General features: G+C 66.5%; 47 protein-coding genes. 14 read left to right on the forward strand and 33 right to left on the reverse strand.

What is annotated here, in order from left to right; all coding sequences use genetic code 11:
• From BM436_RS19475 to mdcA, 10 genes are all read right to left on the reverse strand, one after another.
• On the reverse strand, positions 1-542 hold a 542-nt coding region (locus tag BM436_RS19475), incomplete at its 3' end, for an acetyl-coenzyme A synthetase N-terminal domain-containing protein (RefSeq protein ID WP_143133232.1).
• Between the two features lie 57 nt (positions 543-599).
• On the reverse strand, positions 600-1,532 hold the full coding sequence (gene mdcH / locus BM436_RS19480) for a malonate decarboxylase subunit epsilon (RefSeq protein ID WP_093557197.1): 933 nt from the start codon (positions 1,530-1,532) through the stop codon (positions 600-602).
• Positions 1,529-2,242 carry a malonate decarboxylase holo-ACP synthase gene (locus tag BM436_RS19485; protein WP_093557198.1) on the reverse strand — a complete coding sequence of 238 codons (714 nt, stop codon included), beginning with the start codon at positions 2,240-2,242 and terminating at the stop codon, positions 1,529-1,531. Before BM436_RS19485 ends, mdcH begins: the two co-directional genes overlap by 4 nt.
• Before the next feature lie 3 nt (positions 2,243-2,245).
• Positions 2,246-3,010 carry a malonate transporter subunit MadM gene (madM, locus tag BM436_RS19490; protein ID WP_093557199.1) on the reverse strand — a complete coding sequence of 255 codons (765 nt, stop codon included), beginning with the start codon at positions 3,008-3,010 and terminating at the stop codon, positions 2,246-2,248.
• A 10-nt stretch (positions 3,011-3,020) separates the two neighbouring features.
• Positions 3,021-3,437, reverse strand: coding sequence for a malonate transporter subunit MadL (gene madL / locus BM436_RS19495; protein ID WP_093557200.1), 417 nt, complete (start codon positions 3,435-3,437; stop codon positions 3,021-3,023).
• Positions 3,438-3,522: 85 nt separating this feature from the next.
• Positions 3,523-4,395 (reverse strand): biotin-independent malonate decarboxylase subunit gamma, encoded by an 873-nt coding sequence (mdcE, locus tag BM436_RS19500; protein WP_093557201.1) that lies wholly within the window; start codon positions 4,393-4,395, stop codon positions 3,523-3,525.
• Positions 4,392-5,243: a biotin-independent malonate decarboxylase subunit beta gene (locus BM436_RS19505; RefSeq protein WP_093557202.1), complete on the reverse strand. Its 852-nt coding sequence runs from the start codon at positions 5,241-5,243 to the stop codon at positions 4,392-4,394. The genes mdcE and BM436_RS19505 overlap by 4 nt, the downstream gene beginning before the upstream one ends.
• Entirely contained in the window at positions 5,240-5,539 is a 300-nt protein-coding gene (locus BM436_RS19510) for a malonate decarboxylase subunit delta (RefSeq protein ID WP_093557203.1), read from the reverse strand. Before BM436_RS19510 ends, BM436_RS19505 begins: the two co-directional genes overlap by 4 nt.
• Positions 5,520-6,497 carry a triphosphoribosyl-dephospho-CoA synthase gene (locus tag BM436_RS19515; protein ID WP_229490511.1) on the reverse strand — a complete coding sequence of 326 codons (978 nt, stop codon included), beginning with the start codon at positions 6,495-6,497 and terminating at the stop codon, positions 5,520-5,522. Before BM436_RS19515 ends, BM436_RS19510 begins: the two co-directional genes overlap by 20 nt.
• Positions 6,497-8,170 carry a malonate decarboxylase subunit alpha gene (gene mdcA / locus BM436_RS19520; RefSeq protein WP_093557204.1) on the reverse strand — a complete coding sequence of 558 codons (1,674 nt, stop codon included), beginning with the start codon at positions 8,168-8,170 and terminating at the stop codon, positions 6,497-6,499. The genes BM436_RS19515 and mdcA overlap by 1 nt, the downstream gene beginning before the upstream one ends.
• A 138-nt stretch (positions 8,171-8,308) precedes the next feature.
• Here mdcA and BM436_RS19525 point away from each other — a divergent pair, with 138 nt between their 5' ends.
• Positions 8,309-9,226: a LysR family transcriptional regulator gene (locus tag BM436_RS19525; RefSeq protein ID WP_093557205.1), complete on the forward strand. Its 918-nt coding sequence runs from the start codon at positions 8,309-8,311 to the stop codon at positions 9,224-9,226.
• 98 nt (positions 9,227-9,324) lie between these two features.
• Entirely contained in the window at positions 9,325-12,498 is a 3,174-nt protein-coding gene (locus tag BM436_RS19530) for a glycoside hydrolase family 2 TIM barrel-domain containing protein (protein WP_093557206.1), read from the forward strand.
• Positions 12,499-12,505: 7 nt separating this feature from the next.
• On the opposite strand, the gene BM436_RS19535 is transcribed toward BM436_RS19530, so the two are convergent.
• The 19 genes from BM436_RS19535 to BM436_RS19620 all read right to left on the reverse strand — a co-directional run bounded on the left by BM436_RS19535 (position 12,506) and on the right by BM436_RS19620 (position 38,569).
• The gene (locus BM436_RS19535) at positions 12,506-13,426 is read right to left on the reverse strand and encodes a 2-hydroxyacid dehydrogenase (protein ID WP_093557207.1); all 921 of its coding nucleotides are present in this window, start codon (positions 13,424-13,426) and stop codon (positions 12,506-12,508) included.
• Positions 13,427-13,457: 31 nt separating this feature from the next.
• Positions 13,458-14,453: a GGDEF domain-containing protein gene (locus BM436_RS19540; protein ID WP_093557208.1), complete on the reverse strand. Its 996-nt coding sequence runs from the start codon at positions 14,451-14,453 to the stop codon at positions 13,458-13,460.
• Positions 14,450-15,316, reverse strand: a complete 867-nt coding sequence (locus BM436_RS19545) for a cobalamin B12-binding domain-containing protein (protein ID WP_093557209.1) — start codon at positions 15,314-15,316, stop codon at positions 14,450-14,452. Before BM436_RS19545 ends, BM436_RS19540 begins: the two co-directional genes overlap by 4 nt.
• A gap of 12 nt (positions 15,317-15,328) precedes the next feature.
• The gene (locus BM436_RS37135) at positions 15,329-15,493 is read right to left on the reverse strand and encodes a hypothetical protein (protein WP_177307351.1); all 165 of its coding nucleotides are present in this window, start codon (positions 15,491-15,493) and stop codon (positions 15,329-15,331) included.
• A complete protein-coding gene (locus BM436_RS19550) occupies positions 15,490-15,789 on the reverse strand; it encodes an antibiotic biosynthesis monooxygenase family protein (RefSeq protein WP_093557210.1) in 300 nt (99 codons plus the stop codon). Before BM436_RS19550 ends, BM436_RS37135 begins: the two co-directional genes overlap by 4 nt.
• Positions 15,790-15,936: 147 nt before the next feature.
• Entirely contained in the window at positions 15,937-16,845 is a 909-nt protein-coding gene (mmsB, locus tag BM436_RS19555; RefSeq protein WP_093557211.1) for a 3-hydroxyisobutyrate dehydrogenase, read from the reverse strand.
• On the reverse strand, positions 16,842-18,038 hold the full coding sequence (locus tag BM436_RS19560) for an enoyl-CoA hydratase/isomerase family protein (protein ID WP_371859656.1): 1,197 nt from the start codon (positions 18,036-18,038) through the stop codon (positions 16,842-16,844). The genes mmsB and BM436_RS19560 overlap by 4 nt, the downstream gene beginning before the upstream one ends.
• Before the next feature lie 11 nt (positions 18,039-18,049).
• A complete protein-coding gene (locus BM436_RS19565; RefSeq protein ID WP_093557213.1) occupies positions 18,050-18,832 on the reverse strand; it encodes an enoyl-CoA hydratase in 783 nt (260 codons plus the stop codon).
• Complete coding sequence (locus BM436_RS19570) at positions 18,829-19,989, reverse strand: acyl-CoA dehydrogenase family protein (RefSeq protein WP_093557214.1); 1,161 nt, start codon at positions 19,987-19,989, stop codon at positions 18,829-18,831. Before BM436_RS19570 ends, BM436_RS19565 begins: the two co-directional genes overlap by 4 nt.
• An 18-nt stretch (positions 19,990-20,007) precedes the next feature.
• Complete coding sequence (locus tag BM436_RS19575) at positions 20,008-21,501, reverse strand: CoA-acylating methylmalonate-semialdehyde dehydrogenase (RefSeq protein WP_093557215.1); 1,494 nt, start codon at positions 21,499-21,501, stop codon at positions 20,008-20,010.
• A 126-nt stretch (positions 21,502-21,627) separates the two neighbouring features.
• Positions 21,628-23,037 carry an aldehyde dehydrogenase family protein gene (locus BM436_RS19580; protein WP_093557216.1) on the reverse strand — a complete coding sequence of 470 codons (1,410 nt, stop codon included), beginning with the start codon at positions 23,035-23,037 and terminating at the stop codon, positions 21,628-21,630.
• Positions 23,034-24,170, reverse strand: a complete 1,137-nt coding sequence (locus tag BM436_RS19585; RefSeq protein WP_093557217.1) for an NAD(P)-dependent alcohol dehydrogenase — start codon at positions 24,168-24,170, stop codon at positions 23,034-23,036. The genes BM436_RS19580 and BM436_RS19585 overlap by 4 nt, the downstream gene beginning before the upstream one ends.
• Positions 24,171-24,193: 23 nt before the next feature.
• The gene (locus tag BM436_RS19590) at positions 24,194-26,206 is read right to left on the reverse strand and encodes an NADPH-dependent 2,4-dienoyl-CoA reductase (protein ID WP_093557218.1); all 2,013 of its coding nucleotides are present in this window, start codon (positions 26,204-26,206) and stop codon (positions 24,194-24,196) included.
• Between the two features lie 41 nt (positions 26,207-26,247).
• Entirely contained in the window at positions 26,248-28,542 is a 2,295-nt protein-coding gene (locus BM436_RS19595) for an enoyl-CoA hydratase-related protein (protein ID WP_177307353.1), read from the reverse strand.
• Positions 28,539-30,665, reverse strand: a complete 2,127-nt coding sequence (locus BM436_RS19600) for an acetate--CoA ligase family protein (RefSeq protein WP_093557220.1) — start codon at positions 30,663-30,665, stop codon at positions 28,539-28,541. The genes BM436_RS19595 and BM436_RS19600 overlap by 4 nt, the downstream gene beginning before the upstream one ends.
• Positions 30,666-30,750: 85 nt before the next feature.
• Entirely contained in the window at positions 30,751-31,398 is a 648-nt protein-coding gene (locus BM436_RS19605; RefSeq protein ID WP_177307355.1) for a GntR family transcriptional regulator, read from the reverse strand.
• A gap of 319 nt (positions 31,399-31,717) precedes the next feature.
• A complete protein-coding gene (locus tag BM436_RS19610) occupies positions 31,718-34,165 on the reverse strand; it encodes a beta-galactosidase (protein WP_229490513.1) in 2,448 nt (815 codons plus the stop codon).
• The gene (locus BM436_RS19615) at positions 34,165-37,284 is read right to left on the reverse strand and encodes a glycoside hydrolase family 2 TIM barrel-domain containing protein (protein WP_229490515.1); all 3,120 of its coding nucleotides are present in this window, start codon (positions 37,282-37,284) and stop codon (positions 34,165-34,167) included. Before BM436_RS19615 ends, BM436_RS19610 begins: the two co-directional genes overlap by 1 nt.
• Before the next feature lie 13 nt (positions 37,285-37,297).
• Positions 37,298-38,569, reverse strand: coding sequence for a DUF2264 domain-containing protein (locus BM436_RS19620; RefSeq protein WP_093557224.1), 1,272 nt, complete (start codon positions 38,567-38,569; stop codon positions 37,298-37,300).
• Between the two features lie 254 nt (positions 38,570-38,823).
• On the opposite strand from BM436_RS19620, the gene BM436_RS19625 reads away from it, so the two are divergent.
• From BM436_RS19625 to BM436_RS36305, 8 genes are all read left to right on the forward strand, one after another.
• Positions 38,824-39,993: a glycoside hydrolase family 88/105 protein gene (locus BM436_RS19625; protein WP_093557225.1), complete on the forward strand. Its 1,170-nt coding sequence runs from the start codon at positions 38,824-38,826 to the stop codon at positions 39,991-39,993.
• A gap of 125 nt (positions 39,994-40,118) precedes the next feature.
• Positions 40,119-40,451: an ArsR/SmtB family transcription factor gene (locus tag BM436_RS19630; RefSeq protein ID WP_093557226.1), complete on the forward strand. Its 333-nt coding sequence runs from the start codon at positions 40,119-40,121 to the stop codon at positions 40,449-40,451.
• Between the two features lie 8 nt (positions 40,452-40,459).
• Positions 40,460-40,696, forward strand: coding sequence for a hypothetical protein (locus tag BM436_RS19635; protein ID WP_093557227.1), 237 nt, complete (start codon positions 40,460-40,462; stop codon positions 40,694-40,696).
• A gap of 2 nt (positions 40,697-40,698) precedes the next feature.
• The gene (locus BM436_RS19640) at positions 40,699-41,679 is read left to right on the forward strand and encodes a CE1 family esterase (protein ID WP_093557228.1); all 981 of its coding nucleotides are present in this window, start codon (positions 40,699-40,701) and stop codon (positions 41,677-41,679) included.
• Between the two features lie 209 nt (positions 41,680-41,888).
• Positions 41,889-42,098 carry a zinc ribbon domain-containing protein gene (locus tag BM436_RS19645; RefSeq protein ID WP_093557229.1) on the forward strand — a complete coding sequence of 70 codons (210 nt, stop codon included), beginning with the start codon at positions 41,889-41,891 and terminating at the stop codon, positions 42,096-42,098.
• Positions 42,099-42,522: 424 nt separating this feature from the next.
• A complete protein-coding gene (locus BM436_RS19650; RefSeq protein WP_093557230.1) occupies positions 42,523-42,924 on the forward strand; it encodes a hypothetical protein in 402 nt (133 codons plus the stop codon).
• A gap of 117 nt (positions 42,925-43,041) precedes the next feature.
• The gene (locus BM436_RS36300) at positions 43,042-43,635 is read left to right on the forward strand and encodes a hypothetical protein (protein WP_143133233.1); all 594 of its coding nucleotides are present in this window, start codon (positions 43,042-43,044) and stop codon (positions 43,633-43,635) included.
• Between the two features lie 20 nt (positions 43,636-43,655).
• Positions 43,656-44,063 carry a hypothetical protein gene (locus tag BM436_RS36305; RefSeq protein ID WP_143133234.1) on the forward strand — a complete coding sequence of 136 codons (408 nt, stop codon included), beginning with the start codon at positions 43,656-43,658 and terminating at the stop codon, positions 44,061-44,063.
• A gap of 133 nt (positions 44,064-44,196) precedes the next feature.
• On the opposite strand, the gene BM436_RS19655 is transcribed toward BM436_RS36305, so the two are convergent.
• Together BM436_RS19655 and BM436_RS19660 are read right to left on the reverse strand one after the other, a co-directional pair.
• Positions 44,197-45,504 (reverse strand): BNR repeat-containing protein, encoded by a 1,308-nt coding sequence (locus BM436_RS19655; protein ID WP_093557231.1) that lies wholly within the window; start codon positions 45,502-45,504, stop codon positions 44,197-44,199.
• 114 nt (positions 45,505-45,618) lie between these two features.
• Entirely contained in the window at positions 45,619-48,462 is a 2,844-nt protein-coding gene (locus BM436_RS19660) for a TonB-dependent receptor (protein ID WP_093557232.1), read from the reverse strand.
• A 347-nt stretch (positions 48,463-48,809) separates the two neighbouring features.
• Between BM436_RS19660 and BM436_RS19665 the strand changes: the two genes are divergently transcribed.
• Both BM436_RS19665 and BM436_RS19670 read left to right on the forward strand, forming a co-directional pair.
• On the forward strand, positions 48,810-49,838 hold the full coding sequence (locus BM436_RS19665; RefSeq protein WP_093557233.1) for a LacI family DNA-binding transcriptional regulator: 1,029 nt from the start codon (positions 48,810-48,812) through the stop codon (positions 49,836-49,838).
• 84 nt (positions 49,839-49,922) lie between these two features.
• Positions 49,923-51,281, forward strand: a complete 1,359-nt coding sequence (locus tag BM436_RS19670) for an MFS transporter (RefSeq protein ID WP_093557234.1) — start codon at positions 49,923-49,925, stop codon at positions 51,279-51,281.
• On the opposite strand, the gene acnA is transcribed toward BM436_RS19670, so the two are convergent.
• Positions 51,235-53,979 (reverse strand): aconitate hydratase AcnA, encoded by a 2,745-nt coding sequence (gene acnA / locus BM436_RS19675; RefSeq protein ID WP_093557235.1) that lies wholly within the window; start codon positions 53,977-53,979, stop codon positions 51,235-51,237. The two genes, BM436_RS19670 and acnA, sit on opposite strands and share 47 nt — an antisense overlap.
• Before the next feature lie 75 nt (positions 53,980-54,054).
• Between acnA and BM436_RS19680 the strand changes: the two genes are divergently transcribed.
• Together BM436_RS19680 and BM436_RS19685 are read left to right on the forward strand one after the other, a co-directional pair.
• The gene (locus BM436_RS19680) at positions 54,055-54,795 is read left to right on the forward strand and encodes a transporter substrate-binding domain-containing protein (RefSeq protein WP_093557236.1); all 741 of its coding nucleotides are present in this window, start codon (positions 54,055-54,057) and stop codon (positions 54,793-54,795) included.
• Positions 54,796-54,814: 19 nt separating this feature from the next.
• Positions 54,815-55,915, forward strand: a complete 1,101-nt coding sequence (locus BM436_RS19685) for an ABC transporter substrate-binding protein (protein ID WP_093557237.1) — start codon at positions 54,815-54,817, stop codon at positions 55,913-55,915.
• Positions 55,916-55,972: 57 nt separating this feature from the next.
• On the opposite strand, the gene BM436_RS19690 is transcribed toward BM436_RS19685, so the two are convergent.
• Entirely contained in the window at positions 55,973-57,493 is a 1,521-nt protein-coding gene (locus BM436_RS19690) for an alpha/beta hydrolase-fold protein (protein ID WP_093557238.1), read from the reverse strand.
• Positions 57,494-57,671 lie beyond the last annotated feature (178 nt).

The following is a 57,671-nucleotide window of genomic DNA, read 5'->3' on the forward strand; positions in this document are numbered from 1 at the left end:
ATGCGCTCCTGCAGCGACTTGGCGGAGAAGCCGCCGAACACCACCGAGTGCGTGGCGCCGATGCGCGCGCAGGCCTGCATGGCGGCCACGCCTTCGACCGACATGCTCATGTAGATGATGACGCGGTCGCCCTTCTTGATGCCGCGCGACTTCAGGCCGTTGGCGAACTTGCAAACCTTCTCGTGCAGTTCCTTGTAGCTGACCTTGGCGACGGCGCCGTCGTCCGCCTCGAAGATGATGGCGGTCTTGTCGGCGTTGCCGTTGGCCAGATTGCGGTCCAGGCAGTTGTACGAAACGTTGAGCTTGCCGCCTTCGAACCACCGATAGAACGGGGCGTTGTCCTCGTTCAGCGTGCGGGTGAAGGGCTCCTTCCATTCGATGTGCTCGCGCGCCAGGCGCGCCCAAAAGCCCTCGTAGTCCAGTTCCGCCGCCGCGCACAGGGCGCGGTAGGCCGCCATGCCGGATACATTGGCCTGCGCGGCGAAGTCCGCCGGAGGCGCGAAGACGCGGTTTTCATGCGTGGTGTGATCTGATTCGGACATGCTTGTCTCCTTGAATGATGATAGAGGCGCTAGCGGCCGCGTTCCGTGGACGCCCGCTCAGCGCCGCGATTTCTCTTGCGCCAGCAGCGCCAGCACGGTGTCGATCCGGTTGCCTTCGCAACTGAGCGCCAATCCCGATTCGAATACGGGCGCGGTCAATCCGGTCAACACGGCGCCGCTGGGCATTTCCAGCGCCAGCCGGGCGCCCCGCTCCCAGGCGTGGCGGGCGGTGTCGAACCAGTGGACCTGGCGCGCCATGTTGGCAGCCAGGTCGTCGCGGATGGCGCGCGGATCGAACAGCGCGCGTGCGCTTCCGCCGCTGATATAGACGGCCTTGGGGCGCGACAGCGGCACGCCATCGAAGGCCTCTTGCATGCGCTTCGCCTGCGCGTCCAGCAGCGCGCAATGCGACGGTACGCCGACGTCCAGCGCTTCGGCCCTGGTGGCGCCGGCGGCCAGCGCCAGATCCGCCACGCGCCGCAACGCGTCCCGCCCGCCGGCGATCACCTGCTGGCGCGGCGCGTTCAGATTGGCCAGGTACACCGGCGAGGCGGCGCGGTGCACTTGCGCGATCAGCGGTTCCAGCTGTCCCTGATCGAGCCCGCCGATGGCCCACATGCCGTAGCCGTGCGGGTAGCCCTGCTCCATCAGTTCGGCCCGGCGCGCCACCAGCCGCACGGCGTCCGGGTAGGCGATCACGCCGGCGGCGACGGCGGCCGGGTAGGCGCCTATCGACAGGCCCGCCACCATGTCCGGCTCGGCGCCATGCGCCGCCAGCACGCGCGCCATCGCCACGCCGGCGGCCAGCAGGCAAAGCTGGGTCGCGACGGTCGAAGCGAGGGCTTGTTCGCTGTCCAGCGCCAGCGGGTCCCGTCCCAGCGCGGCGGCGGTTTCGGCCAGCGTCCGCGCCGTTTCAGGGTGGTCGGGCAGCGCGTGCAGCATGCCGGGCTTTTGCGCGCCCTGGCCGGGGAAGGTGTACAGGACACTCATGGCGCCGCCCCCGCCTGCCAGGGGTCGGCGCACAGCCGCGGACCGGTGGCGGTCTTCAGCATCACGCGGCCGCCGCGCAGCCATTCGGCCAGCGCGAAGGCACCCTCGCCGGTGTCGATCTGGATGTCCACGCGAAGGTCCGCGCCGGCCTGGATGGCGGCCAGCGCCGCCGTCCGCGCGGCGTCCAGCGGTTGCGGGGCGCGCACCAGCAGGTCAAGGTCGCTGTCCGGGCGCAGGACTTCGATGCCCGTGGCAAGGTAGAAGCCGACGCCGCCGGTGGGGCCCCAACTCAGGCCCGTCGCGTCCAGCGCGGCGGCGATTGCGTTCAGCGCCGCGGCGATTCCGCCCAGTCCCGCGGCGCAAACCGGGGACAGTCCCTCCGCGCCACGCGGGCTGGCCAAGGCTGGCGCCGGGGACCGCGGGACTGTCCCCTGTTCCGGGCCGCGGGTATTCTCGGGCGCAGCCAGCATCTCGGGGGTGACACGGCGCAGCACCGCGTCCTGGTGCACATAACCCTTGCAGCGCTGGTTGCGCGCCAGGCCGCGCAGGCCGACCGGCAGCAGGGCGCCGGCCGTGGCTTCGCGCCGCACCACCACGGGCGCCCGGCGCATCCAGTCCGCGTCGGCCCATTCCGGCCAGGCTCCGTCCACCCGCACGCCGCCCTCCGCCACCCAGAGCAGGTCGTGCGGCCAGTATCCGGCGTGGCTCATTGCTCAACCCACCAGCGACTTGGTCGCGAAATACAGTATCGATGGCCCCATCAGGCAGCCCAGGCCCGTGTGGAAGGTCGCCACCAGCGTCCCGTAGGGCACCAGCTTGCGGTCGGTGGCCGCGAGGCCGGCCGAGACGCCGCTGACGGTGCCGGCCAAGCCGCCAAAGACCATCGCCGAACGCGGCGTCCTCAAGCCCAGGAATCCGGCCGCCACCGGCGTGCCCACCATCACCAGGATGGCCTTCACCAGGCCGGTCGCGATGCTGAGCGCCATGAGCTCGGAGCTGGCGCCGATGGCCGCACCCGTGACGGGACCCACGATGTAGGTGACCGCGCCGGCGCCGATGGTGGTCATGCTGACCGCGTCGCGGTAGCCGAAGGCGTAGGCCACGCTGGCGCCGACGATAAAGGGCAGCACCGTGCCCAGCACCAGCGCCACCACGCCTATCATGCCGGCCTTGCGCGCCTCGGTGGCCTGCACCTCGAACGCGGTGGCCACGATGGCAAAGTCGCGCAGCATGGCGCCGCCCATCAGGCCGATGCCGCTGAACAGGGACAGGTCCGCCAGCCCCTTCTGGCCCCCGGTGTGGCTGCCGCCCCAATAGGCCAGCCCCAAGCCGATCACGATGGCGATGGCCGAGCCATGCACCCGGCCGAACGTCAGGTGCTTCGATAGCAGCATCGACACGTACATGATCAGGCCGACCACGGCGAAGGCGGTCACCAGTCCGTTGTGCAGCACGGTTTTTTCGAGCATTTCGATCATGATGTTCTCCTTATGCCGTCTTGGCGGTGGTGGATGGACCGGTGGCCGGATTGTTGGCGGTCTCGCTCGCGCCGGTCTTTTCGCCGCGGTTGATCAGCGAGATGGTGCAGGCGCACACCACCAGGGTGCCCACCGCCGCCAGCAGCGCCACCGGTCCGCCTTTCAGCGCCGCCACCACGTTCTGCTGGGCCGCCATCGCCACCACCACCGGGATGTACATCGCGCCCCAGAAGGTCACGCCCAGCTCCGTGGTCTGCGGCATCAGGCCGCGCTTGTGCATGTACAGCCGCGCGAAAATCAGCAGGATCATGGCGATGCCCACCCCGCCGACATTGGTTTTCACGCCGATCAGGGCGCCCAGCAGGTCGCCGAGGAAAATGCCCAGCAAGTGGCACACGGCCAGTAGTGCGGTTCCATAGATAATCATGATGTCTCCTCCAGTTCGAAGTCAGAAAAGCGGGCGGTGGCTGGTTTTTATTGTGCCGCGCACCCGCGGAGTTATTACCGCAATCTCATCGCGCCGCGCCTTGCCATTGCTCGCGCAGCAGTTCCCTCACCTTTCTCGAGGCCTGCCGGTGCGGTCCGTTCAGCCGCCCGCCCAGCCCGCGATCGCCACTGGCCAGGATGTCGGCCAGCGCCTGTTCCAGCGACTCCCGCACCATGGCGGTGTCCGTCGCCGTCGCCGCGTCGGGATCGGCCGGGGCCAGCACGCGCCACAGCATGCCCAGCGAGGCGTAGCTCTGGATGTCGTAGGCCATCGGCGGCACGCTGGCGGCCAGTTCCTCCAGCGCCTCCACCGAGCGCAGGGTGATGCGCGCGGCGGAGGCCTTGCCCATCGCATGCACCATGACCTTGCGGTCGTCGAAGGCGATCAGGCGGTTGGCCTGGTAGCCGTGCGCCAGGAAGGCGCCGGACATGGCGCTGCCGACGATCAGCCCGATCACCGGATGCCCGGCCAGCCGCGCCTCCGCATAGGCGCCCGCCGCGCCGGCCAGCGCCTGGTGTATGCCGTAGGCCTCCTCGGCGCGGCCGTAGGCCTGGCTGGCGACATCGATCACGGCCACGATGGGCCGCTTGACCGGCGCGGCCCGGTCGGCCTGGACGACCTCCCCCACCGCGCGCGCCAGTTGCCAGCCTTCGACCAGGCCGATCTCGCCGTTGCGGGCCCGCGCGAAGCGGTTGTGCGGGTCCGGCACCACGGCGATGTAGCGGGCCGGCTGGCCGGCCAGTTCGGCGTCCGCCACCCGCACGGCGGCGCAGTAGCCTGGCGCCGGCGTTGCGCCGCCGGTCAGCGCGGCGAGCCAGCGGGCTCCCCTGCTGGCGGATTCGGTTGCAGGGCTGTCGCCGGCCGCGTCGTCCGCATCGAGATTGACTAGCGTGTTCATGACTGCACTCCTTTACCGTAAATCGCGCGCACCTGCTGCGCGCTAGCCTGCACCGTGGCATCCACCCGCTCCAGGCAGGCCAGGAATTCTTCATGGCGCTGGCTGCGGTGCCGTTCCGGCGGGCCTTGCCGGAACAGCCCGGCCAGCGTGGCGCGGATGGCGGCCGTGTCGTCCTCCACGCAGAAGTCAGCCAACCGCGACTGGTGGCGCTGTTCGCCGCCGGTCAGGCTCCAGATGAAGGGCCGGTTGCGCGAGTCGAATTCGGCCACGCCCGCCTCCTGCTCGATCACCTGCGGGCCGTTCAGCCCCAGGCGCGCCTCGCTGGTGAGCACCAGCCAGGAACACAGCCCCGCAGCGATGGACATGCCGCCATAGCAGCCCACAGTGCCCGCGCTCACGCCGATCACCGGGCGGTAGCGCCGCAGGTCCACGATCGCCGCCTGGATCTCGGCAATCGCCGCCAGTCCCAGATTGGCCTCCTGCAGCCGGACCCCGCCCGTTTCGAACAGGATCACGGCCTGCGTCGGCACGCCGTTGCGGTTGTCCTCCGCCGCCAGCTCCAGCGCGCCGGCGATCTTGGCGCCGCCCACCTCGCCCATGCTGCCGCCCTGGAAGGCGCCCTCTATCGCCAGCACCACGGTGGGCAGGCCGTCCAGCGTGCCCTTGGCGACGATCACGCCGTCGTCGGCCTGCACCACGATGTGCTGCATGGCCAGCCAGGGCGACGTAATCCGGTCGAAGGGGCCGACCAGTTCCGTCATGCCGCCCTCGTCCAGCAGCGCCCTGGCGCGGCTGCGCGCGCCGCGCTCGATGAAGCTGTCGCGGGAAAGTAGTTGTTGGGTGTTCATGGCCGCGCCGCCTCCTCGTAAGCCTGTTCGATGCGCATGCGCACCACGCCGGGCGTCGCGCCACTGTCGTGGATCTCGATGCTCGCCGCGGGCAGCGGCTCGGCCGAGAACACCCGGTCCAGCAAGGCCTGCCAGGTCGCGCCGAAACCCTTCACCGAGGTCTGCACCAGCACCGTGGTGCGTCCCGCCGGCGCGGGCTCCAGCAATACCTCCAGGTCGCCCGAGCTGACCACGCCGGCCAGCGCGCGCCCTGCGGCCGGCTGCCCGGCCGCGTATTCAAACCGCAGTTGTTCCATGATGCGTCTCCACTTCTTCCATGTTGTCGTTCTCTATGCCGTCGAGCAGCAGCGCCGCCGCCAGCAGGTCCGCCGCGCCGCCCGGCGATACGCGCAGCGCCACCAAGTCCTCGCCCAGCGCGTGCAGCGCCGCCGCGCCTTCCACCCCGCCGGCGCCGCCGGCGTCCAGCACGCATTGCGCGCCTTGCTGCGCGGCTTCCAGCGCGGCGCGGCCGCCACGCGCCAGCAGGCAGGTGTCGTCCAGCCGCGCCATCACGGCCAGCAGGGCGTTCAGGCGCGCCGCGTCTTCGCTGTCGCCTCGGCGGCGGGACTGGCGCAGCATCGGCAGCGCCAGCTCGATCACGTGCGGGAAGTCCCGCTGCGCCTGGGAGCGCGCGCCGCCCACGCCGTGCCGCAGGCAGGCCAGCGCGCCCTTGTTGCCGGTGAGCGCGGGGGCGTGCCGGTCGTGCAGCCGGGCCAGCGCGCCGGCGCGGCCGGCCACCGCCTGGGCGGAACGCGCCGCCGGGTCTTGCGCGGCGGCGGTGACGATCAGTCCCAATGCCCAGATGGCGCCGCGGTGGGTGTTGACCCCGGCCGTGGCGTGCATCATGGCGCGTTCCGCGTCGCGGCCCGCCGCGCCGATACGCTCGCGCAGGGTCCGCGGATCCGCGATCGCGCCGCCGGCCAGCGCCATGGCGTGGAAGGCCGGCCGCAGCGCGCGGGCCGAATGGCACATCAGCATCCAGTTCAAGTCGTCGTGGGCGCCGTTGCCGCGCAGGTCCACCAGGCCGGGTTTCGGCGTGAGCGTGGCCTCGTCGATCAGGGCGTCCACGGCCGCATCCGCGAGCCAGTCCGCCAGCTCGAAACCGGGGACAGGCCCGCGTTCGGCGTCCCAGGCCAGGACCGGGGCATACGACGCGGAGGGTCTGTCCCCAGCCGCGCTGGCCGTCGCTATCTCCATTGGATTCAAGGCATTCATCACCAGCTCCTGAATTTCGCGGGCGGGTTGTACAAGCCATCCGACCACTCCACCAGCTCGCCGATGCTCTTGGCGGCCAGCAGTGAACGGGTGGCGTCGGCGCGCTGCACGCCGATGTCCTCCGGCAGCGCGATCAGCCCTTCGCCGCGCATGCGCGCGGTGTCCTTCGGGTTGTGCCGCATGCCCACCGGCGTCACGCCCGACACCGCCGCCAGCATGGCCTTGCGCTCCTCCAGCGAACGCGCCTTGTACAGATAGGCGATGCCCTCCTCCGTCAGCACGTGGGTCACGTCGTCGCCGTAGATCATCACCGGCGCCAGCGGCATGCCGGACGCCTTGCCCACCGCCACCGCGTCCAGCGATTCGACGATGGAGGGCTGGCCGCCGTCCTGGAAGGTTTCCACCATCTGCACCACCAGCTTCTTGCCGCGCGCCAGCGGGTCGTCGGTCTCGATCAGGTCCAGCCAGGCCGGCGTGGCGTGGCGCCGGCCGTGCGGGTCGTGGCCCATGTTCGGCGCGCCGCCGAAGCCCGTCAACCGGCCGCGCGTGACGGTGGAGGAATTGCCCAGGCCATCCATCTGCAGGGTGGAGCCGATGAACAGGTCCACCGCGTACTGGCCGGCCAGCTGGCACAGCGCGCGGTTCGAGCGCATGGACCCGTCGCGCCCCGTGAAGAAGATGTCCGGCCGCGCCGCCGCGTAGGCCTCCATGCCCAGCTCCGCGCCGAAGCAGTGCACGCTCTCTACCCAGCCGCTTTCAATGGCGGGGATCAGCGTGGGGTGGGGATTCAGGGTCCAGTTGCGGCAGATCTTGCCCTTCAGGCCCAGTTGCTCGCCGTAGGTCGGCAGGATCAGCTCGATGGCGGCGGTGTTGAAGCCGATGCCGTGGTTGAGCGACTGCACCTGGTGCCGCTCGTAGACGCCGCGTATCGCCATCATCGCCATCAGGATGTGCAGCGGCTTGACCAGGCGCGGGTCGCGGGTGAACAGCGGCTCGATATAGAACGGCTTGTCCGATTCCACCACGAAGTCGATCCAGGAACCGGGAATGTCCACCCGCGGCAGGTCGCCCGGATTGTCGACGATCTGGTTGACCTGGGCGATCACGATGCCGTCGCGGAAAGCGGCCGCCTCCACCAGCGTCGGCGTGTCCTCCGTGCTGGGGCCGGTGTACAGATTGCCCTGGCGGTCGGCCATGTAGCCGGCCACCATGACCACGTTGGGCGACAGGTCCACATACAGCCGCGCGTACAGCTCCACATAGGTGTGGATGGCGCCCATCTCCAGCAGCCCGTCCTGCAGGAATTGCGAGATGCGCAGGCTTTGCGCGCCGGCGAAGGCGAAATCGAGCTTGCGGGCGATGCCGCGCTCGAACAGGTCCAGGTGCTCCGGCAGGCTTACGCTGGGCATGATCAGGTGCAGGTGGTTGACCAGGTCCGGATCCACTTGCACCAGCGAGCGGGCCAGGAAATCGGCCTGCTTTTGATTATTACCTTCAAGTACGACGCGGTCGCCGCTGACGACCAGTTTCTGCAGCGCCTCGACGATGCGGTCGGGGCGCAGCACGGGCCCTTCGCATAGATGCGCCACGGCGGCCAGGCGGCGCTGTTTCTCGGTCCTCCGCGTGTCCCAGCGCCGGGCCGGCGCGGTTGCGGACGGGTTTGTGGTTTGCATTGTGTCTCCCTCCTAGGTTCGTACAACACAGCATAGGAAGGATGGCCATGCCATACAATCAACCTGGCAGCGCGATGTTTACTCCAAGAGTAATGATTCCGGGCGCTTCAGGGCGGCATTGGGGCTACAATTGGCGGCATGGCCATCGACGAAGAAATCACCCTCAAGAAGCTGGAAGTGTTCCTGGCCTTCATGCGCCTGGGCAGCCTGGCGCGCGTGGCCGAGGAACAGGGACAAAGCACCGTCAGCGTGCACCGCGCCCTGCACTCGCTGGAGGAGGGCCTGCGCTGCCCCCTGTTCAAGCGCGAGGGCCGCAATCTGACGGCCCTGCCCACCGCCTACGCCTTGGCCAAGCACGCGCAGCGCGCCGTCGGCGAGTGCGAGGAAGGCATCCGCAAGGTGCGCGAACTGGCGGGCTTCGACGCCGGCCGCATGCGGATCGGGTCGCTGTATTCACTGACGCTGCGCTGCATCCCGCAATTGCTCATCGCCCTCAAGCTGCGCAAGCCGGACTTGCAGGTGGACCTGACGCTGGGCTCCAACGAGGAACTGCTGCGCAGCCTCGCCGACGGCCGGCTGGACGCGGTCGTGATCGGCGTGCAGCAAGCGCTGGAGGACAAGGACCTGATCGCCGTGCCGCTGTTCGAGGACGAGGTGATGCTGGCCGCGCCCCTGGGCTCGCCCTACGCGGGCCTGGCGCGGATAGACCTGCAAACCATGCGCGACGAGAAGTTCATTACCCTCGGCGGCGGCTTCGTCACGGCGGACAGCTTCCAGCACGCCTTCCGCCAAGCCGGATTCGTGCCGGAGACCGTGATGCGGGTGGGCGACATCTTCTCGCTGATTAACCTGGTCAGCGGCGGCATCGGCTACAGCCTGCTGCCGGGCCGGGTGGCCGAATTCAGTTCGCGCATCCAGCTGATCCCGCTGGAGGCGCGCTACGTCTCGCACCAGCGCATCACGCTCCTGCTGCCGCGCAACCGCGAACGCGATCCCAACCTGCTGGCCCTGGCGGCCGAATGCCGCATGTACGGCAAACACAGCCCGCTGCGGTAAGCATATTCTCATCCCGATGAGCGGGGCCGGCGCTTCCGGGCCCATATCAAAGGTGCTACACTCGCTGGCGCCTTTCCCTCCCCTCACCACAAAAAAACATGATCCTATCCGCCTCGTCGTGGCTGCAGCCCGCATGCGCCCTGGCCACCGCCGCATTCGTGCTGCAATCCGTTCTGCCTCCCTCCTCCGCGTACGCCGCCCCGGCCGCGCCGCAAACCGAAATCCGCTACCTCTCCGGCCTGGGTCCCAAGGACGCCGTGCCATGGGAGTTTTCCGTGACCGCGGGCCGGCGCGCAGGGGAATGGACCACGATTCCCGTCCCGTCGAACTGGGAGCAGCACGGTTTCGGCTCCTACGATTACGGAGAGGCGCCCAAGCATCACAGTGAGCATGGCCTGTACCGCCTGCGCTTCGCCGTGCCGCCGGCATGGCAGGGACGGCCGGTGCGCCTGGTGTTCGAAGGCGTGATGACCGACGCCACCGTGAAGGTCAACGGCGTGGCCGCCGGCCCCACGCACATCGGCGGCTTCTACCGCTTCGGCTTCGACGTCACGCAACTGGTGAAATACGGTTCTTCCGCCGACAACCTGCTGGAAGTGGACGTGGCCAAGGTTTCGGCCAACACCGCCACCGCCGCCGCCGAGAACAAGGGCGACTATTGGATGTTCGGCGGGATTTTCCGGCCCGTGTGGCTGGAGGCCGCGCCGCCGCAATCGATCAACCACACCGCCATCGACGCGCGCGCCGACGGCACCCTGACGGCGGACGTCACCGTGGCCGGCGCCCCGGCCGGCGCGGTGGTCGAGGGCAGCATCCACGGCGCGGACGGCAAACAGGTCGGCCAGCCGTTTTCGGCCACCGTCGATGGTAGCGCTAGCAAAATCGTGCTGCGCACCCGCGCCGCCGCGCCCCGGCTGTGGACGGCGGAGACGCCCAATCTGTACACGCTGCGCCTGACCTTGCGCCAGGGCGGCAAGCCGCTGCACGCCACACAGGAACGCTTCGGCTTCCGCACCTTCGAAGTGCGCAAGGGCGACGGCCTGTACCTGAACGGCAAGCGCATCCTGATCAAGGGCGTCAACCGCCACAGCTTCCGTCCCGACACCGGCCGCGCGCTGACCCGCGAGGACAGCTACGCCGACGCGCGCCTGATCAAGGAAATGAACATGAACACGGCGCGCATGTCGCACTACCCGCCCGACCCGGCCTTCATGGAGGCGGCCGACGAACTGGGGCTGTACGTGCTCAATGAGCTCAGCGGCTGGCAGGCCGCGCACGACACGGAAACGGGCCGCCGCCTGGTGAAGGAAATGATCACGCGCGACGTGAACCATCCGAGCATCCTGTTCTGGGACAACGGCAACGAGGGCGGCTGGAACCGCGCCATCGACGGCGACTTCGCGCTGTACGACCCGCAGAAGCGCAACGTGCTCCACCCGTGGGAGCTGCACGGCGACGTCGACACCAAGCACTATCCCAACTACGCGTTGCTGACGCAGCGCCTGCAGGGCCCCAACCTGCTGCTGCCCACCGAGTTCCTGCACGGCCTGTACGACGGCGGCGGCGGCGCGGGGCTGGACGACTACTGGAACGCCATCACCGCCTCGCCCTACGGCGCCGGCGGCATCTTCTGGGTGTTCGCCGACGAGGGCATCGCGCGCACCGACAGGCAGGGCGGGATTGACGTCTTCAGCACCTACGCGCCGGACGGGCTGGTGGGACCGCGGCACGAGAAGGAAGGCAGCTTCCACACGGTGCGCCATCTGTGGTCGCCGGTGCGGATCGCCACGCCGGCGCTCAATTCCGGCTTCGACGGCAAGCTCGCGCTGAGCAATCACTACGACTTCACGTCGCTGTCGAGCACCCGCTTCAGTTGGCGGCTGGTGCGTTTCGCGGGTCCCGATGCCGCCGGCACGGCGGCCGCGTCGGGCGTTTCGGTGCTGGCGTCCGGCCAGGCGCGCGGGCCGTCCGTCGCCCCCGGGACCAGCGGCCTGCTCGACCTGGCCTTGCCGGCGGACTGGCGCAAGCTGGGCGCGGACGCGCTGCAAGTCACCGCCTTCGGCCCGGACGGCAAATCGCTGTGGGACTGGAGCTGGGCGACACCGCTGCTGGCCGAACGGCTGGACGTGGCCACCGAGGGTGGCGCCGCGGCGGCCCTCCCCGCCCCGCTCGTCGACAAGCAAGCCGCGGAAACGCGCCTCGTGGCCGGCGACGTCGTCGCCAGCTTCGACAACGCCACCGGCGCGCTGCGCGCCCTGAGCCGCGCCGGCAAGACCGCGCAACTGGGCAACGGGCCCCGCCTGGCCTACGCCCGCGCCAAGAACGAGGCCGTAACCGAATGGCTTCCATTCAATCGGGTGGACACCGCCACGGGCGTCCATCGCCTGGACCAGGTGCAGACCGCCAGCACCATCGAGGTCGTGGTGGAAATGACTCCCGCCATCGCGTACGCCAGCTACAAGCTCGAAATCTCGGCCGACGGCCAGCGCTGGAAGCCCCTGTTCGAGGCGTCGCGCCGCGCCGGCGACGGCGGCCGCTTCGAGTTCGCGCCGCAACCGGTGATGGCGGTGCGGCTGACCGGCCTGGCCGGACCGGACGGCCAGCCGCTGGCCTTGAAATCGCTGCGGCTCGGCGCATCCCCCGCCCGCTTCCCCGCCGTGGCGTCCACGCCGGCCAAACTGGCCAGCGGCGTGGAAGGCGGCGCCAGGCCCACCGCGTGGCTGGAAGCCAAGGGCGGCAACGGCATCGCCGAGGTGCGCTGGACGCTGCACGCCGACGGCACGCTGCAACTGGACTACCGCTACGCGCTGGACGGCGAATTCCTGTTCCACGGCGTGACCTTCGACCACCCGGAAGCGGCGATGAAGTCGGTGCGCTGGCTGGGCGAAGGCCCTTACCGCAGCTGGCAGAACCGCATGCACGGCACCACGCTGGGCGTCTACGACAGCGCGCGGAACGACATCCAGCAAGGCTCGTCGTGGACGTATCCGGAGTTCCAGGGCTACTTCGCGGGCCTGCGCTGGGCGCGCCTGGAGACCACGGCCGGCGGCGTGACGATGTCGACGCCAACGGCGGGCATGTATCTGCGCATAGGCACGCCGCGCAGCGACCATCCCTACACCAGCGCCGAATACCCGGCTGGCGACCTGTCCTTCATGCACGCGATACCGGCCATGGGCTCCAAGTTCGTGTACGCGGAGCGCATGGGCCCATCCGGCCGTCCCGCGTACGCGGCGGGCCAGTACGCGGGGCGGGTGTACTTCCGTTATTGAACGACCGCTACAGAACCGGCGTGAGCACCGCGCCGGTGTCGAAGTAGCTGCGCAGGTTGTCCAGCGTGAGACGCAGCATGGCCATGCGCGTCTCGTGGGTGGCGCTGCCGATGTGCGAGGTGAGCACCACGTTGTCGAGCGCGAACAGGCGCTGGTCGATGTCCGGCTCCTTGTCGAACACGTCCAGCGCCGCCCCGGCGATCGCCTTGCGGCCGAGGGCGTCGATCAGGTCCTCCTCGTTGACCACCGATCCGCGTCCCACGTTCACCAGGTACCCTTGCGGGCCCAGCGCCTCCAGCACGGCGCGGTCGATGATTTTCTCGGTGCCGGCGCCGCCCGGCAGCATTGAAATCAGAATGTCGCAGTTCGCCGCCAGCGACAACAGGTCCGGCACATGGGGCCACGCCAGGCCCTGGTCGTGCCGCCCGTAATAGGACAGGGACACGCCGAACGGCTCCAGCCGCAGCGCGATTTCCTTGCCTATCCTGCCCAGCCCCGCGATGCCGACGCGCTTGCCGGCCAGACTGACCCCGAGCGGAAACGCGGCCTCGGGCCAGCGGCCAGCGCGGACAAAGCGGTCCACCTGGGGCAGCTGGCGCAGCATGGCCAGCACCAGGCCCACGCCCAGCTCCGCCACGGCGGCGTTCAGCACATCCGGCGTGTTGCTGACGGCGATGCCGCGCTCCCGCGCCAGCGCCAGCGGAATGCGCTCGTAGCCCACGCCGAAGGTGGAGATGACGCCCAGGCTGGGCATGCGCGCGATCAGCGCGGCCGGAACCTCGCTATTGCTGCGCGCGATGATGCCGCGCAGCGAGCCGCGCAAGGCGTCGTCGCGCTCCACTTGCTCCAGGCTATGGCAGCGGAACCCGGCGTCGATCAGTTCCTGGAAATGCGGCGGGAAGGCGCCAAGCTGCAAAAGGTCGTGCATGTGTACTCCTGAAAAGCGGTCTTCAGGCAGCCTAGCGAAATTCGTCCGGCGGCGCAAGGTCGAGGGATGGACCGGCGTAGGCGACGACCCGGTTGCGCCCCGAGTTCTTCGCGATGTACATCGCCTCGTCGGCGTGCTTGAGCAGGTCGGCGGCGCCGTCGCCCGGCCGGTGCTGGACGACACCGAAACTGGCGCTGATGTCGCCATCCAGGCCGGGGGGGCGGTTACGCGCGACCGCCTCGCGCAAGCGCTCGGCGCATTCAAGCGCCACCTTCAGCCCCGTCGCGGGCAGCACCAGCACGAATTCCTCGCCGCCCACGCGCGCCGCCAGGTCGATCCCGCGTATGGTCGCGCCCAGCAGCCCGGCGAGGTGGCACAGCACGACGTCGCCGGCGTCGTGGCCGTGAACGTCGTTGATGCGCTTGAAATGGTCGATGTCGAGCATGATGATGGAGAAGGTCTCGCCCAGCCGGTCCGTGCGGCCGGCCGCCATCCGCATGAATTGCTCGAGATGGCGCCGGTTCGCCAAGCCGGTCAGCGGGTCCGTGTTGCTGAGCTGGCGCAAACGCTCCTCGCTGGCGCGCAGCCGCCGCTCCCTGCGCGCCAGTTGGCGCTGCATCTCGATCAATTGCTCGTTAAATTGCAGCACCTGCTGGTTCAGGTTCTCCAACTCGGCGATGTCGAATTCCGCGAACAGCACCAGCTTGTCGCCGAGGCGATGGACCACCCCGAGCAGCGAGTGGCAGACCACCTGGTTGTCGCCGACAATCAGCATGCCCCGATAAATGGGCTGCTCGCCCAGCGGCGGCTCGGCGGCGAGCGTGCCGAACGCCGGACGGAAGAAAAAGGAAGCGACCATTTCCGATTCCGCGTCGATCCGCGCCCGCAACAGGCGGCGGAAGCCGGTGTTGCAGTCGAGCAGGCGCCCGTCCTCGCGCACCACCGCAACGACCACGGCGCTCAAGTACCTGCAGCAATCCAGCAAAGTGTCGGCGTCCAGCTCTCCCGGATCGGCCGCGCGGTTCATTGCGGGAATTGCGCGATCGCGTGCAAGGCGTCGCTGGCCCAGCCGTCCGCCTTGACCGCACGCCACACGCGTTCACCGCCCAGGGTGACCTGTCCTCCCACCATGATGGGCGGGCAGCGCTCCCCGAGCTCCGCGCGCAGTTCCTCCAGTATGCCGCGCGCCAGCGGCAGATGCGCCGGCAGCGACAGCGACAGGCAAAGCATGTCCGGCCTCTCGGCGTCGATTTGACGTGTCAGGCCGGCGGTCGGCACGTCGGTGCCGAGGTAGCTGACATCCCAGCCTATCGTTTCGAACGCGTCGCACACGATGCGCAAGCCCAGGCCGTGATGGTTGCCGGCGACGCAGGCGAGCATCAGCTTGCGCTCGACGGGCGCCGCGAAGGACGCGTGCATGTAGGCCCGCGCCAGCACGTTCTGGCTCAGCGCGGTGGCCAGGTGCTCCTGGGCCACGGTGATGCGGTTTTCCTGCCACAGATGGCCCACTTCGACCATCGCCGGCTGCAGCAGCCGCACGGAGGCCTCGCTCAGCGAGGCGCCGTTCCCCATGCAGGCATTGAACGTTTCCTGCGCCCCGCGCTGGTCGCCGCGCAGGACCTGTTCCAGATAGCGCGCCGTCTCGGGCAGCCGCGGATGGCGCGCATACCGATAGGGATCGCAACCGTCGTCCCGCCGCAGCGCGTCCTCGCCGGCGGCCAACAGCTGGTTCAAGCGCGCCGCCACGGTGGCAGGCAGGTGTCCGGTGAAGAACGCCGCCAGCAGTTCAAACGATTCGGCCAGATGGCCGGTCGGCACCTTGCGGCTCTCCAGCACTTTGCGCAGCCAGACCGCGTAATCCGTGAACAGGGCCGGTTCATCGGCCAGCATGGCGCCGTCGAGCTAGGCGAGATGGTGGCCGATGTCTTCCCTGCATCTGGCCACGCCTTGCTGGCCGAAACGGTGGCTCATTTCCGGGTGCCGCGCGTACAGCGCGTTCACCACGGCGTCCATCGCCCGCGCACGCAATTGCTCGCTTTCCAAGCCGGCGCCGCGCGCGGCGCTCATGCCGCCACGACGTCGAGGCGCAGCATCTCGGTACGGCCCTTGGCCAACTTGAGGCCCTTCGGGATGCCGCGGTGCGACTCGCGGTAGGAATGGCTGTGATGCCAGGCGTCGAAACTGGCCGCGTCGCGCCACCATGTCAGCAGCCAGAATTCCTTCTCATCCGCGCAGGGATTGGCGACTTCCATGCGGATGAAGCCGGGGGCGGTGTCGACAAGGTGGGGACGGGCGATAAAAGCGTCGCGTACTGCGCCGTCGAGGTCGTTGGCGACCGCGAAACGGCTAATGGACAGAAACATTGCGTACTCCCAGGGACCACATGCGGCCGAGCAGAAGCTGCAGAGGCCAGCGAACCATCATAACAGCTTGCGCGCCCTCCGCCCGCCCCCGCGCCGGGTAGCGCGGAATATGACGAAATAGTGCGCATAACGGCCCTGGGCCCGGAACTACGCGCCCGGCCTGTGCGAAAGCAATTCGAAAATGCTGGAGAAGTCCAGCGCGCCCGCGCCCGCGCCGCTGTGCAGCGCGTACAGGTTGCGCGCCAGTTCGCCCAGCGGTATCGGCGCCTTCGCGCCCATCGCCGCCTCCGCCGCCAGCCCCAGGTCCTTGAGCATCAGGTCCACTCCGAAGCCGCCGCTGTAGCCGCGCGACGAGGGCACGTTGTCCATCACGCCCGGCACCGGGTTGTAGACCTCCAGCGCCCAGTTGCGGCCCGAGCTCTTGCCCATGATGTCCGACAGCACGCGCGGATCGAGCCCGTTGGCCATGCCCAGCGCCAGCGCCTCGGCGGTGCCGGCCATCAGTATCCCCAGCAGCATGTTGTTGCAGATCTTGGCCGTCTGCCCCGCCCCGTGCGCGCCGGCGTGGAAGATGTTCTTGCCCATCCCCAGCAGCACCGGCCGGGCGCGCTCCAGCACCTCGGCCGGGCCACCCACCATGAAGGTCAGCGTGCCGGCGATGGCGCCGCCGGTGCCGCCGGACACCGGCGCGTCCAGCATCGCCAGTCCCGCCTCCGTGGCCGCCCTGGCGACCGCGATCGCCGATTGCGCGGCGATGGTGCTGCATTCGATGATCAGCGCGCCGGGGCGGAGGCGCTTGATGATACCTTCCGCGCCCAGGTACAGGCCCTCGACGTGGCGGCTGGCGGGCAGCATGGAGACGACGACGTCGGCGTCCGCCACCGCCGCCTGCGCGGACGCGGCCACCCTGGCGCCGGCGTCCCCCAGCGTTTTCAGCGCGGCGGCGGAGAGGTCGAACACGCTCAGCGTATGGCCGGCCTTGAGCAGGTTGAGGGCCATGGGCCCGCCCATGTTGCCCAGGCCGATGAATGCGATATGAAATGAAGTACGGCTCATGTTTTCTCCGTCTGCTTGTCCAGGTCCGCCAGCGGGTGCTGGCGCGGCGGCCAGGGGGTGTCCAGGAAATGCGCGGCGCCGGCGGCGGGCTGCCAATCCGGCCGCTGGTCCTTGTCGATCAGCAGCGCGCGTATGCCTTCGGCGAAATCGCCATGGGCGGCGCAACGCAGCGAGACGCCGTACTCCATGCGGAACACCTCGGCCAGCGACAGCTGCGGCGCGCGCTCCAGCAGGCGCCATGCCAGCGCCAGCGAGCCGGGCGATCCCCGCGCCGGCGCGGCGAGGGCTTTTTGCAGCCAGGGATCCTCGGTCCGCACCGCCGCGAATGCGGCCAGCACGGCCTCCAGGCTCTCGCGCCCGCACAGGTCATCGATCAGGTCGCGGTGCTGGCGTAGCGGCCCGGCGGCCTGCGCGGCGGGCGCGGTAGGCCCCGGTGCAGCGCACGCCGGCGTGTCCGCGGCGTGCGCTGCCTGCGCAGTGCCGTGCTCGGCCTCGCGCAGCACGGCGCCCAACAGCGCGCCGTTGGCGGCGCGGTCGTCGCTCCAGGGCTGCCGCAGCAGCGTGTCGATCACCTGCGGCTTGTCGGCGTGGGCCAGCACACGGTCGGCCAGGCCGATGTAGCGCGCGTCGGCGGCGTTGATGGCTGCGCCGGTCAAGGCCAGGAACAGGCCCGTCTTGCCCGGCATGCGGCTCAGGAACCACGAGCCGCCCACATCCGGGAACAGACCGATGCCGATCTCCGGCATCGCCAGCCGCGTCTTTTCCGTGGCGACGCGGTGGCTGGCGCCCGCCATCAGGCCGATGCCGCCGCCCATGACGATGCCGTGCCCCCAGCACAGTATCGGCTTCGGATAGGTGTGGATCTGGTAATCCAGCCGGTACTCCCGTTCGAAGAACGCGTTGGCGTAGGCGTTGCCCAGCACATCGCCGCGCTGCGCGGAGGCGCGGTGTTCCAGCATTGTGCGGTACAGGTTTTGCAAGTCGCCGCCGGCGCAGAAGGCTTTTTCCCCCGCCCCCTGCAGCAGCACCATGGCGACACGCTCGTCGCCGGCCCACGCCGCCAACTGGGCCGACAGCAGGTCCGTCATCTCCAGCGACAGCGCGTTCAGCGTCTTTTCCGCGTTCAGCGTCAGCACGCCGATCAGGCGGCCGTTGGCGGCCGGCAGCGTCTCCGCCCGCACCGGCAGGTCCAGCGCGGCGCCCATCAGCGGTTCCTCCAGATTGGCGCGCGCTTTTCCAGGAAGGCGTTGACGCCCTCCTTCTGGTCCAGGGTGTCGAACAGGTCGATGAACAGCTCGCGCTCCACCGGCAGCCACTGCGCGGGGGCGTGGGCGCGCGCGCCCTGGATCAGGCGCTTGCAGGCCGCCACGGCGGACGGGCTTTGCCGGCCGGCCTTCTCCGCCAGCGCCAGGGCGGCCGCCCTGGCCTCGCCCTTGGCCACCACCTGCTCGACCAGGCCGATACGCAGCGCCGTCTGCGCGTCCACGCGCTCGCCGCACAGTATCATGCGCTTGGCCCAGCCCTCGCCCACCAGCATGGGCAGGTTCTGCGTGCCGCCCGCGCAGGGCAGCAGGCCTACCGCGGCCTCCGGCAGCGCCATTTGCGCCTGCTCCTCGGCGATGCGGATGTCGCACGCCAGCGCGCATTCCAGCCCGCCGCCCATGGCGTAGCCGTTCAGCGCGGCGATCGACACGCCGCGGAAGTGCGACAGCGCCTCGAAGGCCTCGCCGAAGCGGCGGCCCACTTCGCGCGCCACGGCCTTGTCGCCGTCGGCGAACTGTTTCAGGTCCGCGCCCGCCGAGAAGAATTTCTCGCCCTGGCCGGTCACGACCAGGGCGTAGACCTCGCGATTGGCGTTCAGGTCCGCGACCAGCCGCTTCAGCGCGGCCAGGCTTTCGCTGGTCCAGGTGTTGGCCGGCGGGTTGGCCAGCGTGACGACGGCGGTGTGGCCGACGATTTCAAGTTGAAGGTTGGTGTAGTCGTTCATCTGATTTCCTCTGTGTTGGGTTGTTCAAGCAAATGGCGCGCGACGATCACGCGCATGATTTCGTTGGTGCCTTCCAGGATCTGGTGCACCCGCACGTCGCGCAGGTAGCGCTCCAGCGGATATTCCCGGATGTAGCCGTTGCCGCCATGGATCTGCAAGGCCTGGTTGCATACCTTGAAGCCGGTGTCGGTGGCGATGCGCTTGGCCATGGCGCAGTACACGGAGGCGTTGGCGGCGCCGGCGTCGAGCTTGGCGGCCGCCAGGCGCACCATCTGGCGCGCCGCCACCAGTTCGGTCTGCATGTCGGCCAGCTCGAACTGCAGGTGCTGGAAGGCGGACAGGCGGTTGCCGAACTGGCGCCGCTCGCCCATGTACTCGCGCGCCGCGTTCAGCGCGGCCTGCGCCGCGCCCACCGAGCAGGTGGCGATGTTGATGCGGCCGCCGTCCAGTCCCTTCATGGCGATGCGGAAGCCTTCGCCCTCCGCCCCCAGCAGGTGGTCGGCCGGGACGCGCACGCCGTCGAAACTGACCACGCGCGTCGGCTGGCTGTTCCAGCCCATCTTGACCTCCTTGCGCCCATAGCCGACGCCGGGGGTGTCGGCCGGCACCGCGAAGGCGCTGATGCCCTTCGGCCCCCCGTCGCCGGTGCGCGCCATCACGATCAGCAGGTCGGTGGCGCCCGCGCCGGAGATGAAGGCCTTGCTGCCGTCCAGGCGATAGGCGCCGTCCTTCAGCACGGCGCGCATGCTGAGCGAACCGGCGTCCGATCCGGCGCCCGGCTCGGTGAGGCAGTAGGAGCCCAGCATCCGGCCGCTGGCCAGCGGCGGCGCCCAGCGTTCGCGCACCGCCGGGCCGGCCCAGGTGGCCAGCATCCAGCTGACCATGTTGTGGATGGTCATGTAGGCGGTGGTGGACGGGCACGCCGCCGCCAGTTCCTCGAACACGATGGCCGCGTCCAGCCGCGACAGTCCCATGCCGCCGGCGTCCCGCGGCGTGTACATGCCGCAGAAGCCCAGTTCACCCGCCTTGCGGATGGTCTCCACCGGGAAAACGCAGCCGGCGTCCCATTCCGCCGCCAGCGGCGCCATCTCGCCGGCGGCGAAGTCGCGCGCCGCCCGCTGGAAGGCGGCCTGCTCTTCCGAGAGTTCGAAGTCCATGAAGGCTCCTTGCGCCGTTTACTTCAGCGAGATGGTGGTGTTGACCGGTCCGGCCACGCTGCTGTCGTCGAACCAGCGCGCGGTGATGGTCTTGGTCTGCGTGTAGAACAGGATCACCTGCTTGCCGTACGGCCCCAGGTCGCCCAGCTTGGAGGCGCCGGAGCCGGTGAAGGAGAACAGCGGCACGGGTACGGGAATCGGCACGTTGATGCCGATCTGCCCCGCTTCCACCTCCTCCTGGAATTTGCGCGCGGCGGCGCCGGACTGCGTGAAGATGGCGGTGCCGTTGCCGTTCGGGTTGCCGTTGATGAAGGCGATGGCCTCGTCCAGCGTGGCCGCCCGCACCAGGCACAGCACCGGCCCGAAGATTTCCTGGTCGTAGATCGCCATGCCGGGCTTCACGCCGGAGAAGATGGTGGGGCCGACGAAATTGCCGCCCTCGTAGCCGGGCACCTCGGGCCGGCGGCCGTCCAGTTCCAGCTTGGCGCCACCCTCGATGCCGCCGGCGATGAAGCTTTCCACGCGCTCCTTCGCGGCGCAGGAGATCAGCGGGCCGATGTCGGTGCCCGGCTCGGCGCCGCCGCTGATCTTCAGCCCGCGCGCCTTTTCCACCAACTCAGGGATCCAGTCGTTGGCCTCGCCCACCAGCACCGTCACAGGCAGGGCCATGCAGCGCTGGCCGGCCGCGCCGAAGGCGGCGCCCAGCAGGTTGTTCAGCGCCTGCTCCTTGTTCGCGTCCGGCAGCACGATGGCGTGGTTCTTCGCGCCCATCATGCACTGCACGCGCTTGCCGGTCTGCGAGGCGCGGTGGTAGACGTGGGTGCCGACCCTGGTGGAACCGACGAAGGACACGGCCTTGATGTCCGGATGGTCGCAGATGGCGTTGACGACATCCTCGCCGCCGTGCACCACGTTCAGCACGCCGGGCGGTATGCCGGCCCGCAGCGCCAGTTCGACCAGGCGCATGGTCACCATGGGGTCCTGCTCGGAGGGCTTGAGCACGAAGGTGTTGCCGCAGGCGATGGCCATCGGGAACATCCACAGCGGGATCATGGCGGGGAAATTGAAGGGCGTGATGCCGGCGCACACGCCGATGGGCTGCTGCAGCGTGTAGGTGTCCACGCCGGAGGCGACGTTGTTGGCGATCTCGCCCATCTGCAGGCTGCCGATGTTGGCGGCGTGCTCCACCACCTCCAGGCCGCGGAAGATGTCGCCCTCGGCGTCGGCCAGGGTCTTGCCCTGCTCGGCGGTCAACAAGGCCGCCAGCTCCTTCATGTTCTCGCGGATCAGTTGCTGGTACTTGAGGAAGATGCGGGCGCGCGCGCCGATCGGCGTTTTACGCCAGGTCTTGAAGGCGTTCCTGGCGGAGGAGACGGCGGCCGAGATCTCGGCGGCCGTGGCCATCGGCACGCGGGCCAGCACCTCCTGGGTGGCGGGATTGATCACATCCCGCCATTCGGTGGTGGACGACTCGACAAACTCGCCGTTGATCAGCAACTTGACAGTACTCATGCGTGTGTTCCCCTATTGGTGGTCGGATGGGACCAGAATAGAAGAGCGCCGCCGCCGCGCCTATGACCGATTTATTCAAAATGGATGCGAGAATTTGCCACGTCAAAATTCGACCGGCGGCGCCGTTCACATGCCCATCATATTGACCAGCACCTCGACCTTGCCGGCGTAGGGCGGCCGGGAGAAGCCCTCCATCGGATTCTCGGCGGCCTGGTAATACACGCTGCGCTCATGGCTGAAGGCGAGAAAGGAGTACATGCCGTGATAGGCGCCATGCCCGCTCGGCCCGACGCCGCCGAACGGCAGATTGGGCTCGGCGACATGCTGGATGACGTCGTTGATGGTCGCGCCGCCCGATGACGTGCGCGCCAGCACGGCCTCGATGAATTCAGGGCGGCGGCTGAACACATACAGCGCCAGCGGCTTGTCGCGCCGGTTGATCTCGCGCAGCGCGTCGTCGAGGTCGTCATAGGTCAACACCGGCATGACCGGACCGAAAATCTCTTCCCGCATGATGGCCGCGTCGCGCGGCACGTCGACCAGGACGGTGGGCTCGATGCGCCGTCCGGCGCGCACCTTGCCGCCCACAGCGACGCGGGCGCCGCGGCTGACGGCATCGTCGATGAGGCGGTTCAGCCGTTGCAGGTTGCGGTCGTCGACTATCCGCGCCACGTCGGCCTCGTTCAGCGCGTCGTCCTCGTAGAACGATGCCCGGATGGCGCGGGCCACCTGGTCGACGAAGGCGTCGCGCTGGGCGGGCTTGACCAGCACATAGTCGGGCGACAGGCATATCTGGCCCGCGTTCATGTATTTTCCCCACGAGATCCGGGACGCCGCCTGGGCCAGGTCGGCGTCCTCGTCGATGATGACGGGCGACTTGCCGCCCAGCTCCAGCGTGACCGAAGAGAGATGCCTCGCCGCCGCCGCCATCACCAGTTTCCCCACCTTGGTGGAGCCGGTGAAGAAGATATGATCGAAGGGATGGTCGAGCAGCGCGGCCGCGAGCTCCGGGCCGCCTTCGAGTATGGCGACTTCCGCCTCGTCGAACACGGCCCGGACCAGGCGCACGCAGACGGCGCTGGTCGCGGGGGTGAGTTCGGACGGTTTCAGGACGCAGACGTTGCCGGCGGCGATGGCGCCGACCAGGGGCTGCAACAGCAGCGCGAACGGGAAATTCCATGGCCCGAAGATGAGCACCCGCCCCTTGGGCTCGCGCAGGATGCGCGCCCGCGCGCCGGGCGCCGCATGGGCGCTGGGCGTCACTTCGACGGGCCGCATCCATTGCTCCAGGTTGGCGACCGCGGTATCGATCTCGCCGAACAGGGCCGTGACCTCCATGGCCGCCTCGAAGGCCGGCTTGCGGAAATCCTCGGCCATCGCGGCCACCGCCGCCGGAAGATGCGCGACGATGGCGGCGCGCAGCGCCGTGAGCCTGGCGGCCCGTTGGGCGGCCGAGGTGGCGCGCACCGCGTGCCGATGACGGTCCTGCAGGTCGAAAATCCGCGCGATATCGGCCGGGTTCAGTGCGTCGCTCATGGCTGGTCTCCGTTGCTGGTGGTGGACCGGCGCCGCATGCGGATGACCGGCTTGATCGTGCGGCCCGACTCGGTGTCGCGCACGGCGTCGTTGATGTTGTCGATGTCGTAGAACCGGATCAGGCGATCGAAGGGGAAGCGGCCCTGGCGGTGGTACTCGATCAGTTGTGGAATGAAGGTGTGCGGCACGCTGTCGCCTTCGATGACGTAACGGACCATCGCCCCCGTCATCAGGTCGCCGAGGACCAGCGGGAGCGGCGCATCCATCGGCCCCATGCCGAGCAACGCGACCTGGCCCATGCGCCTGGCGGAGCGGATGCCTTGCGCGACCACGGCCGGCAAGCCGGTGGCCTCGACCACATAGCCGGCGCCCGCGCCGGCGGTGATCTCCTTGATGGCGGCCACCGCGTCCGCCTCCCGGCCGTCTATCGCATGCGTGGCGCCCAGCTCCAGGGCGAGCGCGAGCCGGGCTGGTTGCACGTCGACCGCGATGATGGTCGCGCAGCCGGCGATTTTCGCCGCCATGACCGCCGACAAGCCGACCGCGCCCGCGCCGAAAATGGCCACCGAGCTGCCCGCCGGCGGCTTCAAATGATTGAGGATGGTGCCGGCCCCGGTCTGGATGCCGCATCCAAGCGGTCCCAGCAATTCAAGCGGGATGTCGTTTGGCACCTTGACGACGTGGCGTTCCCGCACCAGCGCATGGGACGCGAACGAGGATTGGCCGAAAAAGCTGGCGTTGATCTCGTGTCCGTGTTGATGATGGGTACAGGAGCCATCCGGCCGCCGGCCCATGAAATTCGCCTGCAGGAAGTTGTCGCAATGGGCGGGGCGGCCTTCCCCGCATGGCGGGCAAACGCCGCAGGAGGCGAACGACAAGGCGACATGGTCGCCGACCCCGATCGTGCTCACCGCGGCGCCAATCGCGACCACCACCCCGGCCCCTTCGTGGCCCAGGATGTTGGGCATGGCCGGCACCGGGAAGACGCCGTCGCGCACGGCGAGGTCCGTATGGCAAAGGCCGGTGGCCAGCACCTCGACCAGCACCTCGTCGGCCCGCGGCGCGTCGATCCGCACCGTCTCGATCGTGAAATCGGCATGCACCTCGCGCAGCAGCGCGGCTTCGATATCCATTTTTTTCCCCGGTTAAAAGTAAACTAAAGTTGTGCCGCCAGCCGCACCGCCTGGTTGATCGCCCGCTTCGCATCCAGTTCGGCGGCCTCGTCGGCGCCGCCGATCAAATGCACCCTGCCCCGCAAGCCGGCGGCGAGGGAGCGCTCCGGCAGCTGGCCGGCGCAAACGATGATCGAGTCGACCGCCAGCAGCCGGTCTTGGCCATCGACGGTGATGTGCAGGCCGTCGTCGTCGATGCGCCGATAGTCGACACCGGCGATGGTTTCCACGCCGCGGCTTTTCAGCGCCGCGCGATGGATCCATCCGGTCGACACGCCCAGGCCGTTGCCCACCTTCGACGCCTTGCGTTGCAGCAGATAGACCTTGCGCGCGGGCGCCTCGACCCGTGGCGCGCACAGCCCGCTGTGTGGGCCGTAACTGGTGTCGACGCCCCATTCGGCGAAGAATTTTTCAGGATGCAGCGAGGCGCTGGCTCCGCCATGCGTCAGGAAGGTCGCGACGTCGAAGCCGATGCCGCCGGCGCCGATGATGGCGACGCTGGCGCCGACCGGCCTGTCCTCCCTGAGCACGGCGAAGTAGTCGAGCACGCTCGGATGGTCGAGGCCTTCGATCGCGGGTACCCGCGGCGTGACACCGGTCGCCAGCACGATCTCGTCGTATGCCTCGGCCTCCAGCTGCGCGGCCGTGACCCGGGTGGTCAAGCGCAGGCGCACGCCGGTGATCTCGATCTGGCGGCGGAAGTAGCGCAGGGTTTCGAAGAATTCCTCCTTGCCCGGAATCCGCTTGGCCAGGTTGAACTGGCCGCCGATCTCGGCGTCCGCCTCGAACAGGGTCACCTCGTGGCCGCGCGAGGCCGCGGTGGTGGCCGCCGCCAGGCCGGCCGGGCCGGCGCCGACCACGGCGATGCGCTTGCGCCGCGGCGCCGGTTCGATGCGCAACTCGGTCTCGTGGCAGGCCACGGGATTGACCAGGCAAGAAGCCACCATTTCCTTGAAGCCGTGATCCAGGCAGGCCTGGTTGCAGCCGATGCAGGTGTTGATCGTATCGGCCTCGTCGCGCCGCGCCTTGCGGATGAATTGCGGGTCCGCCAGCAGCGGGCGCGCCATCGACACCATGTCGCAATAACCCTCGGCGATCAGGCGCTCGGCCACCTCCGGCGTGTTGATGCGGTTGCTGGCGACGATGGGGATGGCGACCTTGCCCTTGAGCAGGCGCGCCACCCAGGCATAGGCGGCGCGCGGCACGCTGGTGGCGATGGTCGGCACGCGCGCCTCATGCCAGCCGATACCGACATTGATGATGGTCGCTCCCGCCTGTTCGATCAAGGGCGCCAGCGCGACGCCTTCCGGCAGCGTCGATCCGCCTTCGACCAGCTCCAGCAGCGACAGCCGGTACACGATGATGAAATCCCGGCCCACGGCCTCGCGCGTTCGCCGCACCACCTCCACCGCGAAGCGCATCCGATTGGCATGCGAGCCGCCCCAGCCATCGCCGCGGTGATTGGTGCGCGGCGCCAGAAACTGGTTGATCAGATAGCCTTCCGAGCCCATGATCTCGACGCCGTCGTAGCCGGCTTCGCGCGCCAGCACGGCGCAGTTGACGAAATCGGCGAGGGTCCGTTCGATATCCTCTTCCGTCATCTCGCGCGGAACCTGCGGCCACAATGGCGACTTGATCGCGCTGGGCGCGACGGCCTGGCCATGCTTGACATTGCGGCCGCAATGCAGCACCTGCATCGCGATCTTGCCACCGGCCGCGTGCACGGCATCGGTGACGATGCGGTGGCGCGCGATTTCGTCCGCGTTGCTCAGCTTGGGCGCGCGCGCGAACGGCGCGCCTTCCTCGTTGACCGCCACACCGCCGGTGACGATCAGCCCCACGCCGCCCCGGGCGCGCTCGGCATAGAAGGCCGCGAGGCGTTCGAAGCCGTTCGGCTCCGGTTCGAGGCCGACATGCATCGAGCCCATCAGCGAGCGGCTGGATAGCGTCGTAAAGCCCAGGTCGAGCGGTTCAAGCAGGTGGGGATAGGGATTCATTCAAGCTCCATGGTTGAGATCGATATTGGGCTTCGCGGGCCTTAGCGCCCTTGCCATTGCGGCCGGCGCTTCTCGAAGAAGGCGCGCGGGCCCTCCTTGAAGTCTTCCGTGGCCATCAGCCGGTACGCCGCTTCGACGCCGCGCTCGCCAAGCTCGGCGTCCGTGCCATCGAAGGCCGCCCCGGCCAGCCGGCGCGATTCCGCCACCGCCAGCGGCGCGTTGTCGGCGATTCGCCGCGCCAGCGCCAGCGCCTCGGTCATCACCTGATCATCGGCGGTCACGCGGTTGACCAGGTGCAGGGCCTGCGCTTCCCGGGCCGTCAGGCTGTCGCCGGTCAGGACCAGCTCCATCGCCTTGCGCTGCGGGATCGCGCGCGCCAGCCGGTACACCCCGCCCGCGGCCGCGATCACACCTCGCCGCACTTCCGGCAGGCCGAAGGTCGCGCTTTCACCGGCCACCGCCAGGTCGCAGGCGAGCACGAACTCGGTTCCGCCGCCCATCGCCGAGGCTTGCACCGCGGCGATCCAGGGCTTGCCGCGCCGGGCATGGACGAAGCCGCCGAATCCATTGCCGCCGGCCGTCGTTTCCTGGCCGCGGCCGGCCGCGAGTTCCGCCAGGTCGGCGCCGGCGCAGAACGCCGCCGTGCCGGCCGCCGCGAGGATCACGACCCGGATTTCCGTATCGTTTTCGGTTTGCTCGACGTAGCGGACCATCAGCCGGGTGACGGCGCCATCGACCGCGTTGCGTTTGTCCGGCCGGTTCAGCGTGACCAGCGCGATGTGCGGCGTGAGCTTCTCGAAGCGCACCGCGGGTTCGATGCGCTCCGGATTGGCGCTCAGGCTGAAATGGACCAGGCCATCGCCGCGCAGGTAGGCATGGCCCGGGGTGCCGACCGGCTCCCGCGTGGCGTCCACCAGCACAGCCAGCGTGTCCGGATCGGCCGCGCCGACGCGCGCCGCCAGGCGCCTGCCGTCCGGCGTGCGCGCGATGACCACGCCGCGATCTGGCTCGCCCTTGCGGCTGAAGGTGGCGGTATAGGTTTCAATCGCGCAGGGCCCCTCGTAGTCCTCGACCAGCGCGGGAACCGGCCCGTAGCTGGCCTCGACCGCTGCCTGCAGGTCCTCGTTGCGGACCGGATGCGCCGGCGCGGCCGCGAAGAGCATGGCGGCATGGTGCTTGGTGACGTATTCGCCATTCCCATGCAGCAGGCCCGCGCGGCCTTGCCCTCCGCGCAGGGCGCGCACCATCGCGGTGATCGCGTGGGTCATGTAGTTGTTGCCCGGGCCGCCGAAAAAGGTCAAGCCGCCGGCGACCGACAAGGGCCCGTCGGCGGCCAGGCCAAGCGCGCGCCGCGCCAGTTTTGGCACGCACGGAAAGCAGCTGTACAACTCGAACAGGTCGATGTCGCGCGCCGCCACGCCGTTCAATTCCAGGGTCCGCCGCAATACCAGCTCCATCGCAGGCGCATGGTCGTAGCGGTCGCGCGCGAGAAAATCGTGGGGCTCGTGCGCGCCCGCTCCGGAGCCGACGTACACGATCCGCTCGTCGGGCACCCCCATGGCGCGCGCCGCGTCCAGGTGCGTCATCAATACCGCGGCGGCCTGGTTCACGCCGCTTTGCGCGACCATGAATTTCTGATACGGATGGGCGATGGGCCGGTTGTGCTCCGACGGCGAGACGATGTCGGCGGCGCTCATCGGCTTGCCGCTCCAGGCATAGGGATTGGCGGCGGCGGCGCGCGACATATTGGCCCAGATCGTGCCCGATTCCATTTGCGCGTCGGCGAAGCTCTGGCCCCAGGCCGCGCGCGTGGCGTTGTCGTAGAGCGGATACACGTCGACCGCGTTGGTCAAGCCGTAGCGCGCCGCGAGCCGGGTGACGAAATCCTCGCCGCGCGGCAGCCTGTGGCCGGGGTCCTCGTCGGTCCACGCGGGCTTCACGCCCCTGGCGCGCAAGGCCATCGCGCTCTTGAACGCCTCGGCGCCGCACAGCAACGCGACCTCCGACTCGCCGCGCGCGATATCGACCGCCGCGTCGAGCATCATGCGGACCGGGGTTTCGCCACCGACCGGGCCATGGATGCATTCCGCGGCACGCAGCCGCAGGCGTTTGGCGAGCAGGCCGCCAAGGTCGCGGTAGGGCCAGGAAATCTGGTTGACGACACGCAGCGTGTCGATGCGGCGCAGCCATCCACCGCCGGCGTCGGCATCGGCGCCGGCGGCGCAGCGCAGCAGCATCTCCAGCGGTTCCAGTCCCCGCAGCGGGTCGGCTGGCTTGTCGATCAATTCCCCGATGCCGATGATGACGGGGATACGGCCGGCGGAACGCGGCGTCATGAAATACTCCCGGAATAGATGACGAGGCCATCGAGCGCTTCGATGTCGCCGCCGCGCACCCATAGCGGGTTCACTTCCAGCGTGACCAGACTGTCGCCGAGCGCGAGCGCCGCGTCGCCGATGGCGGCGATCACTTCGGCCAGGCGGTCCAGATCGGCCGCCGGCGTGCCGCGAAAGCCTTGCAGCAGTTTGGCGGCCCGCAGCCCGGTGAGCATGCCGCGCGCCTCCGCGGCGGTGACGGGGAGCAGCCGCAACTGCGTGTCGGCCAGCGCCTCCACCCAGACGCCGCCCAGGCCGACGGCGAGCGTCTGGCCCCACTGCGGATCGCGTACCGTGCCGACCAGTATCTCCAGGCCGCCGCCGCGCATCGGAGAAACCAGCACGCCGTCGAGCCGCGCCGCCGGCAGCGCGGCGCGCACCGATTCAAGGATCGCGTCGAAGGCGGCGCCGACCGCTGCGTCTCCCCGCAAGTTGAGTTGCACGCCGCCGACATCGGTCTTGTGCGCGATATCGGGCGAGGCGATCTTCAGCGCCACCGGCGCATCGAACGCGGCGGCATGGGCGAGCGCCTCGTCGCGCGTGCTGGCGAGCCGCGCCGGAATCACGGGCACGCCGCGGGCGGCCAGATAGTCCAGTACCGCGCGTTCACCGTCGGGCCGCGCGTCGCTGGCCTGCGCGGGAGCCGCGCGGACGGCGGTTCCCTGTGCCGCCCATGCGCTCCAGAGGCTGATGCGGCCCAGCGCCGCCACCACGGCCTCGATGCCGCCGAACACCGCCGGCACGCCGGTCTCCGCCATGATGTCGCGGCTCTTCTGCGTGAGCGGCCGGCTGGTCTGGTTGAGCATCGCCGAGGGTTTGCCGAGCGCGCCGAGGGCGCGCCCGATCGACACGATGGCCGGCACCTTGTCCCACTTGTCGTTCCACGGCATGCTGTAGACACAGCCGACAAAGCCGATCGCGGGATCGTCGCCGAGCGCCGTGAGCACGCGCTCGAACAACGCGGGATCGCGCACCGCCACGCCGGTGATGTCGAAGGGATTCAGCGCTTCGCCCGTGCCGGGCACGGCCTCGCGCAACAGCGCCTGCGTGGCCGGCGAGAACGCCGGCAGGCTGACGCCGTGCGCTTCCGCGCGATCGGCGATCAGCGTGCAGGCGCCGCCGGAGATGGAGACGATGCCGACGCCCGCGGCCTTGAGCGGCCCGGTATGCGCAAGCAGCCCCGCCGTGACGACGAGGTCTTCGAGCGCGTGCACGCGGATCACACCGAGCTGGCGGCAGGCGGCGTCGAACACGGCATCGTCGCCCACCAGCGAGCCGGTGTGCGCGGCCGCCACCTTGGCGGTCAGTTCGGTGGCGCCCGCCTTGAGGATGACGATGGCCTTCTTTTGCGCCAGCGCGCGCCGGGCCGCAGCGGCGAAGGTGGCCGTGTCGCGGATGGTCTCGGCGAACACCATGATCACCCGCACATGCTCGTCGTCGACCAGGAAGTCGACGCAGGCGCTGGTGTCGAGCATCGCTTCGTTACCGGTGGCGATGCACATGGACAGGCCGATATTGCTGTCGTGCGCCATTTCCACGATCTCGATGGCGGTGGCGCCGCTCTGCGACACCAGCGCCACTTTACCCGGCAGGAAGGGCGGATGAAACGGCATCGGCGTCATCGCCGCGCCTATCGACAGGTTGGCGAAGCCCAGGCAGTTCGGGCCCAGGAAGGTCACGCCGGCGGCGCGCGCACGCCGTGTGAGCTGGTCCTGGAGACGCGCCCCTTCCGGCCCCGCCTCCGCGAAGCCGGAAGTCAGGATGACGGCCGACTTGATCCCGCTCGCGATCACATCGTCCAGCGCGTCGAGCGCGGCCTCGAGGGGAACCAGCAGGTAAGCGGCGTCCACCGCTTCGGGGATGGCCACGCACGAGGGAAATCCCGGATAACCATGCGCCGCCGCGCCGGTCTTGTTGACCGCGTACACGCGGCCCGCGAAGCCGACGCGCTGGATGTTGGCGTGCAGCAGTTGCGACCAGGGCGAGCGCTCCGAAGCGCCGACCAGGGCAATCGAGCGTGGATAGAATAGCCGCTTCAGCGGCTCGTTACCGATGGCGGCGGTGGCGCTCTCCGCATTGTTCATTTCGTCTCCCGTCTTTTTTGACGCGACCCGGCCCGCCAACCATCAGCGGCCCGACGCGGCTCTTTTGAATGGTGCCGGCTAGCGGCTACAGAAAGGGGGCCAGCGCCTCCACGTCGCGCTGGAACTGATCCATCAACTCCCGGCAACGGGCCACCGCGGCGGCCGGATTGCCCGCCTCCAGGGCGCACACCACCTCCTCCATCACCTCGGGATGCACCATGCCTTTCACGCGCCAGAGCACGACGACACGCTCGATCGCTGAAAACAGCTGGATCATCATGCGGCGCAGCGCACGGTTGCCGCTGGCGCGCAGGATCACATCCTCGTAGGCGCGCGCGGCGGTGATGAACGCCTGGGTGTCATCACCCTGCGCGGTGCGCTTGATCACTTCGAGCGCCGCGCGCATTTGGCGCACACCGTCGGCATCCACACGCGGCGCGCCCCACTCATAGGCGGCGAGCGTCAATAGCCGGAATAGCGCGACCAGTTCGCTCGCGCTTTGGCGATCGATATGGGATACCTGCTTGGGCCGGTTCGGCGGCATCTCGACCAAGCCCTCGGCGGTCAACAAGGTCAAGGCCTCCCGCACGGGGCTGGTGCTGGCGTCGTAGCGCTCCGCGAGCTCCAGGTCGCGAATGATGGTTCCGGGCGGCAGCTGGCCGCTGACGATGTCCCGGCGCAGCTTGTCGGTGACCGATTCCTTGAGCGTCTTGTTCTTAACCTTGCTGAGCATGTTGTCCTGGCCTATGTCGCTTGAAGTAGTGGGCGATGCACAATGCACCATAGAATGCATTCTGCAATGCATTTTGCGACAAGTCAAGCGCCGGCCGCGGGAGGCTGCATAGCGCCCCTGGCAAGACATGGGATTTTTATTGGGAAAAATCGGCGAGGCCGGGTCGCCGGTCGCGCCACGACACCATGCGCTGGCGCGCTGGCGTGCGGAATGATTTGCTTGATTAAGCCGGGAGGGTTGCGGGTCGATACAGTTGGGGACGGGGCGGCGGCTATCCGGTCAAGATAGCCGCCGCCCCCGGCGGTTGCCGTTTGCCGGATTACTCCTCGGTGACCAACTTGTCGCCGACGTACACGCGGTAGCGCTTGATGCGCCCCGTCACGCCATCCGCCCCTTGCCGCGGCGTGTAGCGGAAGCCGGCCACGTTGTCCTGCTTGCCCAGGTCGATCACCAGCCGGTGCGGATGCGCGGGACGCGGCGCCTTGCCGCTGAAGGCCGTGTGCCAGTGGTCGGTGGCCTGGCCGTTGATCGCGTTCAGCGCGGAGCCGTCCTCCTTCGTCAGCTCTTCGCTGCTGGCGTAGGCGATGGTCCAGCTGGACTGGTTCAGCGTCTTGCCGTTCGCGTCCAGCAGGGCGATCTCGGCGACCGCCGCGAACTCCTTGCCGTCGAACGCGTCCAGCGACTCCAGGCAGAACTGGCTGCCGCCGGCCTGCTTGGCGAAGCGCACGTCCTGCGTGGCGGAACCCGGCTGGAACTCGCCTTCGTGCACCGGCGTCACGCCGTCCAGGCGCGGCTTGGCCTTGTTCGGCGGACGCGCCAGGTCCCGCTCCGGATGCAGCTGGTCCAGTATCGGCTCCTTGAGACCGGCGATGCGCGCGCTGCGCGGGCCGGTCAGGTCCAGCACCACCACCTCGTTGCGGCCGCGCTTGATCCAGGGACCCGGCAGGTACATGGTCTGCGTCGGGCCTATGCTCCAGTAACGCCCCAGGCAGCGGCCGTTGACCCAGACCACGCCCTGGCCCCAGCCCGACATGTCGAGGAAGGTGTCGGCCGTCTGGCTGGCGTCGAAGGCGCCGCGCCAGAACGCGGGACCGGCGGCCCTGCCCTGCTTCCACGCCAGCGGCGGCAAGACGCCGTCCGCGTCGAAATCGATGGCGCGGATTTCCCAGTTCTCCAGCGCCCGCGGCTGGCCGCCCTTGGCCAGGAAATGCACGGGGCCATGCAGGCCCTTGCGGTCATGGATCTCCACGCCGAAGTTCACGCGGGCGATGGTGTACAGCAGGATCTCCAGCGTCACCGGCTTGGCGCGCGCCGGCAGGTCGACGCGGAAACGGCGGTAGCGCGTGTCCATGGTGCCCACCTGCTTGCCGTCCACATACACCCAGGCCAGGTCGCGCACCTTGGCCGCCTCCAGCACGCCCGCCGGGCCGGCCGGCAGCGTGACGCGGTAAGCCACCAGGCCGCGGCTGATGTCGTACTGCTCGATCGGGCGCGGCGACACCTCCCTGATCGTCTTCGCGGGCAGGTTGGCGAACACCGCCGCCGATTCCTTCAGCGCGAACGCCGGGATGGCCATCACCGGATTGGCCGGCGGCGCGGCCGGCAGCGTCTCGCCGGGCTGCAGATAAGGCTTGATGCCGTCGCGGTAGGCCTGGAACTTCTCGCCCATCCAGCCCGCCTCGCTGATCGGCGCGTCGTAGTCGTAGCTGGTGGTGTCGGGGCGGAAGGGACGGTCACAGCCGCCCCACAGCCCGAAGCTGGTGCCGCCGTGCGCCATGTACAGGCTGAACGAGCCGTTCGCCTTGAGCATGGCCTGGATGTCGGCCACCGCCTTGTCGGCCGAGCCGCGGCGGTGCGGGCCGCCCCAGGTGTCGAACCAGCCGGAGTAGTATTCGCCGCACATCAGCGGCCCTTGCTGCACGGAGGCCAGCATCTTGAAGCCGGCCGCGGGATCGCTGCCGAAGTTCGCCACCGAGAACAGCTCGGGAATGTGGGTCTTGGCGACCGCGTTGGTCGGGTTGCACTGGAACAGGGGCACGTCGAAGCGCGCGTCGATCAGCGACTTGCGCATCACGCGCATGTACTCCAGGTCCTCGCCGAAGAAGCCGTATTCGTTCTCCACCTGCACCATCAGGATCGGGCCGCCCTGTGTGACCTGCATCGGCCCCAGCACGCGGCCCACCTCGGTGATCCAGCGGCGCACCGGCTTGACGAAGTTCTCGTCGCGCGTGCGCAGGAAGGCGTCGCCGGGGCTCTTGAGCAGCCACCATGGCAGGCCGCCCATTTCCCATTCGGCGCAAGCGTAGGGACCGGGACGCAGGATCACCCACAGGCCCTCCTGCTGCGCCAGGCGGCAGAATTCGGCGGCGTCGCGCGCGCCGCTCCAGTCGTAGCGGCCCTCGCGCCATTCGTGGTAGTTCCAGAACAGATAGGCGCAGACGGTGTTCAGGCCCATGGCCTTGAGCGCCTTCAGGCGGTGCGTCCAGTACTCGCGCGGCACGCGCGCGAAGTGCATTTCGCCGCAGCGGATCTGCAGCGGTTTGCCGTCCAGCAGAAAGTCGTTCTGGCCGATGCTGAAGCGCGGCGACGCTGCCTGCGCGTGGACCATGGCCGGCAGCATCATGCCGCCCAAGGCGGCTGCCGTGCTTCCCAGCATGCGGCGGCGGTCAAAACCAGAGGCGACTTCCGGGGTCAGACCCGATGGGTCTGACCCCAGGTTTTGCCACTGGTTTTGCGCGGCGATGCCGGTCTTCCGAGATTTTTCCATTATTGAGCCTCGATCGTGAAGTCGTAGCGGATCGGCTTGAGCGCTATCCGGTATTTCATGTGCGGACGTCCGCGCTCGTCCCAGCCCGTGTCGCCGCCCACGCCGGTCTGCACCGCGTCGATCAGCAGCGAGCCGTCGCCGTGAGGCTGGATATCGGAGCTGTGCCAGGTGCCGCGCGGACGCAGGTACAGGTCCTCGTACGGGAAGGCCAGCGCGTTGACGGACAGCGGCTGCTTGCCGGTGACCTTCAGCCCACCGCCGGCGCCGGACAGCGACACCCAGCGCACGTCGGTCTTGTTGCCGCTTTCCTGCGGCCGCACGTACTGGTGGTACTGGTCCGCCACCTTGCCCTGGTAGCGGCCGATGGCCGCGCCGGTCTGGCGGTCCACATACGTTTCCTGCGGGCCGCGGCCGTACCAGGCCAGATCGCCCAGCGAAGCGTCATTGTCGAAGCGCAGGCCCACGCGCAGCGGATCCGGCAGGTCGTCGCGCAGCGGTGTGAACGCGGCGCTGACGGAGACCGCGCCCTGCGCGTTCATGCGGTAGGTGGTCTCCCAGTGCGCGGCGCCGGCGCCGAAGCTGTAGGTGACGCGCACGCCGTCCTCGCCCGCCACGATGGAGCGCACCTGGCGCTGTTCGGTGAACTGCTTCCACACGGCGTGCGACTTCACCAGGCCGGTGCCCTCGTCGTTGTCCGTGAGGCCGCGCCAGAAATTGGGGCTGCCGCCCTTGAGCAGCGCCTTGCCGCCCACGGTCAGCTTCAGCAGGCCGGTGTCCGCGTTGATGACGAGGCGCGCCTTGCCGGCGCCGAGCTCCAGTCCCTCGGCCGTCTTCACGGGTTTGACCCAGGCCGTGGCCACGGCCGCAGGCCGCGCCTTTTGCAGCACGAACTGGCTGAAGCCGAGTTCCTGGCCGGCCGGCACGCCCTTCACACTGCCCGGCTTCGCCTTGGCGCGTATGGTCAGCAGGTATTCGGCGCCAGCGTCCTTCGCCAGCGCGGGCAGTTTCAACGCCACGTTGGCCGACGACTGCGCGGCGGCGTTCACGCCGGCCAGCTGTCCGGCGGCCACCTGCGCGCCATCCTTGGTGACGACCCATTCGAACGCCAGTCCGGACAGGTCGCTGAAGTCGTAGCGGTTCACCACTTTCAGCTTGCCGCTGGCCGGGTCGCCCTCGAACACCACCGGCGAATACACCTTGCGCAGCTCGTAGTATTCCGGCTCCACGCTGCGGTCCGCGCGCACCAGACCGTCCGCCACCACTGACATGTCGTTGCGCGGGTTCTTGCCGAAGTCCTCGCCCTGCGCCCAGTAGTCACGGCCGTCCTTGGTCTTCAGCACCATGGCCTGGTCGACCCAGTCCCAGATGAAGCCGCCCTGCAGCTTCTTGTGCGCGCGCATGGTCTGCCAGTACTCTTCCAGATTGCCCAGGCTGTTGCCCATGGCGTGCGCGTATTCGCACTGGATCATCGGCTGCTTGAACTGGGGATCCAGCGCGTAGTCGACCATCTTCTCGATGTCGTCGTACATGGGCGCGTAGAAGTCCACATAGGCATTGGGCAGATGCTCCTCGCCCAGCGCCGGGCGGCCCAGGTAGCCCACCAGGCGGTTCGGGTCGCGCTGGCGTATCCATTGCGCGCCCTTCTCGAAGTTGGGGCCCGTGCCCGCCTCGTTGCCCAGCGACCAGATCAACACGCTCGGATGGTTCTTGTCGCGTTCCACCATGCGCGAGATGCGGTCGATGTGCGCCAGCTCCCATTCCTTCTTGTAGCCCAGCTGGAGCTTCTCGCGGTCCGCCTTGGCGTTGTCGCCCATCTGCATGTACTCGTGCGACTCGATGTTGGCCTCGTTGTACACGTACAGGCCGTATTCGTCGGCCAGGTCGTACCAGCGCGGATCGTTCGGGTAATGCGAGGCGCGCACGGCGTTCACATTGGCCTGCTTCATCAGCTCTATGTCCTTGCGCATGGTCTCTTCGGACACCACGCGGAAGGTGTGCGGATCGTGCTCGTGGCGGTTCACGCCCTTGAACATGATGCGCTTGCCGTTCAGGCGCACCTCGCCGTCCTTGACCTCCACCGTGCGGAAGCCGATCTTGCGCGAGGTGGCCGATACCAGCTTGCCCTGGCCGTCCAGGTACTCGACCACCAGCCGGTACAGATTGGGCGACTCCGCCGACCACGCCTTCACATCCTTGATGCGCCCCTGCAGTGGCGCGGCCTTGCCGGCGGCGGCCTGGCCGGTGAGCGCCAGCACCGCCTTGTCGCCGTCGTAGACGGTGGCGCGCAGCTGGCCGTCCGCCTTGCCGTTGAAGTCCGCTTCCAGCGAGAACAGGCCGTCCTTGTAGCCGGCCTTGTCCAGCAGCGCCGCCGCCGTGTAGTCGCGCAGGTGGGCCTTGGCCTCGGCGTACAGGTAGACGCTGCGTTCGATGCCGGACACGCGCCAGAAGTCCTGGTCTTCCAGGTAGGACCCGTCGGCGAAGCGGTACACTTCGATGGCGATGGTGTTACGGCCCGGCTTCACGTAACGCGTGAGATTGAATTCGGAAGGCAGCTTGGAGTCCTCCGAATAGCCCACGCGCTCGCCGTTGACCCAGATGTAATAAGCGCTGCCCGCCGCGCCGATGTGCAGGAACACTTCGCGCCCGGTCCAGTCGGCCGGCAGGTCGATGTCGCGGCGGTAGGAGCCCACCTCGTTCATCTCGTGCGGGATCAAAGGCTGGTTGGCCGGGAACGGGTAGTCGATGTTGTTGAAGTAAGGCTGGCCGTAACCCTGCGCCTGCATCATGCCCGGCACCTGGATGGACTTCCAGCCGCTGACGTCGTAGCCGGGCTTGAAGAAGTCGACGGGGCGCGACTCGGGTGTCTTCGAATAGGCGAAGGACCAGGCGCCGTCCAGCGATTTGAAATACTTCGAAGCCGACTTGTCGCCGGCCAGTGCCAGCTCGCGGCTCTCGAAGTTGAAGAAGGTGGCCTTCATAGGCTCGCGGTTCACCTGGACCACTTCGGGCATTTCCCACTCGGCCAGCGGCGCGGGCTTCACAGATTGCGACACGGGCTGCGATGCGGCCAGCACAGGCAGGGCCGCCAGGATGGCGGCGGTCATCAAAAGACGTTTCACGGGTTTGCTCACTTCAATATGCGACGGGATAATCTTTGGGAAACTTGCGGCCGGAGAAGGCCTTCTTCTGCGTCCAGTCCTGCGCCGGCGCGGTCCAGTAGCTGTCCGTCTCGGGCAGGCCCAGGGCCAGGAAACCCTCGGACGCGATGTACATGCTGCCGTTGTTGGAATACCAGTCGCCCAGTTCGGGCTGGTGGCCGACGAAGCCGATGGTCAGGTAGCCGTCCTTGGTGAAGTTGCTGGGCGCGGTCCACACGGCCTTGTGCACCGCGTGCAGCGCGGCGCGCACCTGCCCCTCCGGCAGGCTGGCCGGCAGCTGCTTGCGCCAGGCCAGCAACGCCAGCGGCTGGAAGGCGGCGGTGCGATAGGTGAGCGAGCGGCCGATGGGCGGGAAGCTGCCTTCCGGCGAAATGAAGCGCTCCAGGTGTTCGCAATAACGCTGCACGCGCTTGAGCGCCTGGGCATGCAGATCGGCGGGCTTGGCGTTCCAGAACGGCGCGTTGCTCTTGGCGAGGATCTCCAGCGTCTCCAGCAGCATGGGGTACATGACGAAGGAGTTGTAGTAGTCGAAGTGGAAGGATTCGCCATCCTTGATCCAGCCGTCGCCCACATACCATTCGTTGATCTTGCGGATGGCGCCGTTCATGCGCATCGGGTCGTGCTCCTCGCCGATGGACAGCAGCCATGCCTCGTTGATCGCGGCGAACAGCAGCCAGTTGATGTAGGGCGGCTCGATGCGGCGCAAGCCCTTGATCTCGGCGACGATGCGGCGCTTGGTGGCGGCGTCCAGCGGCTCCCACAGCGTCTTCGGCGCGCGCATCAGCGCGTTGGTGAAGTAGGCGGAATCGACCAGCGCCTGGCCGTGCCCTTTCCACACCAGGTAATCCGGGCTGGCGGGATCGACGGAGTTGGCGTAGCTTTGCAGCGCCATTTGCTGCAGGCGCTTGCGGTCGCGTCCTTCGGGGCCGTCGTCGTCCGGCAGCGCCAGCCAGGGCGCGATGCCGGCGATCAGGCGGCCGAAGCACTCGAGGTAGGCGACGCGGCGATCGCGGCCATCCCAGGTGGGACTCAGTTCCAGCGCGAAGTTCTTTTGCAGCGTGCCCTTCGCCATATTGGACAGCACCGGCTCGGCCATCTTCCGCAGCAGGCCGACCATGTAGGCCCGGTCGCCCGCGCCGGATCCGGCCGCCGCCGCCGGCACCGCGCCAGCCGTGCCGGCGGCGCCCATCAAGCCACTGGCCGCCGAACCGGCCAAGGCCGCCCGCATGAAGCTGCGTCGTTCCATACAAAGTCTCCTTGTTGTTGTGATATGACAACGATACCATATTGCATTAAAGTATTCTAACCGAGGCCCTTTGGCGCTGTCACTGCACCCCTTCCAACCGCGCTTACGCCACTTCACCCATATATTCAAACACTTAGAAAACAATTTCCGCCGAGCTATATCGAAAAGCTCGAGTGTTATATGATTTTAGTATGGTAACGTGATAACAAAGCTTGGTACGCTATCAAACATCGAGCACTTCCCCAGGAAATCCAATGGCAAAGAAGAAAATCATCGCAGGCGTCGTGGCGGGACTGGTCATCGCGTTGTCGGGCTGCGCGTCGACCGACGCGCAGCGGGCGAACGTGGCCAGCACCCAAGGCGTCAGCACCTCAAAAGCGGAGGCCATCGCGCTCATCGACAAAGTCAACACCTACTGGCAAAAGAACACCCCTGCGGCCGAGACCTCGTTCTGGAACGTGGCCGCCTACCATACGGGGAACATCGAGGCCTACCGCGTCACGCGCAACGAAGCCTATCGCCAGTACTCGGAGGCCTGGGCCGAGCATAACCAGTGGATGGGCGCGAAGTCGCGGGACAAGGCCGGCTGGAAGTATAGCTACGGCGAGAAGGACGAGTACGTGCTGTTCGGCGACTGGCAGATCTGCTTCCAGACCTATGTGGACCTGTACAACCTGGACCCGAACAAGGACCCGAGGAAGATCGCCCGTGCCCGCGAAGTAATGGAATACCAGATGGGCACCGCGCAGAACGATTACTGGTGGTGGTCCGACGGCCTGTACATGGTGATGCCGGTGATGACCAAACTGCACAAGTTGACCGGCGAGCGCCGCTACCTGGACAAGCTGGCCGAATACTTCAAATACTCGAACAGCATCATGTACGACGCGGACGAGAAGCTGTACTACCGCGACGCCAGGTACGTCTACCCCAAGCACAAGAGCGCCAACGGCAAGAAGGACTTCTGGTCGCGCGGTGACGGCTGGGTGTTCGCCGGCCTGGCCAAGGTGCTGCAGGACCTGCCCAGGGACGATCCCTACCGCGCCGAGTTCGAGGCCAAGTTCAAGGGCATGGCGCAAGCGCTGAAGGCGGCCCAGCAGCCGGAAGGCTATTGGACCCGCAGCCTGCTGGACCCGGCGCACGCGCCCGGTCCGGAGTCCAGCGGCACCGCCTTCTTCACCTACGGCTACCTGTGGGGCATCAATAACGGCGTGCTGCCGCGCGACGAATACGCGCCGGTGGCGCGCAAGGGCTGGGAGTTCCTGAGCAAGGTGGCCGTGCAGGCGGACGGCAAGGTCGGCTACGTGCAGCCGATCGGCGACCGCGCGATCCCGGGACAGGTGGTGGACATGAATTCGACGGCCCATTTCGGCGTCGGCGCCGTGCTGCTGGCGGCCGCCGAAATGGCCAGGTTTCAAGAGTAAGGCTCCGTAGTACGGGGGAGATCAATCCCTCGTCTCCCTTTGCCGGAGGATGGCTGATCGCCCTCCTCCGGATTTTTTTGCCTAAATGGTTTTACATCCTGTCACGTGTCAGATATTATTTACACGTGAAAACCAAAACACCTTACGTCGATGGAGACCAGCTGCTGGCGGCCTTGTCGGCGCTCGCCAACCCCCATCGTCTGCGCATCATCGCCGCGCTGCAGTCGGGCGGACGCAATTACGTCAGCCAGCTGGCGCGCGAGATCGGCATCAGCCGTCCCCTGCTCCACCTGCACCTGCAAAAGCTGGAGGGCGCGGGCCTGGTCACCAGCCAGCTGGAGCTGTCCGCCGACGGCAAGGCGCTCAACTACTTTGAAGTAAGCGGTTTCACCATCGCGCTCACGCCGGCGGCCATTGCCGAAGCGGCGAAATCCCTGACCACCAACCCAGAATCGTAGAGGCCACCATGGGCAACAGCAACCTTTTCGCGGCATTTTTCTTCCCGTCCACCGCAGTCGTCCTGGTCTTCTTTATGAAGTACGCGGCCTCCGTCCTGCAGGCGCGCGGGCGCCTCGCCCAGGATGAAGCCTATCGCGAGCTCGCGGCCAAGGCCGCGGCCTCCCAAGCCGAAACGGCCGCCGCGCTGGCGGACATCCAGGCGCGGCTTGGCCGGCTCGAGAAAGTACTCAAGGAAGTCGAGTGACCATGAGGCGGATGCTGCGGTTCCTGGGTTTCACGTTGCTCGGCCTGGTCGGGCTGGCCGCCCTGTTAGGCGCGCTGCTCGGCTACCTCGTCTATTCGCCGGAGCCGGAGCTTCCGCAACTGTCCGGCACAGTCGCCAAGGGCGCGATGGAGGCCGGCGGATTGCAGCGGACCTACCGCAGCTATCTGCCGCGCGACCTGCCGAAAGGCGCGCCGCTGGTGATCGTGATGCACGGTTCGGGCGAGAACAGCGCGTCCAGCCGGATTGAGACGGGCTACGGCTTCGAGCGGCTGGCCGACAAGCATGGCTTTGCGGTGGTCTACCCGGATTCGTACACCTTCGACTGGAACGACTGCAGCACGATCGGCGAATTCAGCGCCAATGGGCGCCCGGTCGATGACGTGGGATTCCTGGGCGCGCTGGTGGACAAGCTGGCGGCCGAAACCGGGATCGATCCTGGCCGCGTGTTCGCGACCGGGATTTCGGCTGGCGGGTCCATGTCGATCCGGCTCGCGCTGGAGGCCCCTGCCCGGTATCGCGCGGTGGCGGCGGTGGCGGCGAGCGTGCCCGCGCCGGAAAACTTCAAATGCCAGCCCGCCGGGCCGGGGCCTTCCGTGATGATCATGAACGGCACCAAGGATCCGCTGGTGCCGTTCAATGGCGGCGAGATCAACCTGCTCGGCATGTTCTACAAGGGCGGCAATGTGAAGCCGTCGCCGGAAGCCGGCCAGTATTTCGCGGACTTGAATAAACTGAGCGGCGCGCCGGAAACCGTTAAGACTCCGGGAGCCGACGGCATCAGCGCGGAGCATACCCGCTGGCGCAATGGCGGCAAGACGGAAGTGGAACTGGTCACCATACACGGAGGCGGACATGGGATTCCGCAGCCTTACCGGCGGCTGCCTAGATTGCTGGGACCGTCGGCTTCGGAACCGAACGGGCCGGAACTGATTTGGGCATTCTTCCAACGGCAATCGCAGTAAAATACCGCCGCCTGCGTGAATGAGGTTCAGTTAAGCGCGTTCTCATGTAGGGCGGAGTAGCTCGAAGAGCTATTCCGCCGGATGCGTGCGGACCTGCCGGCATCCGGCGGAATAACGCTGCGCGTTACTCCGCCCTACGGGGCCACGACGGACCTTAACTTAACGGTATTGCGCCGCCTGTGGCGACCTTTAATGGAGAGAGCAGAAAAATGTCCACCGATTCGAAACCATGCCGTAATTGCGGCAACAGCGAATTTTTCACGAAGGAAGTTAGTGCGGACGGGGCGGCCATGCTGCCCATCGGCGCGCTGCACGGGCCGAAATACCAAATAGTTGTCTGCGGCAGTTGCGGTCTGACCGAGTGGTTTGTTCCGAGCCGCTTCCTGCCCCTTGTAAGGGAAAAACTTGATCCGCTATGAGCGGATCAAAAGACTGGTGCCAGCGCTGCTTCCACTGCAACGTATGGACTTTCGAAGGCGCGGCTTCCGCCGTGCCATCTCCATCCACCTGCTACATGTTTTGCAGGAACAGATTCAACTCCCCGCTACGCTTCCATAGTTCCATATCAAAGCTGGGCTCTCAAGCTCCCAGGCTCCCGCCGAGTTGTGGCTCAAATCGCGGAGACCATCGGCATCGGAACCGAACGGGAACTTATCTGGACCGTTTTAGAACGACACCTGCGCTAACGCCACCACATTATCCAATAGGCAAGAAAATATGCGCAGAGGCAGCACTATCAGGCATAATTTGTTCCTCTAACAAGCATTGAGGCACATTGGTCCATGCCGTTGGTGGGCACTATTTACGCGCCGGCATCACCCTGACCTCCCAAAAACCATTCACATGACCGACAAAAATCCCTACCTCCCCCCGCAAGCGGCGCTGGACGATGCCCCTGAAGCCAACATTTATCCGGATTATGGATGGAATGTTGCCCGCGCCCAGAAGGCCCTGCTGGTCGCCGTGATACTGCAGATTGGCGGTGTGGTGACGGATGTGGGGTGGCTGATCTACTTGTGCGGAGTCGGCCTGTCGTTCTGGGCGGTGTACAACCTCGGTGACGCGCTACAGACACATAAAGATGGATTTTCGACGGGTGGCGGCGGCAAATGGCTTATGCTGATATGGATTCCGTATGTTGGCGTAATCGCCCTTCTGATCCTGAATGGAAAAGCCACGAGGTTTTTGAAAGACGCCGGGTACACGGTCGGACTTTTTGGCGCGCGCCGCAAGCTGGGCAAGTAGAGCGTTAAAAATCCGCAACGACGACAAGCGGATACCCAGCGGTGTATGCTGCAAAGTCTTATAACGGCCAAAGCAGACATTTGAAACAAACCTTTTGGCGCTTGCGCCGTACCTTGGATGAAAATTCTTCGACTCTTGTTCGGTCAAAGGAATGCACCGACTACTTCCGCTGTGGTAAGTCATGCAGAACACAGACAGCCGCTTGATCAATATGTTGCTGGACGTATTCAAGAAGCAAGATCCGCCACTAATGTTGAAGATTTGCAGGTGTTGGCGCGTGACTACTCCGGGTACGTTCGTGAAGCAGCAATAGCACGATGCGTCGAACTTTCCTTGCCGGAGCTTTTCGCGCTTGTTGCAGAGCGCTTGAATGATTGGGTGCCTCAAGTACGTCGCCTGGCGCGGCAGGCCTTGGTGACAATGCTTCCGTTCGTACCTTCATGCCAGGTGCTGTCGGCACTTCCTGCAATCTTATTGCTGCACAGCTCGGGCAGGGATGAATACTCAAGTTGGCTTAATGAATTTGAAACAGCGTTGATTGCCGCCATTCCAGTTAAAGAGTTCATTACAAATGCTAAAGGTAAGAACATTAAGACGGCTCGGGCTTGCGTTCACCTGCTCAAAAAGCACAATCTGTTGGAGACAATCGAGCTCTTTAAATTAATTGTAGGACGCAATGATGATATCGTACGGAGCGGCGGCCCGCATTAATCGCTGATATCGAAGGCTGCTTGGACGAATTAGAAAGTGCCGATGCTCGCGAAGGAACAAATTTTTATTTTGCACGATCTAGAATGCGTGATGTTATAATTAATAACGACATCATTTCTTTAAATGAGTTATTCGCGAACAGGAAAAATCTTCCAATTTCAGCAAAAGTTGCTCTGTTGGGCATGTTATCCTTAAAAGATAAGGACTTTCAATATGATGAACTTCATAGTGAGCTCGTGAAGTCGACGCGGGATCGCAAAAATCCTCTCGCGAAGATTGAAATAGCACGCATCGATTTTGAGCATTTGATTATAAAACAGCAATTTTCTGAGGCGGCTAAAATATTAAATGTTCATAGGGAGAATTTCACTGAAGTTTGCTGCGAACAACTTGCCAGGCAACTGCCTTCAAAATATTTGAAGGCATGACTAATGCGATAAATTAGCAGATGGGATCGTGCGGCATGCAAGATCTACTTTCATACGGTCCAGAGGCAGGGCCGCCGATTTTCTGACCGCTCACTCAGTGTTCGGTTTGGGGCGGAAGCGAACTGCCGCTTTACTATCGTGGCGTCCACTGAAGCACCCGCACCTTGGACGGCTGGGCATCCGCCGTCCCCTCCCCGTCCACCTGCTGCACGTTTTGCAGGAACAGATTCAACTCCCCCCTGCGCTTCCACAGTTCGGTATCAAAGCTGGGCTCCCACGCGCCCGCCGAATCCTCGGTCAGATCGCGCACGGTCCAGCGCTTGGCCTTGAAGTTCTCGATGCTGGCCACCGACACGCGGCTCCCCCGCTCCTGGTCGCGGAAGATCAGCAGCGCCGATGGCTTTTCACCCTGGATATCAACCATGATCTGCGGCCGCGAGATCGGAATCGCCTTGGTGCCCTGGCCGCTCAGCGAGAACGGCGCGGTCCTGAAGTCCAGATTCAGCTGGCTCCACTCGGCGCCATCGCGGTATACCACGTGGTACTGCGGCACCGTAGATCCGGCCTCGCGCCAGTAGCTGGCGATGTAGGGATTGCCTTCCCTGTCCGCCGACATGGAGGTCTGGTTGATCAATTCACTGTTCTGCGGAATGCGCGCGGCGTATTCCGCGCTGGCCGCGGTGATGGGCAGCGTGTACCGCTCGCCGCTGGACTTCTCCCACGTGCGTCCGCCATCGCGCGAACGGGCGTAGGCCATGTCGTGGTTGCTCGCCACGTCGGGCGACTCGCGCCACACCCAGGACACGTGCATCGTGCCGGTATGGTCGAGGAAGGCCTGCCAATAGGCGTTGCGCTGCCCTTCCCCGCTTATCAGGTTGCTGTGCACCCGGCTCCAGGCGCCGGCCGCCACGTCGTATCGGTTGATCACCAGGTTGCCCTGGCCGGAGGCGCCGTTCCGGTACAGGAACAGCAGGTTGCCGTCCGGGAGCCGGTAGAACTCGGGGTAGGAGACCGATCCTTCATCCAGACCGGTCATCGGCATCTTGGCCGTTAGTTCAAGCGCGCCCGGGCTCACGCCGCGCGCGTAGCGCAGGGTGTGGTTGTGGTGGTCCCAGGACATGTGCAGGTAGCCCGCGCCGTCGACCATGATGCTGATGCTGTTGTGGGCGTCGCGGGCGTTACCCTGGTATGGCGTGCGTTTCAGTTCCCACTGGTCCGTGCCCAGCTTGCGCTTGCCCAGCACCACGTGGGCGTCCTTGTCGTAGAAGGCGATGTACTGGGTGTCGCCGTGGCTCGCCAGGGAGTTCTTGCGGAAGACCACGGCGTTGACGGAGTTTCTGGCCCAGCCGTCGGCGACGTCGATGATGCGGACCGGGGGGCTGGCGCAGCCGGCGAGCAGGCCGGCCAACACGGCAGCCTGCAGTACATACTTTAGTTTCATTGTTCAGTTCTCGTTCTATAGGGCGGAGTAGCGCGGAAGCGCGTAGTCCGCCGGATGCGTGCGGGCCGGCACACATCCGGCGGGCCTAAAGCCCCGCCCTACGCAGACCTGGCGTTACAGCTTGCCGCGAATGCCGATCTTGATGGTGCGGCCATCATACTTCGCGTAGTCCATGCGCGTCTTCTTGCCGCTGCCGTACTGGCCGGTGGCGTCCTCGAAGTAGTCGTAGGCCAGCGTGTTGGACAGGTTCAGCGCGTCCAGGCGCAGTTCCAGCGATTCGCTCAACTTGTAGCTGATGTTGGCGTCCAGGTAGCCGCGCGCGGCGCGCCAGCGGATCATGTCGTCGCCCAGGTTGCGCGGGTTGTCGCCATGCAGCGAGCGGCCCTTGTAGTTGTAGGACATGCGCATCGCCAGTGGACCACGCTCGTAGTACGCGGTGGTGCTGTAGGCGTACTTGGGCACGGAGTTGACTTCCACTTCCTTGCCCGCGTTGGTGATCCACTTGAAGCTGTTGAACGGGTCGATGTGCGTGTAGCTGGCCAGCGCGCCGAAGCCCTTGAACGGCTCGGGCAGGAAGGTGAACGCCTGCTGGTAGGCCAGTTCGAAGCCTTTGAGCGTCTGGTTGCCGGCGTTGCTGAAGCTGCGCAGCGTCATCGGCAGGTTCGGGTCCACGCGGCCGGAGGCGTCCTGGAAGATGGCGCCCAGCGCGGTGTCCGGCAGGCCCAGCGAACCGAAGGTCACGTTGGTGGTGCTGGATACCGTGGCGTCGGTCAGCTCCTTGCGGAACACGGCGGCCGACACCAGGCTGCCAGGCTGGAAGTACCATTCCAGGCTGGTGTCCAGGTTCTTGGACTGCTGCGGGCGCAGGTTCGGATTGCCGGCCGTGGCAGTGTTATCGAACTGGTTGGGGATGACGGTCTGCGCGGCGATGATGGACAGCGATGCGCGGCTGATGGTCTTGCCCCACGAGGCGCGCCACATCAGGTTGTCCGTCAGGTCCAGCGCGGCGCTGAAGGCGGGCAGCACATTGCTGTAGGAGCCCTTCTCCTGGTTGGGCTGGTAGGCCAGCCCCGCGCCCTTCTGCTTGAAGTTGTCGATCAGCGTCTCGGTGCGCGAGTAGCGCACGCCGGCGTTGAAGCGCAGTTCGCGGTCCAGCACCTGGCCCTTGAAGTCGGACTGCACGAAGCCGGTGGTGACCTTTTCGCCGGCGGTGAAGCTCTGCGCGGGCGTGAAGGTGGCTTCGGAGTTCAACGCCAGCGGGTCGAAGGTGGAGTAGGTGTAGTCGCGCGTGAAGGTGCCCCAGGCCTTGGGCCAGCCGGCGCCCATGTCCAGGTTCCCGATCGGCAGGTTGGACGTCATGCCGCTGCGCAGGCCGGCGGTGCCGAGCGAGTTCAGTTTGGCGGTGGCGGCGGAGGTGCCGTTGCGCTTGTTGATGCCCTTGGTGGTGTCGACGTACACCAGGCCGGCCTTCAGGTGGCCGGTCCAGTCGCCCGGCAGGTTGTAGTCCCAGTCGGCGACCACGCGTCCCTGCTTGGCCTTGTCGGTCTCGCGGGTCCAGCCGGTGCCGATGCCGAAGCCCTGGAAGTTGTTCGGGTCCGTGTAGCTGGTGGGCGAGGACATCGACGGGTACACGTGGTCGTCGCCGTAGTCGATGGTGGAGTCGACGCCGAAGATCTGGCCGGACAGCGTGTCCTGGTAGCTCAGGGCCTTGCTGCTGTTGGAGCTCAGTTGCGCGGTCAGCGCCAGCTTGTCGTTCACCGTCCAGCGGCCGTTCAGGGCCGTGTAGCCGAATTTGGTTTCGTCTTCGCTGTAGGTGACGCCGCTGCTGTACGAGGTGTTGCCGAAGGTGCCGGTCAGCAGGTTCGATTCGGGATCGACGCGCACGTTGATCGGCACGAAGCCGTTGTTGCCGGTCTGGCCCGCCGGGGCGTTGCGGTTGGTGGTCTTGCTGTTGCGGACCAGCAGGCCGAAATACATCTCGTCGCGGGTGTTGGTCAGTTTCGAATACAAGGTGTCCAGGCTCAGATTCAGGCCACCGCTCTTGTACTGCAGCGAGGACACCATGCCGTCACGGGTGCGCTCGTTGGCCGAGCCGTAGAAGCGGTAGATGCGCGGCAGCAGCGCGTTGTCCACCGCGCTGCGGGTGTTGGAGCCCAGGTTGGCGCGCGGGTGGTCGTAGTCCAGCGTGACGGCGAAGTTGCCCTTCACCGGATTCTGGCTGCCGCGCGCGGAGCTGTTGTAGCCGCCCGTGGCCTCGAAGCCGGAGCGGTTGTTCACGCTGGACGAATGCGACACGCCCGCCAGGAAGCCCCACTCGCCCCAGGTGTTGGAGAACAGCGCGAAGCCCATCGGGTCGGCCTTCTTCGACATGGTGTTGTAGGACTCGACCAGCGAATAACGGATGGTGCGCTTGGGATTGTCGAAGGGGCGCGGCGTCTGCAGGTCCACCACGCCGCCCATGCCGCCTTCGCTCAGTTCGGCCAGCGGCGATTTGTAGAAGTCCACGCGGCCGAACAGTTCGGACGCGAACACGTCGTAGTTGAAGCCGCGCGCCGCGCTGCCGATGGTGCCGGTGGAGGTGGCGTTGACCGGCGCGCCGTTCAGCGTGGTGACCGAGTATTCGGTGGGCAGGCCGCGGATGGAGATGCGCTGGCCCTCGCCGGAGCTCTCGTCGCGGTTGAGGATCACGCCCGGCACGCGCTGCAGCGATTCGGCCACGTTCGCCTCGGGGAATTTGCCGATGTCCTCCGCGACGATGGAGTCGCGCACGCCGATGGCCTGCTGCTTCAGGTTCAGCGCCTTCTGCAGGCTGGAACGGAAGCCGGTCACCACGACGGTGTTGACGGGCGCCTCGCTCGCGGGGGCCTCGCTCGCCACGGCCTCGCTTTGCGCCAGCGCGTTCCCGTACGCGGCCGATAAGGCCAGCGGTACCAGCGTGGCCAGAATCTTCTTCCTCATTTGTCTCTCCTTTGTAGTTTTGATAGTTGACGCTTAGCTTACGTTTACCAGCCTATCAATTTTTGTTTCAACGTTACCATACTAAAATCGTATAACAGACGCGCAAATGGTTATAGCTACTGGCATTGATTACCACAACCATATGATTTAAAAGAAAATAATCAACTTTATGAGCAAATTCACCTTAGCCCTTGACTGGCTAAAAACAGGATTTTATTTCATTTTAAGCAATATGTTAGCGTTGTCATAGCACCACATCATGATTGCCCCTGAAAAATCCGTCCTTGCCACCGGGAGATAGACGTTATGATTTCGGCTCAGAAGAAAAATCAGGGTTGGGAGACAGGATGCGCAAGGGAAGTACGTTGACCGAAGTGGCCAAGGCGGCCGGCGTTTCGGTGATCACCGCCTCGCGCGCGATTCGCGGATTAGGCTACGTGTCGGAGGCGACCCGCCTGCGGGTGATGGAAGCGGCCCAACTGCTCAACTACACCCCGGACATGCTGGCCAAGCGCATGCGCGGCGACAGCGGAAACCTGATCGGCGTTTTCATCAACAACTTCGGTTCGGTGGTGATGCATGAACTGATCAGCGCCATCAGCAAAGAGGCGCGGCGGCTGGGTTTCGACCTGGTGGTGTTCCACGCGCAAAGCTTCAATGAGCCGGGCCGCGCCGCCACCAGCGAAATGCTGCGCAAGCTGTGCGACGGCCTCCTGCTGGTGCTGCCGAACACCTTCGACCATTATCTGGACGTGCTGGAAAAGGACCGCTTCCCCTGCGTGCTGGTGAACTTCTCGGCCCGCAAGATGAACCTGCCGGTGGTGGTCAGCGACAACCGCAACGGCGCGCGCAAGGCGGTGGACCACCTGCTGTCCCTGGGACACCGCCGCATCGGCTTCATCGCCGGCACGCCGTTCACCGGCCAAAGCGCGGAACGCCAGAAGGGTTACGTGGACGCCTTGTGCGCGGCCGGCGTGGAGATCGATCCGGCGCTGATCATCGAGGGCGACTTCAACCAGATCAGCGGCTTCAACGCCGCCGAGAGCCTGCTGTCGCTGCCCCAGCCGCCCACCGCCATCTTCGCGGCCAACGATGAAATGGCATTCGGGGCGATGGACGCGATCCGCACGCGCGGGCTGAGCGTGCCGGAGGATGTCTCGCTTGTCGGCTACGACGACATCCCCGCCGCGCGCTACGTCTACCCCACCCTCACCACCCTGCACCAGCCCTTCGTGGAGATGGGCGTGCGCGCGGTGGTGGAGCTGGTCGATCTCATACGGGGCAAGGAAGTGGGGGCGGACCGCGTGGAGTTCACGTCGGAGTTGATTGTTCGTGGGTCCACCGGGCCCGTGAGGCGCGTTCCCGCGGAGAGCTAGGCATGATACCCGGCGGCCCACACTTGGGCTCCCGTCCACACGGGGGCGACGGCAACAGCGACGGTGACGCAGCCGGCTAGCGCCATGAACATCTCCGCCCACCGCCAGGCCGGCACGCTGCGCTACACCGCGGCGGGGCTGGCCATCGTCATCTTCTGGCTGCTGCTGGGCGAGTTCGCCATCGCCATGCGGGAACGCTCGGCGCTGCCCAGCGTGCTGGAACTGCTGCGGCGCCATCACGCCTCCGACACCACGGTGTCCCTGCTGGTGTCGGCCTTCCCGTCCATCCTCGGGCTATGCCTGGGTCCCATCATCAGCTATCGCTCGGACCGGTATCGCAGCCGCTGGGGGCGCAGGCTGCCCTTCCTGATGGCGGCCACACCCGTCGGCGCGGCGGCGATGATAGGGCTGGCGTTCTGCCCCACGCTGGGCGCGGCCACGGACCGCTGGCTGGGCGCCTGGTCGCCGGGGCTGGACGCCTGCGTGCTGGGTTACTTCTGCGTGTTCTGGGCCATATTCGAATGCATCGTCATCACCACGCTGGCGCTGTACGCGGGGCTGGTGAACGACGTCATCCCCTTCCCCATATTGGGCCGCTTCTACGGCGGCTTCCGCGTCGTCAGCCTGAGCGCGGGCATCGTGTTCAATTACTGGATGTTCCCTTTGACGGACCAGTACCTGTCCGAGGTCTTCGCCGGCATCGGCATCCTGTTCGGCCTGGGCTGCATGCTGATGTGCGTGATGGTGAAGGAAGGCGACTATCCCCCGCCGCCCGAGGAAAACGGCGGTGGCGCGGGCGGCTTGGCGGCCATGGGGCGCGAGTTCATGCGGGAGTGCTTTTCCAACCCGCGCTACCTGTGGGTGTTCGCCGCGATGATGCTGGCCAGCGTCACCTTCAGCCCCTTCAACACCTTCTACCAGTACTACGCCAACAGCGTCGGCATTTCCAAGGCCAGCCTCGGGTACATGTCGGCGGTCGCCTACGGCATCTCCATCGTGCTGGCTTTCGGCATCGGCTGGCTGGTGGACCGCTACAGCGCGGTGCGGGTGTCGCTGGCCATGCTCGCGCTGCACTGCGTGGTGTCCGTGTGCGGCTACCTGGGCGTGCGCGACGCGCACAGTTTCTCGGTGCTGTACGTCGCGCATGTGATCATCTCCGGCGCCTACTTCACGGCGGCGGCCTCGATGCCCATGGCGCTGTTCCCCAAGATGCGCTTCCTGCAGTTCAATTCAGCCAAGGACGTGATGGTCTCGCTGGCCACCATCGCCATCGGCGTCCTGCAGGGACCGGTGTTGGACTGGTCGGGCCACGACTACAGCCTCACGCTGCTGAGCGCCGCCATCCTGTCGCTGCTGGGCGTGGCCTGCCTGCTGCGGGTGCAGGCGGCGCTGGCCCTCACGCCGGCTGGCCCGCGGCGCGCCCTTCCGTCAACGTCCGCTTGAGGATGGACGGCATCACGCCGCCATCCGCCAGCAACCGCGTCTCCAGCAGCGTTTCCACCGCCGCCACGGCGCCCACCGTTTCCACCGCGCCATCCGCGCGCCACACCTCCACCCGCACCGCCTGGCGCGGACGCAGCGAACCCGCGGGCGCCTCCACCACGATCCTGTCCAGGGCTTGCAGGGCCTTGTCGCCGGACAGCGCGCCGGGCGGCACCAGCAGCGGCAATATGCCCATGCCGATCAGGTTGGAGCGGTGGATGCGCTCGAAGCTCACCGCCAGCACCGCGCGCACGCCCAGCAGGCGCAGGCCCTTGGCCGCCCAGTCGCGCGAGGAACCGGTGCCGTAGCGCTCACCCGCCACCAGCACCACCGCGTCGCCATCGTCGCGGTAGCGCTGCGCCGCCTGCCAGATCGGCAGCACGTCGCCGGACGGCACGTGCAGCGTGTGGGCCAGCGGCAGTCCCGCATACAGATGGTTCACCAGCGTGCGGTTGTGGAAGGCGGCGCGCAGCATCACCTGCCAGTTGCCGCGCCGCGAGGCGAACACGTTCAGGTTGCCGCGCTCCTCGCCGCGCTCCACGAGATAGTCGGCCACCAGGCTGCCGGGCGGGATGGCGCTGGCCGGCGAAATGTGGTCGGTGGTCACGTCGTCGCCCAGCACCAGCAGCGGATAGGCGGCGTAGCGACCCAGCAGCGTGCCTTCGGTGGCGGCGGCGAACGGGGGGCGCTGCAGGTAGTTCGAAGCGGGGTCCCAAGGGAACAGCGCGGACACGGGGGACTCCAGCGCGTGCCACGCCGGGTTCAGCGTCGCCCGCTCGAAATCGCGCCGGAAGTCGGCGGAGTCGCCCGCCAGGCGCAGATGATGCTCGATTTCCTCGCTGTCCGGCCAAAGCTCGCCGAGGTAGACGGGCTTGCCGCCGGCCGTCATACCCACCGGCTCGTGGCACAGGTCGCGCATGGCGTCGCCGGCCAGCGCATAGGCCACCACCAGCGGTGGCGACATGATGAAGCCCAGGTCCAGGTCCGGATGCACGCGGCCGGGGAAGTTGCGGTTCCCGGACAGCATGGCCACCGGCCTGCCGCTGCCCTCGTCCAGCATGGCGCGCATGGGTGCGGTCAGCGGGCCGGAATTGCCGATGCAGGTGGTGCAGCCGTAGCCGACGATGCCGAAGCCCAGCGCCTCCAGATCGTCCAGCAGGCCGGCGCGCTCGAGGTAGGAGCTGGCGGCCGGGGAACCGGGTGCCAGCGAGGTCTTGGTCCAGGGCGCGGGCGCCATGCCCAGCGCCCGCGCCTTGCGCGCCACCAGCCCGGCCGCCACCAGCAGGCGCGGATCGGAGGTGTTGGTGCAGCTGGTGATCGCGGCGATGGCGACCGGGTGCAGCGGCAAATCGCCGGCCAAACCAGGGGACAGACCTCCCGCGCCGCACGCATCGGCAAGCTCCCGATGCGCTGACCGCGGGTCTGTCCCCGATGCCGCTGCCGGTTGAGGGGCCGCCGGCTTGAACTTCAGTTCCGCCAGCGCCGCCGGCACCTGCGAATAGCGCATCCGGTCCTGCGGCCGCGCCGGTCCCGCCACTTGCAGGCCGATCTCGTCCAGGTCGATCTCCACCACCTTGGTGTAGCGCGCCTCGTGCGCCGGCTCGCCCCACAGGCCGGTGCGCTGCGCGTAGGTCCGCACCAAGGCGATCTGCGCTTGGCTGCGCCCCGTCGCGCCCAGGTAGGCCAGCGTCTGCGCGTCGATCGCGAAGTAACCGCAAGTGGCCCCGTACTCCGGCGCCATGTTCGCCACCACCGCGCGGTCGCCCGCCGTCAGCCCCGCCACACCGGGGCCGAAGAATTCGACGAAATCGCCCGTCACATCCAGCTCGCGCAAACGCTGCGTGACCGTCAGCGCCAGGTCGGTGGACATGGCCGGCGCGCGCAGCCTGCCCAGCAGGCGCACGCCCACCACGTCGGGTATGCGCAGCATGACGGGCATGCCGAACATCACGGTCTGCGCCTCCAGCCCGCCCACACCCCAGCCCAGCACACCGATGCCGTTGACCATGGGCGTGTGGCTATCCGTGCCGATCAGCGTATCCGGCATGGCCCACGGGGTGGCGCCGTGGCCTGCGCCGCCGGGCTGCGTGGCCACCACGGTGGCCAGCTGCTCCAGGTTAATCGTATGCATGATGCCCGTGCCCGGTGGATGGATGCGCACACCGTCCAGCGCCTTCGACGCCCAGCGCAGGAAGCGGTAGCGTTCCTCGTTGCGCCGCATCTCGAAGCCCAGGTTCACCTCCGCCGCGCCCCGCGCAGCGAAGGCCTCCACGGCCAGCGAATGGTCGACCGACACGTCCACCGGCAGCATGGGATTGAGGCGCGAGGGATCCGCGCCCGCCTCGGCCAGCGCGTCGCGCATGGCGGCGATGTCCACCAGCGCGGGCGTGGCCGTGGTGTCGTGCATCAGCACCCTGCCCGGCTGGAAGGCGATTTCCGCCTCGCTGCTGCCCTGCTCCAGCCAGCCGAACAGCGCCGCCACGGCCGCGTCGCGCTCCTCGCCATTGGCGTTTCTGATTGTATTTTCCAGCAGTATACGCAGCACATAGGGCAAACGATCCAGCCGCTCGCCGAACAGCGCTGGCAGGTCGACAACCTTGTAAATAGTGCCATTGACGATCATGGCGCCCGGGGAATAGGAGAGATTATTTGTCTTCATGGTGCGATCATTATTGCATTTAACATCGATTAAGTGCAATAATGAATTGCACAAATTCGCATCTACGGAGACATCATGGACAACATCAGCGGTTTTGTCGCCGCCGAATTCCTCACCAACGGCAGGCTGCGCGCGGCCATCAATCTCGGCAACCCCATCCTGGCCAGCCAGCCGCCCGGCCAGGCGCAACCCTCTGGAGTCTCGGTGGACCTGGCGCGCGAGCTGGCCAGACGCCTGGACGTGGAACTGGAAATGGTCGTCTTCAACGCCGCCGGCCTCGCCGCCGCCGCGCTGGCTGCCGGCTCGGTCAACATCGGCTTCGTCGCCATCGATCCGCAGCGCGGCGAGGGCATACGCTTCACCCCTCCCTACGTGCAGATCGAGGGTAGCTATCTGGTGCGCGAGGAATCGCCGCTGCGCGCCAAGGAGGAGGTGGATCGGCAAGGCATCCGCGTCGCCGTGGGCCTCGGCAGCGCCTACGACCTTTACCTGGGCCGCACGCTCAAACACGCGCAACTGGTGCGCGCGGCGACGTCGCCGTCGGTGGTCGACACCTTCCTGCACCACGAGCTGGATGTTGCGGCGGGCGTGCGCCAGCAGCTCGAGTACGACGCCGAACGGTTTGGCGGCCTGCGCATGCTGGACGGCCGCTTCATGACGATCAATCAGGCCATGGGCCTGCCCCTGCGCTGCAGCGACGGCGCGTGGCGATTGCTGTGCGGCTTTGTCGAGGAACTGAAATCCGGGGGCTTTGTGGCCGACGCGCTGGCAAGGCACGGCATCGACGGCGCGGCGGTGGCGCCGCCCGCAATATAACCATAAAAGAGGAGCACAAATGAACAAGAGAACACTGCTGGCGGCGCTGGTCGCGTCGGCCTGCGTGATGGCGGCGCCGTACGCCGCCGCGCTAATCCCGGCCGGCTATCCCGCCACCTACGCCAAGACCATCGAGGCCGCGAAGAAGGAAGGCAAGCTGGTGATCTACAGCACCACCGACACCAAGCTGGCGGGATCGCTGGTGAAGGACTTCAAGGCGCTCTACCCCGGCATCCAGGTCGAATACAACGACATGAACTCCACCGAGATGTACAGCCGATTCGTGTCCGAAATGGCGGCCGGCGGCGCCAGCGCGGACCTGCTGTGGAACTCGAGCATGGACCTGCAAATGAAGCTGGTCAGCGAGGGATACGCGGCGGCGTACAAGTCGCCCGAGGCGGACGCCATTCCGGCCTGGGCCAACTATCAGGACACCGCCTACGGGACCACATTCGAGCCCGCGGTCCTGGTGTACAACAAGCGGCTGGTGCCGGCCGGCGACGTGCCGGCCACCCACGCGGCGCTGCTCGCGCTCCTCACCACCAAGGCCGACAAGTACCGCGACAAGGTGACCACCTACGACGTGGAGAAATCCGGCGTGGGCTACCTGCTCACCACCAGCGACCAGGCGCAGAACAAGCAGTTCTGGGACTTGGCGCGCGCCTTCGGCAAGGCGGGCGTGCGGGTGCAGTCGTCGAACGGCACGATGATGGAGCGGATCTCCTCGGGCGAGCAGCTGATCGGCTACAACATCCTCGGCTCCTACGCCCACGCCCGCGCGAAGCAGGACCCGTCGCTGGGCTATGTGGTGATGACCGATTACTCGCTGGTGCTGTCGCGCGTGGCCTCGATCAGCAAGACCGCGCGCAATCCGAACGCGGCCAGGCTGTGGCTGGACTACATGCTGTCCAAGCGCGGGCAGACGCTGATCGCGAACGAGGCGCAGCTGTTCTCGATTCGTCCCGACGTCACCGGCGACGGCACTGCGGCGGACCTGGCGCGCAAGCATGGCGCGGCGCTGAAGCCGATTCCAGTCCATCCTTCCATCCTGTCGCACATGGAACAGTCCAAGCGGCTGGCCTTCATCAAGAGCTGGAAGGAGGCGACGGGCAAGAAGTAGCGACCAAGCTCTCGACTAGTAGGGGCGACAGCAACTGACCGCAGTGCTGTCGCCGATCTACTTCAGGCTACTATATTGGACTTCAAACGGAACAGGAATCGGTCGTGGTTTTTCCTCGCCGGGAACGACATACTCCAGCTTGAGAAGAACGCCTCCGCCCTTCTGGAAGTGTTCCATGCGAATAGGATAAAAGCCCTTTTCCAATGGAACCAGATAGGTTTTCGGGCTACCGCCGCCATGAAGGCCATCATATGCGATCAGCAGTTTGTCATCCAGGAACAATTTTGATCCATCGTCCGAATCCAATACGAAGATATAATAACCATCCTTTTGTATTTCAATATGGCCTTCGATCACGCAAGCGAAGTTGACTTGGCGCGAAAGTTTGTTTATATCGAAATCCTTGTTGGCAATACCGGACTGGATGGGCTTCAGCTTACTAAAATCGGGGAGCGTGTCCCACTCCCCTTCGTAATATGAATAGTGGAAGCCGCCCGACTGTGCGTTCTTCGGCTTTTCATTCGCGGGAAGTGTCTTTCCAATTTTGAACTCACCGACAGTCGATTTATTATATCGGTCGTTACGGCCAAGCGCTCTCGCGGACAGTTTTACGCTGTTCATCAAGCTATTTTCGGGTTCCAATATTTTGGATGCCGTTGTGGGCTCGCTTCCATCCGTTGTATAACGTGCCGATTTGGGTGCTCCAAAAAAGTAGACAGTATAAGGCTTATCCTTCAGAACAATGCCATTCATCGGATGGAATTCGACGCCACGGTTGCTGTAGCCGTCGTAGAAAAACTTCAGTCCGTCGTAAACGCTTTTCAGGCGTACAGAGCCATGCGTCTCATCCGGATAGGCTGCGATCTTCCAGTTCAGGTCTTTCGGGGCCTTACTCTTCAGAACGGAATCCATGATGGGAATTCCCATCTGCTTGAGGCCATCACCTTCGCGCCCTGTGATGAAAAGGGATTTGCCCGACTGCAGCGAGACACTTAATTTATCGGCAGCAAGTTTATTCATATAGTTGCCGTCCCACCAAAAACTCGGATCAACCGCGAGGTACGAGTTGAAGAGCTGTGGTTCGGTAAGCAGCGCGTACATGGAAAACACGCCGCCGAAAGAATGGCCGAACAAGATGTTGCTACCATTGGTGGGATACGACTTGTTGATATAGGGTATAAGTTCGCTCTTGAAGAACGATAGGAACTTGTCCGCCCCACCCGACGCCGCATTCCCGGCAACATTTGTCGGCAAAAAGTCACGGTCGCGGTTGGTGTTAAACACGGCCACAATGATAATGGGCGGCATGTATGACTCGCTCTGCGCAAACTGTTGGATCGCTGCAATGGACTTCAAGTTCGAGTCGCCATCCAAGAGGTATAACACCTCGTACTTTTCTTCAGATCCGGGCTTATAATTCTCAGGCAAGAGCACCTGGATCACTCGCTCCTCTTTTAAGATATCTGAGTACAGCGAATCACGCTTGCCAGGCAGATTCTGGGCAAGCGCGTTGGTAAAAAATGCCAAGAGGGGAATAATGAACAGCGCGCGACGAAAGAGAGAGATGGTTTTTTTCATTAGGGGCGTCTCAAATTTAAGATTGCTCGGTTCGCCAGCTCTGTTAGCGCTACCCCAGCTCGCCGATCGTTTTCCCCAAGCATAGTTAGCCTGCGGCAGGAGCGGCGGAGCGGGAGGTCATCGATGACGAATCTTGCAAATATACCATGCTGCTTGAACCCGGATTGCAGCTGTCCCA

Origin of the sequence: Pseudoduganella namucuonensis, from assembly GCF_900116645.1 — a bacterium.
Classification (GTDB): Bacteria; Pseudomonadota; Gammaproteobacteria; order Burkholderiales; family Burkholderiaceae_D; genus Rugamonas; species Rugamonas namucuonensis.

What these genes read in the sequence shown, in the direction of transcription:
- mdcH (WP_093557197.1), bottom strand. Translation starts at nt 1,532, where the DNA reads ATGAGTGTCCTGTACACCTTCCCCGGCCAGGGCGCGCAAAAGCCCGGC.
- BM436_RS19485 (WP_093557198.1), bottom strand. Translation starts at nt 2,242, where the DNA reads ATGAGCCACGCCGGATACTGGCCGCACGACCTGCTCTGGGTGGCGGAG.
- madM (WP_093557199.1), bottom strand. Translation starts at nt 3,010, where the DNA reads ATGATCGAAATGCTCGAAAAAACCGTGCTGCACAACGGACTGGTGACC.
- madL (WP_093557200.1), bottom strand. Translation starts at nt 3,437, where the DNA reads ATGATTATCTATGGAACCGCACTACTGGCCGTGTGCCACTTGCTGGGC.
- mdcE (WP_093557201.1), bottom strand. Translation starts at nt 4,395, where the DNA reads ATGAACACGCTAGTCAATCTCGATGCGGACGACGCGGCCGGCGACAGC.
- BM436_RS19505 (WP_093557202.1), bottom strand. Translation starts at nt 5,243, where the DNA reads ATGAACACCCAACAACTACTTTCCCGCGACAGCTTCATCGAGCGCGGC.
- BM436_RS19510 (WP_093557203.1), bottom strand. Translation starts at nt 5,539, where the DNA reads ATGGAACAACTGCGGTTTGAATACGCGGCCGGGCAGCCGGCCGCAGGG.
- BM436_RS19515 (WP_229490511.1), bottom strand. Translation starts at nt 6,497, where the DNA reads ATGAATGCCTTGAATCCAATGGAGATAGCGACGGCCAGCGCGGCTGGG.
- mdcA (WP_093557204.1), bottom strand. Translation starts at nt 8,170, where the DNA reads ATGCAAACCACAAACCCGTCCGCAACCGCGCCGGCCCGGCGCTGGGAC.
- BM436_RS19525 (WP_093557205.1), top strand. Translation starts at nt 8,309, where the DNA reads ATGGCCATCGACGAAGAAATCACCCTCAAGAAGCTGGAAGTGTTCCTG.
- BM436_RS19530 (WP_093557206.1), top strand. Translation starts at nt 9,325, where the DNA reads ATGATCCTATCCGCCTCGTCGTGGCTGCAGCCCGCATGCGCCCTGGCC.
- BM436_RS19535 (WP_093557207.1), bottom strand. Translation starts at nt 13,426, where the DNA reads ATGCACGACCTTTTGCAGCTTGGCGCCTTCCCGCCGCATTTCCAGGAA.
- BM436_RS19540 (WP_093557208.1), bottom strand. Translation starts at nt 14,453, where the DNA reads ATGAACCGCGCGGCCGATCCGGGAGAGCTGGACGCCGACACTTTGCTG.
- BM436_RS19545 (WP_093557209.1), bottom strand. Translation starts at nt 15,316, where the DNA reads ATGCTGGCCGATGAACCGGCCCTGTTCACGGATTACGCGGTCTGGCTG.
- BM436_RS37135 (WP_177307351.1), bottom strand. Translation starts at nt 15,493, where the DNA reads ATGAGCGCCGCGCGCGGCGCCGGCTTGGAAAGCGAGCAATTGCGTGCG.
- BM436_RS19550 (WP_093557210.1), bottom strand. Translation starts at nt 15,789, where the DNA reads ATGTTTCTGTCCATTAGCCGTTTCGCGGTCGCCAACGACCTCGACGGC.
- mmsB (WP_093557211.1), bottom strand. Translation starts at nt 16,845, where the DNA reads ATGAGCCGTACTTCATTTCATATCGCATTCATCGGCCTGGGCAACATG.
- BM436_RS19565 (WP_093557213.1), bottom strand. Translation starts at nt 18,832, where the DNA reads ATGAACGACTACACCAACCTTCAACTTGAAATCGTCGGCCACACCGCC.
- BM436_RS19570 (WP_093557214.1), bottom strand. Translation starts at nt 19,989, where the DNA reads ATGGACTTCGAACTCTCGGAAGAGCAGGCCGCCTTCCAGCGGGCGGCG.
- BM436_RS19575 (WP_093557215.1), bottom strand. Translation starts at nt 21,501, where the DNA reads ATGAGTACTGTCAAGTTGCTGATCAACGGCGAGTTTGTCGAGTCGTCC.
- BM436_RS19580 (WP_093557216.1), bottom strand. Translation starts at nt 23,037, where the DNA reads ATGAGCGACGCACTGAACCCGGCCGATATCGCGCGGATTTTCGACCTG.
- BM436_RS19585 (WP_093557217.1), bottom strand. Translation starts at nt 24,170, where the DNA reads ATGGATATCGAAGCCGCGCTGCTGCGCGAGGTGCATGCCGATTTCACG.
- BM436_RS19590 (WP_093557218.1), bottom strand. Translation starts at nt 26,206, where the DNA reads ATGAATCCCTATCCCCACCTGCTTGAACCGCTCGACCTGGGCTTTACG.
- BM436_RS19595 (WP_177307353.1), bottom strand. Translation starts at nt 28,542, where the DNA reads ATGACGCCGCGTTCCGCCGGCCGTATCCCCGTCATCATCGGCATCGGG.
- BM436_RS19600 (WP_093557220.1), bottom strand. Translation starts at nt 30,665, where the DNA reads ATGAACAATGCGGAGAGCGCCACCGCCGCCATCGGTAACGAGCCGCTG.
- BM436_RS19605 (WP_177307355.1), bottom strand. Translation starts at nt 31,398, where the DNA reads ATGCTCAGCAAGGTTAAGAACAAGACGCTCAAGGAATCGGTCACCGAC.
- BM436_RS19610 (WP_229490513.1), bottom strand. Translation starts at nt 34,165, where the DNA reads ATGGAAAAATCTCGGAAGACCGGCATCGCCGCGCAAAACCAGTGGCAA.
- BM436_RS19620 (WP_093557224.1), bottom strand. Translation starts at nt 38,569, where the DNA reads ATGGAACGACGCAGCTTCATGCGGGCGGCCTTGGCCGGTTCGGCGGCC.
- BM436_RS19625 (WP_093557225.1), top strand. Translation starts at nt 38,824, where the DNA reads ATGGCAAAGAAGAAAATCATCGCAGGCGTCGTGGCGGGACTGGTCATC.
- BM436_RS19635 (WP_093557227.1), top strand. Translation starts at nt 40,460, where the DNA reads ATGGGCAACAGCAACCTTTTCGCGGCATTTTTCTTCCCGTCCACCGCA.
- BM436_RS19640 (WP_093557228.1), top strand. Translation starts at nt 40,699, where the DNA reads ATGAGGCGGATGCTGCGGTTCCTGGGTTTCACGTTGCTCGGCCTGGTC.
- BM436_RS19645 (WP_093557229.1), top strand. Translation starts at nt 41,889, where the DNA reads ATGTCCACCGATTCGAAACCATGCCGTAATTGCGGCAACAGCGAATTT.
- BM436_RS19650 (WP_093557230.1), top strand. Translation starts at nt 42,523, where the DNA reads ATGACCGACAAAAATCCCTACCTCCCCCCGCAAGCGGCGCTGGACGAT.
- BM436_RS36300 (WP_143133233.1), top strand. Translation starts at nt 43,042, where the DNA reads ATGAAAATTCTTCGACTCTTGTTCGGTCAAAGGAATGCACCGACTACT.
- BM436_RS19655 (WP_093557231.1), bottom strand. Translation starts at nt 45,504, where the DNA reads ATGAAACTAAAGTATGTACTGCAGGCTGCCGTGTTGGCCGGCCTGCTC.
- BM436_RS19660 (WP_093557232.1), bottom strand. Translation starts at nt 48,462, where the DNA reads ATGAGGAAGAAGATTCTGGCCACGCTGGTACCGCTGGCCTTATCGGCC.
- BM436_RS19665 (WP_093557233.1), top strand. Translation starts at nt 48,810, where the DNA reads ATGCGCAAGGGAAGTACGTTGACCGAAGTGGCCAAGGCGGCCGGCGTT.
- BM436_RS19670 (WP_093557234.1), top strand. Translation starts at nt 49,923, where the DNA reads ATGAACATCTCCGCCCACCGCCAGGCCGGCACGCTGCGCTACACCGCG.
- acnA (WP_093557235.1), bottom strand. Translation starts at nt 53,979, where the DNA reads ATGAAGACAAATAATCTCTCCTATTCCCCGGGCGCCATGATCGTCAAT.
- BM436_RS19680 (WP_093557236.1), top strand. Translation starts at nt 54,055, where the DNA reads ATGGACAACATCAGCGGTTTTGTCGCCGCCGAATTCCTCACCAACGGC.
- BM436_RS19685 (WP_093557237.1), top strand. Translation starts at nt 54,815, where the DNA reads ATGAACAAGAGAACACTGCTGGCGGCGCTGGTCGCGTCGGCCTGCGTG.
- BM436_RS19690 (WP_093557238.1), bottom strand. Translation starts at nt 57,493, where the DNA reads ATGAAAAAAACCATCTCTCTCTTTCGTCGCGCGCTGTTCATTATTCCC.